This window comes from Streptomyces sp. NRRL F-2580 (genome assembly GCF_000720115.1).
GTDB lineage: Bacteria > Actinomycetota > Actinomycetes > Streptomycetales > Streptomycetaceae > Streptomyces.
On the sequence record NZ_JOIR01000045.1, the window covers coordinates 1 to 47,569 of the forward strand.

At 72.5% G+C, this 47,569-nt stretch carries 47 protein-coding genes and 5 pseudogenes; 26 read left to right on the forward strand and 26 right to left on the reverse strand.

What is annotated here, in order from left to right; translation table 11 throughout:
* Window positions 1-33 precede the first annotated feature (33 nt).
* A complete protein-coding gene (locus IF88_RS0134040; RefSeq protein ID WP_030721553.1) occupies window positions 34-480 on the reverse strand; it encodes a DUF1772 domain-containing protein in 447 nt (148 codons plus the stop codon).
* 90 nt (window positions 481-570) lie between these two features.
* On the opposite strand from IF88_RS0134040, the gene IF88_RS0134045 reads away from it, so the two are divergent.
* Entirely contained in the window at window positions 571-1,149 is a 579-nt protein-coding gene (locus tag IF88_RS0134045; protein ID WP_030721555.1) for a TetR/AcrR family transcriptional regulator, read from the forward strand.
* A 219-nt stretch (window positions 1,150-1,368) separates the two neighbouring features.
* Here the strand turns inward: IF88_RS0134045 and IF88_RS0134050 are convergent, their stop codons facing one another.
* Complete coding sequence (locus IF88_RS0134050; RefSeq protein WP_030721558.1) at window positions 1,369-2,100, reverse strand: alpha/beta fold hydrolase; 732 nt, start codon at window positions 2,098-2,100, stop codon at window positions 1,369-1,371.
* Window positions 2,101-2,249: 149 nt separating this feature from the next.
* Here IF88_RS0134050 and IF88_RS0134055 point away from each other — a divergent pair.
* The 4 genes and pseudogenes from IF88_RS0134055 to IF88_RS0134070 form a co-directional block, all read left to right on the forward strand.
* A pseudogene (locus tag IF88_RS0134055) lies at window positions 2,250-2,618 on the forward strand (IS982 family transposase); the annotation flags it as partial.
* Window positions 2,619-2,956: 338 nt separating this feature from the next.
* Window positions 2,957-5,578, forward strand: a complete 2,622-nt coding sequence (locus IF88_RS0134060) for a LuxR C-terminal-related transcriptional regulator (RefSeq protein WP_234323796.1) — start codon at window positions 2,957-2,959, stop codon at window positions 5,576-5,578.
* Window positions 5,579-5,762: 184 nt separating this feature from the next.
* Window positions 5,763-5,960, forward strand: coding sequence for a hypothetical protein (locus tag IF88_RS0134065; RefSeq protein ID WP_030721568.1), 198 nt, complete (start codon window positions 5,763-5,765; stop codon window positions 5,958-5,960).
* Window positions 5,961-6,119: 159 nt separating this feature from the next.
* Window positions 6,120-6,587: a DUF7144 family membrane protein gene (locus IF88_RS0134070; protein ID WP_030721572.1), complete on the forward strand. Its 468-nt coding sequence runs from the start codon at window positions 6,120-6,122 to the stop codon at window positions 6,585-6,587.
* Between the two features lie 27 nt (window positions 6,588-6,614).
* Here the strand turns inward: IF88_RS0134070 and IF88_RS42945 are convergent, their stop codons facing one another.
* Genes IF88_RS42945 through IF88_RS0134085 form a run of 3 tightly spaced genes read right to left on the reverse strand, consistent with a single transcriptional unit; the run spans window position 6,615 to window position 9,222 of the window.
* Window positions 6,615-7,241 carry a ribonuclease BN gene (locus IF88_RS42945; protein ID WP_420711024.1) on the reverse strand — a complete coding sequence of 209 codons (627 nt, stop codon included), beginning with the start codon at window positions 7,239-7,241 and terminating at the stop codon, window positions 6,615-6,617.
* Entirely contained in the window at window positions 7,199-8,386 is a 1,188-nt protein-coding gene (locus tag IF88_RS0134080; RefSeq protein ID WP_063754878.1) for a carboxylate-amine ligase, read from the reverse strand. Before IF88_RS0134080 ends, IF88_RS42945 begins: the two co-directional genes overlap by 43 nt.
* Entirely contained in the window at window positions 8,383-9,222 is an 840-nt protein-coding gene (locus IF88_RS0134085; protein ID WP_030721580.1) for a class II glutamine amidotransferase, read from the reverse strand. The genes IF88_RS0134080 and IF88_RS0134085 overlap by 4 nt, the downstream gene beginning before the upstream one ends.
* A 251-nt stretch (window positions 9,223-9,473) precedes the next feature.
* Here IF88_RS0134085 and IF88_RS0134090 point away from each other — a divergent pair, with 251 nt between their 5' ends.
* Both IF88_RS0134090 and IF88_RS0134095 read left to right on the forward strand, forming a co-directional pair.
* Entirely contained in the window at window positions 9,474-9,749 is a 276-nt protein-coding gene (locus IF88_RS0134090) for an isoamylase early set domain-containing protein (protein ID WP_030721582.1), read from the forward strand.
* A 58-nt stretch (window positions 9,750-9,807) separates the two neighbouring features.
* On the forward strand, window positions 9,808-10,434 hold the full coding sequence (locus IF88_RS0134095; protein ID WP_030721584.1) for a glyoxalase: 627 nt from the start codon (window positions 9,808-9,810) through the stop codon (window positions 10,432-10,434).
* A gap of 6 nt (window positions 10,435-10,440) precedes the next feature.
* Here the strand turns inward: IF88_RS0134095 and IF88_RS0134100 are convergent, their stop codons facing one another.
* Window positions 10,441-11,151 (reverse strand): GNAT family N-acetyltransferase, encoded by a 711-nt coding sequence (locus IF88_RS0134100; protein WP_063754879.1) that lies wholly within the window; start codon window positions 11,149-11,151, stop codon window positions 10,441-10,443.
* Window positions 11,152-11,276: 125 nt separating this feature from the next.
* On the opposite strand from IF88_RS0134100, the gene IF88_RS0134105 reads away from it, so the two are divergent.
* From IF88_RS0134105 to IF88_RS0134115, 3 genes are all read left to right on the forward strand, one after another.
* Window positions 11,277-11,711, forward strand: a complete 435-nt coding sequence (locus IF88_RS0134105; RefSeq protein WP_030721590.1) for a GNAT family N-acetyltransferase — start codon at window positions 11,277-11,279, stop codon at window positions 11,709-11,711.
* Window positions 11,712-12,204: 493 nt separating this feature from the next.
* Entirely contained in the window at window positions 12,205-13,521 is a 1,317-nt protein-coding gene (locus IF88_RS41290; RefSeq protein ID WP_051838031.1) for a serine hydrolase domain-containing protein, read from the forward strand.
* A 158-nt stretch (window positions 13,522-13,679) separates the two neighbouring features.
* Window positions 13,680-14,681 (forward strand): hypothetical protein, encoded by a 1,002-nt coding sequence (locus IF88_RS0134115; RefSeq protein ID WP_199808178.1) that lies wholly within the window; start codon window positions 13,680-13,682, stop codon window positions 14,679-14,681.
* An 80-nt stretch (window positions 14,682-14,761) separates the two neighbouring features.
* Here the strand turns inward: IF88_RS0134115 and IF88_RS0134120 are convergent, their stop codons facing one another.
* A complete protein-coding gene (locus IF88_RS0134120) occupies window positions 14,762-15,193 on the reverse strand; it encodes a VOC family protein (protein WP_030721599.1) in 432 nt (143 codons plus the stop codon).
* A gap of 160 nt (window positions 15,194-15,353) precedes the next feature.
* On the opposite strand from IF88_RS0134120, the gene IF88_RS0134125 reads away from it, so the two are divergent.
* The 3 genes from IF88_RS0134125 to IF88_RS49200 all read left to right on the forward strand — a co-directional run bounded on the left by IF88_RS0134125 (window position 15,354) and on the right by IF88_RS49200 (window position 16,885).
* Window positions 15,354-16,031, forward strand: a complete 678-nt coding sequence (locus IF88_RS0134125) for an HAD family hydrolase (protein ID WP_051838024.1) — start codon at window positions 15,354-15,356, stop codon at window positions 16,029-16,031.
* A gap of 67 nt (window positions 16,032-16,098) precedes the next feature.
* On the forward strand, window positions 16,099-16,695 hold the full coding sequence (locus IF88_RS0134130; protein ID WP_030721605.1) for a class I SAM-dependent methyltransferase: 597 nt from the start codon (window positions 16,099-16,101) through the stop codon (window positions 16,693-16,695).
* 10 nt (window positions 16,696-16,705) lie between these two features.
* The gene (locus tag IF88_RS49200; RefSeq protein WP_030721610.1) at window positions 16,706-16,885 is read left to right on the forward strand and encodes a VOC family protein; all 180 of its coding nucleotides are present in this window, start codon (window positions 16,706-16,708) and stop codon (window positions 16,883-16,885) included.
* Between the two features lie 137 nt (window positions 16,886-17,022).
* Here the strand turns inward: IF88_RS49200 and IF88_RS0134140 are convergent, their stop codons facing one another.
* Complete coding sequence (locus IF88_RS0134140) at window positions 17,023-17,667, reverse strand: ScbR family autoregulator-binding transcription factor (protein WP_030721612.1); 645 nt, start codon at window positions 17,665-17,667, stop codon at window positions 17,023-17,025.
* A 251-nt stretch (window positions 17,668-17,918) separates the two neighbouring features.
* Here IF88_RS0134140 and IF88_RS0134145 point away from each other — a divergent pair, with 251 nt between their 5' ends.
* The 3 genes from IF88_RS0134145 (at window position 17,919) to IF88_RS0134155 (ending at window position 20,865) form a co-directional block, all read left to right on the forward strand.
* Window positions 17,919-19,040 (forward strand): DUF6183 family protein, encoded by a 1,122-nt coding sequence (locus tag IF88_RS0134145; RefSeq protein ID WP_030721615.1) that lies wholly within the window; start codon window positions 17,919-17,921, stop codon window positions 19,038-19,040.
* Window positions 19,041-19,075: 35 nt separating this feature from the next.
* Window positions 19,076-20,266, forward strand: a complete 1,191-nt coding sequence (locus tag IF88_RS0134150) for an epoxide hydrolase family protein (RefSeq protein WP_030721618.1) — start codon at window positions 19,076-19,078, stop codon at window positions 20,264-20,266.
* Between the two features lie 92 nt (window positions 20,267-20,358).
* A complete protein-coding gene (locus tag IF88_RS0134155; protein ID WP_030721621.1) occupies window positions 20,359-20,865 on the forward strand; it encodes a DinB family protein in 507 nt (168 codons plus the stop codon).
* Between the two features lie 25 nt (window positions 20,866-20,890).
* On the opposite strand, the gene IF88_RS0134160 is transcribed toward IF88_RS0134155, so the two are convergent.
* Complete coding sequence (locus IF88_RS0134160; protein ID WP_030721623.1) at window positions 20,891-21,439, reverse strand: flavoprotein; 549 nt, start codon at window positions 21,437-21,439, stop codon at window positions 20,891-20,893.
* 108 nt (window positions 21,440-21,547) lie between these two features.
* On the opposite strand from IF88_RS0134160, the gene IF88_RS0134165 reads away from it, so the two are divergent.
* Entirely contained in the window at window positions 21,548-21,958 is a 411-nt protein-coding gene (locus IF88_RS0134165) for an SgcJ/EcaC family oxidoreductase (RefSeq protein ID WP_037808100.1), read from the forward strand.
* Between the two features lie 27 nt (window positions 21,959-21,985).
* Here IF88_RS0134165 and IF88_RS0134170 read toward each other — a convergent pair whose 3' ends face one another.
* Window positions 21,986-22,483 (reverse strand): pyridoxamine 5'-phosphate oxidase family protein, encoded by a 498-nt coding sequence (locus IF88_RS0134170; RefSeq protein WP_030721629.1) that lies wholly within the window; start codon window positions 22,481-22,483, stop codon window positions 21,986-21,988.
* Between the two features lie 197 nt (window positions 22,484-22,680).
* On the opposite strand from IF88_RS0134170, the gene IF88_RS0134175 reads away from it, so the two are divergent.
* The 4 genes and pseudogenes from IF88_RS0134175 to IF88_RS0134190 all read left to right on the forward strand — a co-directional run bounded on the left by IF88_RS0134175 (window position 22,681) and on the right by IF88_RS0134190 (window position 25,640).
* Window positions 22,681-23,595, forward strand: coding sequence for a hypothetical protein (locus tag IF88_RS0134175; protein WP_051838025.1), 915 nt, complete (start codon window positions 22,681-22,683; stop codon window positions 23,593-23,595).
* A gap of 50 nt (window positions 23,596-23,645) precedes the next feature.
* Window positions 23,646-24,110 (forward strand): annotated as a pseudogene (locus IF88_RS48600) (transposase); the annotation flags it as partial.
* A 142-nt stretch (window positions 24,111-24,252) separates the two neighbouring features.
* Window positions 24,253-24,543, forward strand: a complete 291-nt coding sequence (locus tag IF88_RS0134185; RefSeq protein WP_030721635.1) for a chaplin — start codon at window positions 24,253-24,255, stop codon at window positions 24,541-24,543.
* A 761-nt stretch (window positions 24,544-25,304) separates the two neighbouring features.
* Window positions 25,305-25,640: a hypothetical protein gene (locus IF88_RS0134190; protein ID WP_158754749.1), complete on the forward strand. Its 336-nt coding sequence runs from the start codon at window positions 25,305-25,307 to the stop codon at window positions 25,638-25,640.
* Window positions 25,641-25,812: 172 nt separating this feature from the next.
* Here IF88_RS0134190 and IF88_RS45930 read toward each other — a convergent pair.
* From IF88_RS45930 to IF88_RS48605, 3 genes and pseudogenes are all read right to left on the reverse strand, one after another.
* A pseudogene (locus IF88_RS45930) lies at window positions 25,813-26,010 on the reverse strand (transposase); the annotation flags it as partial.
* A 1-nt stretch (window position 26,011) separates the two neighbouring features.
* On the reverse strand, window positions 26,012-26,443 hold the full coding sequence (locus IF88_RS0134200) for a hypothetical protein (RefSeq protein WP_234323798.1): 432 nt from the start codon (window positions 26,441-26,443) through the stop codon (window positions 26,012-26,014).
* Window positions 26,444-26,519: 76 nt separating this feature from the next.
* A pseudogene (locus IF88_RS48605) lies at window positions 26,520-26,666 on the reverse strand (IS5/IS1182 family transposase); the annotation flags it as partial.
* Between the two features lie 3 nt (window positions 26,667-26,669).
* Between IF88_RS48605 and IF88_RS49715 the strand changes: the two are divergent.
* Window positions 26,670-26,765, forward strand: a pseudogene (locus IF88_RS49715) (IS5/IS1182 family transposase); the annotation flags it as partial.
* Between the two features lie 38 nt (window positions 26,766-26,803).
* Here the strand turns inward: IF88_RS49715 and IF88_RS0134205 are convergent.
* From IF88_RS0134205 to IF88_RS0134215, 3 genes are all read right to left on the reverse strand, one after another.
* The gene (locus tag IF88_RS0134205) at window positions 26,804-27,901 is read right to left on the reverse strand and encodes an alpha/beta hydrolase (RefSeq protein ID WP_030721643.1); all 1,098 of its coding nucleotides are present in this window, start codon (window positions 27,899-27,901) and stop codon (window positions 26,804-26,806) included.
* A gap of 147 nt (window positions 27,902-28,048) precedes the next feature.
* The gene (locus IF88_RS47465) at window positions 28,049-29,311 is read right to left on the reverse strand and encodes a hypothetical protein (RefSeq protein ID WP_051838026.1); all 1,263 of its coding nucleotides are present in this window, start codon (window positions 29,309-29,311) and stop codon (window positions 28,049-28,051) included.
* 123 nt (window positions 29,312-29,434) lie between these two features.
* A complete protein-coding gene (locus IF88_RS0134215; protein WP_030721649.1) occupies window positions 29,435-30,319 on the reverse strand; it encodes a sigma-70 family RNA polymerase sigma factor in 885 nt (294 codons plus the stop codon).
* A gap of 247 nt (window positions 30,320-30,566) precedes the next feature.
* Here IF88_RS0134215 and IF88_RS0134220 point away from each other — a divergent pair, with 247 nt between their 5' ends.
* Window positions 30,567-30,914 (forward strand): hypothetical protein, encoded by a 348-nt coding sequence (locus IF88_RS0134220; protein ID WP_030721652.1) that lies wholly within the window; start codon window positions 30,567-30,569, stop codon window positions 30,912-30,914.
* 13 nt (window positions 30,915-30,927) lie between these two features.
* On the opposite strand, the gene IF88_RS0134225 is transcribed toward IF88_RS0134220, so the two are convergent.
* The 3 genes from IF88_RS0134225 to IF88_RS0134235 form a co-directional block, all read right to left on the reverse strand.
* Window positions 30,928-31,446: an HIT family protein gene (locus IF88_RS0134225; RefSeq protein ID WP_051838027.1), complete on the reverse strand. Its 519-nt coding sequence runs from the start codon at window positions 31,444-31,446 to the stop codon at window positions 30,928-30,930.
* 63 nt (window positions 31,447-31,509) lie between these two features.
* Window positions 31,510-31,887 (reverse strand): VOC family protein, encoded by a 378-nt coding sequence (locus IF88_RS0134230; RefSeq protein WP_030721658.1) that lies wholly within the window; start codon window positions 31,885-31,887, stop codon window positions 31,510-31,512.
* 7 nt (window positions 31,888-31,894) lie between these two features.
* Window positions 31,895-33,808: an ABC transporter ATP-binding protein gene (locus IF88_RS0134235; protein WP_051838028.1), complete on the reverse strand. Its 1,914-nt coding sequence runs from the start codon at window positions 33,806-33,808 to the stop codon at window positions 31,895-31,897.
* 140 nt (window positions 33,809-33,948) lie between these two features.
* Here IF88_RS0134235 and IF88_RS0134240 point away from each other — a divergent pair, with 140 nt between their 5' ends.
* On the forward strand, window positions 33,949-35,976 hold the full coding sequence (locus tag IF88_RS0134240; protein ID WP_030721664.1) for an AMP-binding protein: 2,028 nt from the start codon (window positions 33,949-33,951) through the stop codon (window positions 35,974-35,976).
* A gap of 29 nt (window positions 35,977-36,005) precedes the next feature.
* On the opposite strand, the gene IF88_RS48610 is transcribed toward IF88_RS0134240, so the two are convergent.
* Window positions 36,006-37,832, reverse strand: coding sequence for a GNAT family N-acetyltransferase (locus IF88_RS48610; protein ID WP_063754880.1), 1,827 nt, complete (start codon window positions 37,830-37,832; stop codon window positions 36,006-36,008).
* A gap of 95 nt (window positions 37,833-37,927) precedes the next feature.
* On the opposite strand from IF88_RS48610, the gene IF88_RS0134250 reads away from it, so the two are divergent.
* A complete protein-coding gene (locus IF88_RS0134250) occupies window positions 37,928-38,350 on the forward strand; it encodes a DUF350 domain-containing protein (RefSeq protein WP_030721670.1) in 423 nt (140 codons plus the stop codon).
* Between the two features lie 69 nt (window positions 38,351-38,419).
* On the opposite strand, the gene IF88_RS0134255 is transcribed toward IF88_RS0134250, so the two are convergent.
* The 4 genes from IF88_RS0134255 to IF88_RS0134270 form a co-directional block, all read right to left on the reverse strand.
* Complete coding sequence (locus IF88_RS0134255) at window positions 38,420-39,655, reverse strand: acyltransferase family protein (protein WP_030721674.1); 1,236 nt, start codon at window positions 39,653-39,655, stop codon at window positions 38,420-38,422.
* Complete coding sequence (locus tag IF88_RS0134260; RefSeq protein ID WP_030721678.1) at window positions 39,652-40,695, reverse strand: alpha/beta hydrolase; 1,044 nt, start codon at window positions 40,693-40,695, stop codon at window positions 39,652-39,654. Before IF88_RS0134260 ends, IF88_RS0134255 begins: the two co-directional genes overlap by 4 nt.
* A gap of 197 nt (window positions 40,696-40,892) precedes the next feature.
* Window positions 40,893-41,573 carry a response regulator gene (locus IF88_RS0134265; RefSeq protein WP_030721681.1) on the reverse strand — a complete coding sequence of 227 codons (681 nt, stop codon included), beginning with the start codon at window positions 41,571-41,573 and terminating at the stop codon, window positions 40,893-40,895.
* Window positions 41,570-42,928, reverse strand: coding sequence for a sensor histidine kinase (locus IF88_RS0134270; protein WP_037808090.1), 1,359 nt, complete (start codon window positions 42,926-42,928; stop codon window positions 41,570-41,572). Before IF88_RS0134270 ends, IF88_RS0134265 begins: the two co-directional genes overlap by 4 nt.
* Before the next feature lie 83 nt (window positions 42,929-43,011).
* On the opposite strand from IF88_RS0134270, the gene IF88_RS0134275 reads away from it, so the two are divergent.
* Entirely contained in the window at window positions 43,012-43,959 is a 948-nt protein-coding gene (locus IF88_RS0134275) for an AEC family transporter (protein WP_030721684.1), read from the forward strand.
* Between the two features lie 14 nt (window positions 43,960-43,973).
* Here IF88_RS0134275 and IF88_RS0134280 read toward each other — a convergent pair whose 3' ends face one another.
* Window positions 43,974-44,618, reverse strand: a complete 645-nt coding sequence (locus tag IF88_RS0134280) for a GPR1/FUN34/YaaH family transporter (protein ID WP_051838029.1) — start codon at window positions 44,616-44,618, stop codon at window positions 43,974-43,976.
* Entirely contained in the window at window positions 44,615-47,056 is a 2,442-nt protein-coding gene (locus IF88_RS0134285; protein ID WP_051838030.1) for a molybdopterin oxidoreductase family protein, read from the reverse strand. Before IF88_RS0134285 ends, IF88_RS0134280 begins: the two co-directional genes overlap by 4 nt.
* Between the last annotated feature and the right edge of the window lie 513 nt (window positions 47,057-47,569).

A 47,569-nucleotide genomic window follows, 5' to 3' on the forward strand; every position in this document is an offset into this window, starting at 1 on the left:
TGCGTGCCATGAGCGCGGTGCCTGTCCGCGGGGTCAGATGAGGGCGGCGGCCAGCAGGGCGAAGGCAACGATGATGACGGCGACGCGGACGTAGTGGAAGCGGTCCCAGCGGTTCATCTGCTGCTTCCAGTCGGCGGGCCGGTTCTCGGGGGTCCACGTCTTGCTCTGGTTGTTGATCGGGACGAGCAGCAGGAGCGACATGATCACGCTGAGGATCAGCAGCGCGCCGGCGGTGGCGACGAGGCCGGCGCCGGGGCGGTGCCATCCGGCGATGGCCCATACCGCGACGAGGACGAGCGAGCCGATGTACCAGACCGGCATCACGGCGCCGAGCATCCGGCCCCCGTGGGCGCGGCCGAGTTGGCCACTGTCCTCGGGGAGGGCGTTGAGGATCGGGTTGATGACGAAGGCGACGGAGAACTCCACCCCCACCATCACGCCGACGACCACGGTGGTGAACACCTCGAGTGCGTTGAGCATGATGACCCCTCAAATGTCTAGCGCTGCTAGCTGATGGGGCAACGCTAGCGCTGCTGTCGCTCGCTTGTCTAGCGATGCTAGGATCGAATCATGTCGGTACAGGAACGCAAGCAGCGCGAACGGGCGGAGCGCGAGCGCCTCATCGTGGCCACAGCCCGCGAAATCGCCGAGCAGCAGGGGTGGGACGCGGTCACCACCCGCCGGCTCGCCGAGCGCATCGAGTACAGCCAGCCCGTCCTCTACAGCCACTTCCGCGGCAAGCGCGAGATCATCGGCGCCGTCGCCTTGGAGGGCGCCGCCGAGATGGCCGCGGAGCTGCGGGCCACGGCCTCCGCCGCAGACGGCCTCCGCACCCGGGTCACCGCTCTCGCCCGCGCTTACCTCGACTTCGCCGAGCGCAACCCGGCGGTCTACGACGCCATGTTCCAGCTCGACGGCGGTCTGGCGTTCGCGAGCGAGGACACCCCGGAGCCGCTGAAGGACGCCTTCGCCGCCCTGCTGGAGACTCTCGGCGAGGTCGCCGGCGACGGCGTCCACCCGGGACTGTTCACCGAGGTGTTCTGGGCGGCCCTACACGGGCTGGCCACCCTGACCCGGGCGGGACGGCTGCCGCCTGGAGACGCCGAGCGGAGGGTGGAACTGCTGGTGGACCGGCTCGCCATGGTCTGACACACCGTCCCGGCGGGCACGCAGCCGGGGTCCTCGGGCCCCGTTGCCTGCCTGCGGCATCGCTTCCGGTCACTCGCGCCCACACGGCGCAGCCGCAGATCGCCGGCTCCATACCCTGGATGATCCATTCCAAGGGGTGTCGTGTGACTGAGCATCACAGCTGCGTGCGCGGTCGCTGTCATGGTGTTCAGCGGGCCGGGTGATCCCGCTGTGGTGCGCTCAGCTGACGGCAGAGAGCTGGCGGGCGAAGCGGCGGACGGCATCAGTGAAGGCATCTGGGTCGTCGAAGTTCGCGAGGTGTCGTGCCCGCGGGATCAACTCGACGCGAGCGTGCGGATGCACGCGGGCGAAGTCCGCCTCCCCGGCGCGGAAGACGGCGTCCTTCTCGCCGTTCAGGATGAGGACCGGAACCTTCACACAACGCATCGCATCCGCGTCGAAACGTCCGAGTACTTCGCCCCAGGCTGCTGGCAAGGTATGGAAGGCGTAGCCGGAACGGATGGTCGCCTCCACCACTTCCTGTGGGTAGAGCCGCCGCAGCAACCGGTCGTTCCACTGGGCCAGGCGATCCGCCGGCATACGAGGGACCAGCCTGGCGACCCACCGATAGGGCGTTGCCCGGAGCCCGCGGGTGGAAGCACTCGCGCCCGCGAGGACCATCCCGCGCAGGTGTTCCGGACAGCGCCGCGCGAACTCCAGCGAGGCATATCCGCCGAGCGAGTGCCCAACGACCAGAGCCGGCCCGCGATCGAGCGAGTCCACCGCGGAAGCGATGATCTCCGTCGCGGTGCTCAGGCTCCAGGGCTGAGCCGAGCGCTTCCCATGGCCGGGCAGGTCAATGGCGACTACCGGGAACTCTTCCCGGAGCGCGGCAAGCTGCATGCTCCACTGTCCCGCGCTGAAGCGCGTCCCGTGAACGAAGACTATGGGCACTGCGTCCGCTGCTGTCATCAGTCCCCCCCAGGTGACACCGTCCTCAAGGCGACTCTACCGGCGGGATTTTCGTCGCGATCAAGTGAGATGCCAGAAGACGCTCAAGCGGCCGGTTGCGTGGCGCTTGGTCACGCTGAGACGACAACGAGGACGTCCAAGATCGTTGTGTGACGAACAACTTGGACACCCTCGCGACAGCACTCTATGCGGCAACCGATGATCTGCTGAAGGAGCGTCCGGACTTGGCGCCGTGGCGGCCAGCCGTGGGAATCGCGCCGCAGCTCACCGATGCCGAGCCGGTCACCCTGGCGATGATGCAGGCCATGCTCGGTTTCAGCTCCGAGTCCAGGTGGCTCCGGCATGCCCGGGTCCACCTGCGGCACCTCTTCCCGTACCTGCCGCAGCAACCCGGCTACGACAAGCGGCTACGCAAGGCCACCGACCTGCTCCGCCGTATCAGCCGGATCCTGGCCACCAACACCTCGGTATGGAGCGACGACGCCGCCGTACCGCTGACGGTGTCGGAGGAGGGCCGCCCGGTCGACGTGCGAAGGGCTCCCGGGCGGACCTCCGTCCCCAGGCTGCCCTGTCACCGGCCGGGGCGGGGTGAGCACGGCCGCAGCCTGCGCCGAACGGGACGCACCCGGATCGGGTGACACGACTGGTGATCACCAGGGATCACGGTTTGAGTGGGGGAGCGCGGGCGGGCCACGGTCCGCGCCCCGCCGCCCCGACCCGATCCGCGCCCCGCCGACCCCGACCCGAACCGACCCGAGCCGACGACGACACCGGTGACCGCATGGAGAACCCCGCAGGGCCCGATTCCCCCGTGCGTCCGCCGCCGTCCGGGAGCCCGGCACCGTCCGGGGACCCGATGCTCACGGCGCGCTTCGCCGTTCCGGCCGTACCGCGGCTCCTCGTGCACCGGCCCGAGCTGCTGAAGCGCATGACGGCCGGGGTACAGGGGCCGCTCACCCTGGTCAACGGTCCGGCCGGTTCGGGCAAGACGGTGCTCGCCGCCCACTGGGCGGCCGGCGGGCTCGCGCCGCGTCCCCCCGTGTGGCTGACCGTCGAGCCGGGCGACGCCCCCGGCGCCCTCTGGGCGTACGTCCTGGAGGCCCTCCGCCGGGGCGGGGTGGCACTGCCCGCCGGAGTGGGCCGGCCCACGAGGGCCGAAGGAGTGACCCGGTCGTTCCTGGTACGTCTGGCGGAGGGGCTCGCCGCGTCGGCGCAGCCCGCGGTCCTCGTGCTCGACCAGTTCGACACGGCGCAGCCCCCGGCGGCGATGACGGAGGGACTGGACTTCGTGCTCCGGCACGCGGCCGGCGGCCTGCGCATCGTGCTCACCAGCCGCACGGACTCGCTCCTGCCGCTGCACCGCTACCGGGCGGCCGGTGAGATCACCGAGATCCGCCAGGCGGACCTGAGGTTCACCCCCGAGGATGCCGAGGCGCTGCTGGCCGAGCACCGGCTGGAGGTCTCGCAGGAGGGGATCCGGCTGCTGGTGGAGCGGACCGAGGGGTGGGCGGCCGGGATACGCCTGTGCGCCCTGGCGATGCAGCACAGCGCCGACCCCGAAACGTTCCTCCGCCAGTTCGCCGCCGACCGCACGATCATCGCCGACTACCTGCTCAAGGAAGTGCTCGACGCCCAGCCACCGCCCACGCAGGACCTGCTGCTGCGGGTCTGTGTCACGGACCGCGTCCACCCGGACCTCGCGGACGAGCTGACCGGCCGCGACGACGCCGCCCGGACCCTCGCCGGACTGGCCCGCGACAACGCCTTCCTCGAACGGATCGACGCCTCGGCCTGGTACCGGCTGCATCCGCTGTTCGCCGAGGTCCTGCGCGCGCACCTCCGGCAGCGCCGTCCCGGCCTGGAGCCCCGGCTGCACGGGCGGGCGGCGCGCTGGCTGGCCCGGACGGGCCGGCTCACGGAAGCCGTTCTCCAGGGCGCCGCGGCCGGTGACTGGCCGTTCGCGGCGGCGCAACTGGTCGACAGCCTGGCGATCGGCCGGCTCTTCACCGGCCTGGACGCGGATCGGCTGGGCCGGGCGTTCGCCGGCATGCCGGCCGATCAGACGGGCGCGGCTCCCGCACTGGTCGGGGCGGCCTGCCGGCTGGCCGAACGGGACCTCCCCGGATGCGAGGCCGGGCTGCGACGGGCGGACACGCACCTGGGCCCGGACTCCGGCCCGGCGGCCAGGCTCGGCCGCGCCTTCCTCGGCGTACTCGCGGGGCGACTGGCGGACGACCTGACGGCCACCGAACGTGCGGCGGCCGACTTCGGCCGGCTGCTCCCCGAGCTGCCGCCGCACCTGCTCGCCGAGCGCCCCGAGATCCGCGCCCTGGTGCCGACGGCCCTCGGCGCCGCCGAGCTCGGCGCCGGGCACCTCGACCGCGCCGCTTCCGCCCTCACGTCCGCCGTCGACGCGTGCGGGGATCCCCGTACGGAGTACCCGCTCTGTGACGCGCTCGGCTCACTGGCCCTGACCGAGCTGAGGCGCGGCCGGCTGCGGCAGGCGGCCGCACGTGCCCGCGCCTCCCTCGCCGTGGCCGAGCAGTGCGTGCTGCCGGCCGAGCGCCGGACCGGTGTCGGCCACCTCGCCCTCGCGGGCGTCGCCCTGGAGCAGGACGACCTGGCGGCCGCCCGGCGCCACCTCGACCTTGCGACCGCGGAGGCGGGGACCCGTCCGGAGCCCGTGGCCGCCGTGGCGGCAGCCGTCATCCGCGCCGGGATCGCGGCGGCCGAGGGCGACGGCGAGGCCGCGCTCGCCGCCCTCCGCGCGCTGCGGACGGCCGGGGCTCCGGTACGGCCCCACGCCTGGGCGGTGGCCGAGCTGGCCGTGGCCGAGTCGGGCGCCCACCTGGTGCGCGGTGACGCGGCCGCCGCCCTGCGGGTCCTGGACGCGGTGGAGGCCGGGGACGGAGTGCGCCCGGCGCACCTGGTGGCCCGGGCCCGCGCCCTGCTGGCGGCCGGCCGCGGCGAGCACGCGGCGCAGGCGCTGGCGGGCCTGCCGGAGGACGACGGCGCGCCCGTGGCCGTACGGGCACGGGCGCGCCTGCTCCAGGCGCAGATCGCCGCCGCGGACGGCGACCCGGAAGAGGCCCGCCGGCGGCTGGGGGAGGCGCTGGGGCTCGCCCGGCCGGAGGAACTGCGCCGGATGTTCACGGAGAGCGGCCCCTGGGTGCGCCGGATCCTGAGCCGGGACCCGCAACTGGCACGGCTGCACGGCTGGCTGCCCTCCCGCACCCCGGTCCGTGCCCCCGCGTCGACGGCCGGCGGGCGGCAGCCACCCGTCGTGGAGCCGCTGAGCGAGCGGGAGACCGAGGTGCTGCGCAAGGCCGCGGAGCTGCTGTCCACCGAGGAGATCGCGGCCGAGCTGTACCTGTCGCCCAACACGGTGAAGACCCACCTGAAGAGCATCTACCGCAAGCTCTCCGTCACCCGGCGCAGCGAGGCCGTCCACCGGGCACAGGACCTCGGGATGCTGTGAGCCGTCCCGCGGGTCGCAGGTGCGGCCTTCTCGCCCGTACCGGGCGATGCCGAGCCGCCGGGCGAGGACCGACGATGAGGACGACGAAGGCCAGGAGCGGGCAGCGCGCCGGTTCCGTTCCCCGGCCCGCGTCCCGTGCCGTCCCGTTCCGTCCCGTTCCGTCCCCAGAGGAGTGAGTGCTCTCATGCGCTACGAATTCCGCATCTCGGGCGTCGTGCCGGACACCCTCGCCGCGAATTTCCCCGAGCTCGACCGGATCCCCGTCCGGGAGCAGACGCTCCTGCACGGCAGCGTGAGCGACGAGGCCCACCTGTACGGCCTGCTCACGCGCTTCCAGTCCCTGGGCCTGCGGGTGCTCGAAATGCGCCGGCTGCCCGCCTGACACCACAGGCGCTCCCGGCGGAGCCAAGACCACCCGCTTCGGGTGATCACAAGCACTCCCGCGCCGGACGACACTGCGATGTGGGTGCCGATGCCTGTGACCCGGCCGAGCCGGAGCAGGACGGTCCGGCGCCGTACCGCCATCTGTGAGGTGAATTCCATGGGTCAGCCGACACCGACCGGGGGGAACTGGAACACCGGCCCCGCGCCGGGTAACGCACCACTGTTCCCCGGCAGCCAGGACGACGGTGCGGGGAGCATGGGCACGCTGTTCGCAGCGGTGCTCCTCATCGTGACCGGATGCCTCGCGATCTTCCAGGGCATCGCGGCCATCTCCAAGGACGACGTCTACTCGCGCATCGGCAACTACGTCTTCGAATTCGACCTGACGGCATGGGGCTGGATCCATCTCGTCATCGGCATCATCGCCGTGCTCACCGGAGTGGGCCTGATCGCCGGCTCGAACGTGGCCAGGGGCGCGGGCATCGCACTCGCCAGCCTCAGCGTCCTCGCCAACTTCATGTGGCTGCCGTACCAGCCCTGGTGGTCCGTCATCATCATCGCGATCGACGTGTTCATCATCTGGGCCCTGTGTACGAGTTGGACGCACGCGCCCGCGACCGAGTGACGCGCGGACACCCCGCCCCGGCGCGCCTCAGCGACCCTGATCCGGAGGGTTCGCGGGGCGCGCCAGTCCGTCGTGGAACAGCCGGCCGAGGAGCGCACCGCCGAACACGACGACACCGACGCCGACGAGCCAGGACTGGATGACGAGGACGGTGCCGAAGGGCCCGTACGTGACGGCGCTGGACGCGATCAGCGGTGAGAAGACCAGGCGGGAGAAGACCCGGAGCCCGAAGAGCCCGAGCATGGTGGCCACCGCTCCGGGGAGCAGGGCGGACCAGGGGATGCGGCTGGCGAGCAGCAGTCGCTGGGACCACCAGAAGAACAGGGTGGTGCCGATCGCCACCGTGACGAAGCCGCGGGCGGGGGAGTCGCGCCACGGCGGGGAGATCGCGGACAGGTGCGGACACGCCGAGCCCGTCACCGAGCCATTGAGCGAACCCCTGTCCGCCGGCTCCGGTGGCGTCCGCGCGGACACGACGATCAGCAGGGGGACCAGCGTCAGGAACCCGAGCGCGGCGAACCCGAGCGCGCGTTGCCACAGTTGCAGGTCCCGAACGTTGCCCCAGCGGCGCCCGGCCCGCACCCGGCGGATGGTGCTGCCGATCCGGCCGGCTAGCGACGGCTGCTCGGGTCCCTCGGGTCTGGTCGTGGGCATGGCCGCTCCAGCTGCTGCCCTTCCCACGGTAGGACTTCCCGCGCGAGGGCGTCCACCACGTCGCTCAGCCTCCCGTGGCGCCGGTGGGCGGCGCGCTGTGCGGCCGCGCCGCCGCCCGTGGCGCGCAGGTGGTCGAGCAGGGTGTCGACGAGGAGCAGGTCGCCCGAGGCGCCGAGTCCGGGTGCGGCCCGCTCGCGCAGCCGGTCGACCAGATCCCAGGCCGGAAGGCGCCCCCCGCCGCACGGATCCAGTCCGTCACCGTCCAGGCCGTGCAGGGCGGCGAGCCGGTGTGCCTCCCGTAGCCTTCCCCCCTCGACGTACGGGGGCGGTCGGCCTTCGTCGATCTCCGGCAGCACGGTGGCGGCGAGCCCCCGCACGAGTGCGGCCAGCAGGATGACGGTGTCCAGGTCCGCGTTCACGTCGGCGACTCGGATCTCGAGCGTCGGCACGTGCTCGGAGGGCCGTGCGTACCAGTAGATCATCCGTCGGTCCAGGAGGGCGCCACACCGTACGAGGTCGTCGGCGATGCGCTCGTAGGCCCCTTCGTCCAGGACGGGGGAGGGCCCCACGGTGGGCCAGCGGCCGTGGGCGACCGCCCGCCAGCTCGCGTAGCCGGTGTCCCGGCCGCGGTCGAAGGGGGAGTTGGCGGCGAGCGCCTGCAGGACCGGCAGCCAGGGGCGGATCCGGTTCGAGAACTCCAGGGCCTGGGCCCGGTCCTCCACGCCGATGTGCACGTGGCAGCCGCACACCACCTGGTCACGGGCCCCGATGACCGACGCGAAGCGGGTGGCCATCCGCTGGTAGCGCTCGTCGGGTGTGATGGTCAGCGGACGCTCCGGAGGGATCACGGGGGTTCCGGAGGCGAGGAGCAGGCATTGCTCGCCCGCCGCGGCCCGCCCGAGCTCGCGGCGCAGTCTGGCCAGGTCGGCGGCGAGCGCTGCCGTGCTCGACGTCGGTCTGGTGCACACCTCGACCTGCGCGGTGAAGAACTCCGGCTGGACCAGTGCGCCCAGCCTGTGCGCCGCCTCCGCGATGACGAGCGGTCCGCGGCCCACCGGGGCGCGGCTGCGGCGGTCGACGAGGATGAACTCCTCCTCGACTCCCATGGTCAGTTTCGGCGTCTGCGCGCGGGAGTCCACGGTCACGGGGCTTTCGGGCTGAACGGAAAGTAGTCCGTGTGCCGGTCGGAGGGGAGCACCGAATAGCTGGCCTCGGGGAGCTCGTTCCAGAGACCGGGCAGGTTGCCCAGGGGCTCCGACACCACGATCCGCGTCTCGTCGGAGACCTCGCGGAGGTAGTCCAGTTCCGGATAGAGGTGTCGTACGGTGTCGGCCCGGCTGCTGTAGTACAGCGACCGGGAGCAGCCCTGACTCGAATACCTGAACGCCCAGACCTGCTCGCCGTCACTCACCGCGATCGTCATCTGCAGCGGATTCGGCACCCCGTGCTGCCGTCCGAGATCCTCGACGAGACCCGCCATCCGGGCCACCGCGCCCGGGACGTCCTGGTCGAGGCCGAAGGTGACCGCGAGGTAGAACATCACCTCGGAGTCCGTGGAGCCCTCGATGGACGGGAACAGCGCGGGGTCGACCGCCATGCAGAGGTCGCGCTGCAGCCGGTGGAAGTCCGTGACCGCCCCGTTGTGCATCCACAGCCAGCGACCATGACGGAACGGATGGCAGTTCGTCTGCTGGATCGCCGAGCCCGTCGAGGCACGGACGTGGGCGAAGAAGAGGCTGGAACGCACATGGGCGGCGAGCTCGCGCAGGTTGCGGTTGTTCCACGCGGGTCCTATGTCGCGGAACACCGCCGGAGTGCCGTCGTCGTTCCCGCTGTACCAGCCGATGCCGAAACCGTCCCCGTTGGTCGATTCGACGCCCTCGCGCGAGCGGAGGCTCTGGTTGATCAGCGAGTGCTCCGGCCGGTAGAGCACGGCATCGAGCAGCATCGGCGAACCCAGGTACGCGAGCCAGCGACACATGCCACATCTCCTTCTCGGCTTCCTCCGAGCCTAATCCCGCAGGAGTCGCGGTTCGCGCCGACGAACCGCCCGCAGGGCCGTACGCGGCCGTTCGGCGCGCGGACCCGGGCAGGAGCGGTCCGCGTGCTTCCGGCTACGGATGGTGGCGTAAGGGTGATGCCGGTGGGGCCGGCGGCGGCGTCGGCATGCGCGCGGCGGCTCCATTGCCCAGGATGGTGGGGATCCGACCCGCGTGCCGTTAGGAGCCCCCGATGCTGGAGCGCAAGCTGCGCAAGGACCGTACCCAGGTGACGTTCGTCCTCCCCGCGGACAGTCCGGCCGGGACGGTGAGTGTGGTGGGCGACTTCAACAACTGGCAGCCCGGGGTCCACACCCTGCGGCCGCGCAAGGACGGCAAGCGCGCCGTCACCGTCGAGCTGCCCAACGAGAGCACGCACTGCTTCCGGTACCTGGCGGCCGGTGACTACTGGTTCAACGACGAGAGCGCCGGAGACCAGGAAGGCTGCAACAGCCGCCTGCACACCTGACCGGATCGGTCAGGATTCGAGAAGCACCGGCGGGGGAGCGGCGCCTAGCGTGAGGGGCATGACTTCTCTCGCATCCGTCACCTTCGAGGTGGCCGACCTCACCGCCGCCGACCGCTTCTACACCGCCTTCGGTCTGGGCACGCAGGTGCGCCTGCGTGCCTCGGACGCGCCGACGGCCGGCTTCCGCGGTTTCGCGCTGGCGCTCACGGTGTCCCAGCCGGCCGACGTCAGGGCCTTCGTCGACGCCGCCCTCGAAGCCGGCGCGACGACGCTGAAGCCCGCCGCCAAGTCGTTCTGGGGTTACGGCGGCGTCGTACGGGCCCCGGACGGGACGATCCTGAAGGTCGCGAGCTCGGCGAAGAAGGACTCCGGCCCCGCCACCCGGGAGATCGAGGAGCTCGTCCTCCTGCTCGGAGCCACGGACGTGACCGCGACCAGGCAGTTCTACGTCGGTCAGGGCCTCGTGGTGGCCAAGAGCTTCGGCAGCAAGTACGTCGAGTTCGCCGCCGGGCCGGGTCCCGTCAAGCTGGCACTCTACGGGCGCCGCGCCCTCGCCAAGGACGTCGGCGTCCCCGCCGACGGCACCGGATCGCACCGTCTCGTCCTCGGCAGCGGTGCCGGGTCCTTCACCGACCCGGACGGCTACGCCTGGGAGCCGGTCGAGGCCCCGGCGCCCACCGCCTGACGCCCCTCACCGCCGCGGCGGGCTGGTGGGACCGGCGGTCACCGGACCGGTGCCGGGGCCGGTGCCGGGGTCGGTTCCGGGGTCGGGCTCGCGCCACATCGTCCAGAGAACCGGCCCGCCGTCCGGCAGCCTGAGCTCGCGCGTGACGCGGAAGCCGAACCGCTCGTAGAAGGGGACGTTCGAGGCCTTGCTGGACTCCAGATAGGCGCACTGCCCCAGCCGGTCGCAGTGGGCCAGCTGTTCCCGCACCAGGGCCGTACCGACGCCCGCACCCTGCATCGCGGGGTCGGTTCCCAGGGTCGACAGGTACCAGTGGGGGGTGTCCGGGTGCACCTCGTGCAGGGCGTTCTGGACGTCCGCGGCCCGGGGCAGCCCCCGGGCACCGAAGACGCGCGCGTAGTGCGGCAAGGCCGCCAGTTCCTGTACCGCGGAGGCCTTCCAGCGGCCGGGCCCCGACCAGAGCGCGGCGGCCAGGAGCCGGCCGCCGCTGGTCGCGGCCAGCCGGACACCGCCGGCCCGCGGCCGCTGCTGGCGCCGGACCAGCTTGAAGTAGGCGGCGATCCTGGGCTCCCGGCCGGCGGGGCCGGGGACCATCCACGTCATGACCGGGTCGTCGGCGAAGGCGCGGGCCAGGAGCGCGGCGACGGCGCGCGCTTCGGCCGGCCGCGGGCACCGGATCCCGTAACCGGAGGAAGGCGGCGCTGTGCGTGCGTTCATGGGGTCACGGTAGGCAGCGGGACCGGGCCGCCCCTGCCGTCCACCGGCGGACACGCCGCACGGATCACCCGCCGACGTCCGGCGATTCATTGGCCCGCGTCCGGCCCGCCTGCTTGGATGCGGGCATGAACAGTGATGCCCTTCCGCCCGGTTATGACATCTCCACCGCCCCCGAGCGCCTCGACCGCGCACTGATACACCAGTGGCTGTCGCAGGACGCGTACTGGGCCCTCGGCCGGCCCCGCGAGAAGCAGGACCTGGCCATTGCCGAGTCCCTGAACTTCGGCGTCTACGACAGCGCCTCCGGTGCGCAGGTCGGCTACGCCCGTGTGGTCACCGACCAGGCCACCTTCGCCTGGCTCTGCGACGTCTACATCGCTCCCACTGTCCGCGGCAAGGGCCTGGGCACCGCCCTGGTCGGCGCCGTGAAGGACCACCTCGCCCCGCACGGACTGCGCCGGATCCTGCTGGCCACCGCGGACGCCCACGGGGTATACGCGGAGGTGGGATTCGAACCGCTGGGAGAGCCGGGCAAGTGGATGGTGCTGGGCGAGCAGTGAGCCCACGGGCCCTGATTGTGGGTCAACTCAGGCTCGTCGCTCCCGGCGCCTCTGAAGCCGTACGCCCCTGCCCTCCCGTTGTTCGGCGGCGGTCCTGCGGCGGCGGGCCGTCGGGCACCACCGTGGTACCGGCGCGCTCATCGGCGAAGTCTCCCGTACCCGGGCGATCGGGCGATCGGGCGCTCGACGGGCGAGGGACCGCGCGGCTGACGGTGTCGTCGGCGGCTGTGACAAATGTAATGGGTTGTCAAGGTGCCTCTGCATCCGAAGGTTGATGCCTGGTTCGTCCTGGCGGAGGAGGCAGCGCGTCGGGTACGGGGCGAAGAATCGAGGTGTCCCCGGACCGCCGGGCTCCACCGGGCCGCCGGGCCCACCGGGCCACCGACGAGGAGCTGCCGTGCCCCACACCAGTCCTGACACCAGCCCTGCCCACCGCCACGCCTCGGCCCCCGTGCCGCGACCGCGCCGCATCGCCTCCGTCGCCGCCGTCGCCATGGCCCTGCTGGCGGGCCTCGCGCCGGCCGCCAACGCCGCGGGCGAGGGGCCCCCGGCCGCGCATGCGGCGGTGGCGGGACGGCATCCCGACCGCGCCCAGCTGCAGAGGAGGCTGGAGGCGATCCACGAGGCGGGCATCTACGGCGTCTACTCCGCGGTCCGTGACGGCCGCGCCCGCTTCGACGGAGCCGCCGGACTCGCGGACGTCTCCGCCGGGTTAGCGGCCCGCCCCGACCTCCGGCACCGCGTCGGCAGCGTCACCAAGACCTTCACCGCGGTCGCCGTACTGCAGCAGTCGGCGAAGGGCCGGGTGGGCCTGGACCGGCCGGTCGGCGACTACGTGCCCGAACTCCTGCCCGGCGAGCGCGGCCGCAAGGTGACCGTCCGCATGCTCCTCAACCACACCAGCGGAATCGACGACTACATAGGGGGCGCCTTCCCCTCGCTCCAGACGGGCACCACCGGCAGCCTGGACGACCACCGGTTCCGCACGGTGCGACCCGCCGAGCTGATCGGGTACGGGGTGGGCCGGCCACAGCTGTTCGAACCCGGTACCGGCTGGGCCTACGCCAACACCAACTACGTGCTGCTGGGCGAGGTGCTCCGCAAGGTGACCGGACAGGACCCGGAGCGGCTGATCACCCAGGACGTCATCCGGCCGACGGGGTTGCGCGACACCTATTTCCCGGGCGCCGACCCGTACATCCGCGGCCCCCATGCGCGCATGTACGAGAACTTTTTCGGGCTCATCGACCCGCCCCGCGACTACAGCGCCTACAACATGACCTGGGCCGGCACCGCGGGAGCCCTCGTCTCCACCCCGCAGGACCTCAACACGTTCTACCGCGCCCTGCTGAGCGGCAACCTGCTGCCGCGCCGCCAGCTGGACGAGATGCGCACCACGATCGACGTCAAGGACGAAACGGGAGCCGTCGCCCTGCGCTACGGCCTCGGCATCTACTCCCTGGACACGCCCTGCGGGCCCGCCTGGGGTCATGACGGGGCCGTCTGGGGCGCCGGCACGTGGGCCCTGTCCAGTCCGGACGGCGCACGGCAGTTCGCCATCGGGTACAACCTGATGAAGTACCAGCGCCTCAGCGAGGACGGCACGGTCCTCCTCCCGCACCCGGCCGACGCCGCCTTGATCGACTACAGGGACCGGTCCCTCTGCGGCACCACCGCGCCGCGCGCATCGGACCCGGCCGCCGACAACCGTCCCGCCGAGGGCCCGGACCCCCGTGCCCTGCCGGTGCCCCGCGCACTGCCCCGGGTCGACGCGATGCCGCCCCGAGGGTGGGCGAGCTCCGGCCGCTGAGCTGACCGTTCTGCGTGATGCAGTAATCCCGTCCGGTTCTCTGTGTGGCGCAGGAAGTGCGCACGTGGAGGACTGCGCCGGGGCGGGAACGTGTCTACGCTGGGAGAGGCTCCCCCGGTCCGTGCGTCCGTGCACGACCACCAAGGACGGTCGATGCCATGAAGCGCCTGGCAGAGTTGCGCTCGGCCAACGGAATCCCCGCGCTCGCCACTGTGGCCGCGATGGCGGCGATGGCCGCCGCGTCTCTGATGCCCGGGTATACCGCCACGGCTGCCGCCCCGGACGACGGTTCCTGCGAGACCTCACTGGCGGACAGCTTCTGGCGCGCACCCGTGGACCGGCTGCCCGTGCACCCGGGCTCCGCCCAGTACGTCTCCTCGATCGGTTCCGCCGAGTCCCTGCACCCGGACTTCGGGTCGGGGCTCACGGAAGGCGAGCCCTTCGGCATCCCCGTCACCGTCTCGGACACGCACCTGCCGGAAACGAAGGTGACCCTGGACATCGCCGAGGAAAGCGATACCTCCGGGTACCGGATCCCGCCGAACGCCAAGATCGAGAACGGTCCGGCGAGCAGTGGGGACCGCCACGTGGTCGTCTGGGACCGCGCCCTGTGCAAGTCCTACGAACTCTGGAACGCGCGGCAGCAGGGCGACGACGCCTGGCATGCCGGGTCGGGCGCGGTCTTCGACCTGCGGTCCCACGAGCTGCGGCCCGACGGGTGGACCTCGGCCGATGCCGCCGGCCTCGCCATCCTCCCCGGGCTCGTGCGCTACGACGAGGCGGCGGCGGGGCGGATCGACCACGCGATCCGCATCACCGTGCCGCGCTCGGACCAGAGCTACATATGGCCCGCACGGCACCAGGCGGGCGCCGCGGCGGACACGTCGCTGCCCCCCATGGGGCTGCGGCTGCGGCTGAAGAGTTCGGTGGACACCTCGCACCTGGCCCCGCAGGCCAAGGCTGTGGCCGACGCACTCAAGAAGTACGGGGCCATCGTGGCGGACAACGGCTCTGCCTGGTACATCACCGGTGAGGAGAACGCCGGTTGGGACAATGCGCAGCTCGACGCCTTGAAGGGCTTCAAGGGATCGGACTTCGAGGCGGTCGACACCTCCGGACTCCAGCAGTCGCCGGACTCGGGCGCGGTCGCGCCGAAGTGATCCCATCGGTCCGTGATCATGTTTCGAAGCCGCTCCCCGCACCTGCGGGGCCGAGCCCGGCAGGGCGGGGGAGGCGGGTCTCAGCGTTCGGCGAGCTCCGAGGGGGCTTCCTGGACCACCCAGCCGTTCCCGTCGGGGTCGTTGAAGGTGAGGAAGGAGTTCCAGGTCCCGCCTTTGCCTTCCTCCCAGCCCGTCGCGCCGACGTGGCGGACGGGGGACACGTCCACCCCCCGGTCCGTCAGGTTCCTGTGGGCCGCTTCGATGTCGACGACGCACAGCTGAAGGCCGTGGAGTGTGCCGGGCGCCATCGTTCGGGTGCCGGGCGCTGCCGGCATGCCCTGGAGCATGGCGATGGAGCAGCGGGAGCCTGGCGGCGTCATCTGGATGATGCGCACGCCGGGCGCGACTTCGTCGTCGAGGTCGACCTTGAAACCGATCTTTTCGGCATAGAAGGCCTTCGCGCGATCCATGTCGGTGACGGGGACGGGGACCACTTCGAGCGTCCAGTCCATGGGTGTCTCCTCGGGGGTGTCCGGTCGTGAGTGCCGAGCTGGGTCCACGGTCGCCCACGCGGGCGGGTCGGGCACGCCGAAACGCCCGTAAGCCTCGGAGTTGCCCGGGCCGGGTGGATCGCGCGGCGCCGGTGAAACGGGCTGCTGACATGATCAGCGTGTGATCGGACATTCAGGTGGGGTCGGTGCCGAGAAGTTCGTCCTGTTCGACGTCGATGGCACGCTCATCGATGCCGTGGACAATCAGCGCAGGATGTGGGGAGTGTGGGCGCGGCGGTACGGCCTGGATCCCGACGAGGTCCACCGGGTGGCGCTGCGGACGCGGCCGATGGAGACCTTCCCGCAGGTGGCTCCCGGGCGCGATCCGCAGGGGTGCCTTGACCTGCTGCACGAGTTGGAGGACGAGGACGTGCGGACGGGGGCGTACGGGGCGTTCGAGGGTGCGGCGGAACTGCTGAAGGCACTCCCCGCCGGCGGATGGGCGCTGGTGACGTCGAACTACGAACACCGGGTGCTGGGACGCTTCGCCCGGACCGGGCTGCCGGTTCCGGAGGTCGTCGTGGACGCCGCCTGCGTGAGCGAAGGCAAGCCCTCACCGGTCCCGTACCTGCTGGCCGCTCGAAGGCTGGGCGCAGAGCCGCGGGACTGCCTCGTCATCGAGGACGCCCCCACCGGCGTGCTGTCCGGGCTGCACGCCGGCATGACGGTGTGGGGGGTCAACACGCCCGGGCCGGTGGACGGCGTACACCGGCACTACGCGACCCTGGGCGAGGCAGCCGCCGACATCCTCGCGTTCGCCTCCGGTACGCATCCCCCGCGCCAGGCAGTTCCGGAATGACCGCCGACCGGGGCCGTCGGGCGTGCCTCGACACGGCTGATCGCCCTCCCCGTGCTTCCATGGCGACGTGGAGAGCATCACTCAGGGCCTGCTGACCAAGGGGTTCGGTCAGCCCAGCGGCCTGCTCGGCCGGCTCGGCGGCCGGCTCATGGCACACGGCAACGCCGCCACCGAGCGGCATGCCGTCGCCCTCGCCCGGCCCATCGAACAGGACGTCGTCCTGTTCGTCGGGCCCGGCTCCGGAGTCGGGCTCGAGGCCGCGGCCCGCCGCTCGGCCCACGTGATCGGCGTCTACCCCTCCGACGCCATGCTCGCCATGGCCCGCCGCCGCTGCGCGTCCGCCCTCGCCCGGGACCGGCTCCGCCTCACGGTCGGCACCGCGGCGCGCACGGGCCGCCCCGACCAGTCCGTCGACGTCGTGATCTCCGTCAACAACCTGCGCCTCTGGCCGGACGTACCCGCCGGCCTCACCGAACTCCACCGAATCCTGTGTCCCGGCGGCCGCATCCTCCTCGCCGCCCACGAGAAGTGGCTCCCGACCGCCCTTCCCGCGCTCGCGCACACGGTCCTGGCGGCCGGCTTCACCTCTGTACGCAGCTGGACCTGGCAACCCCCGACCCGCATGGCTTCCACGGCAGCCCTACTGTCCGCGGTCCGCGCCTGAGGGTTCACCCGTGGACAACCCCCGGAGCGCAGCACCGCAGCACCGCAGCACGGAAACGGTCTCCGGCGCAGGCGCGCCGGAGGCCGCCGCGTCCGACATCGGTCAGACGGGGGAGGAACAGTGGCATGTCCTGGCCGACCCCGAAGGCAATGAGTTCTGCCTGCTCAAGCCCCGCCTCAATCCGCTCTGAGGCCCTCGGGTACGCCGGGCCTTCCTCTGGTCCGCCCGGTAGCTCGAAGTGACAGGTGCGGGCAGGGCGGCCTCGGCCACGCCGTGGCGAGCACCCCCGTGGTTCGCCACGGCGTGTGCGAGGCCGTCCTGAGTGGGTCAGTCGGTGGGGGGCGGTGAGGCGGGTCTCGCGGTGCCGGTGGGGTGGAAGCGGGTGATGCGCTGTGGGGGGACGATGGTGGGGAGGAGGAAGCTCCACAGGTCGGTGACGCGCGTGTGCAGGTCCTCGCGGCGGGTGCGGACGTGTGAGGTGACCTGGATGCCGGTGAAGGCGCCGACGAGGAGCGTGGACAGGGCTCGGACGTCGAGCGTGGAGTGTATGTCGCCCTGTTCCTGAGCCGGTGTCAGGCAGTCGCGGCAGGTGGCGATCCAGGTGTCGTACGGCGTGGGGTCGGGGTTGGTGAAAGCGCCGAACTCGATGACCAGACGGATGCCGGCGCGGATGCGGACGTTGGTGCGCAGTCCGTGCGCCATCTGGTGGGTGAGGTCGATGACGGTCTGCAGGCCGGGGTTCGAGATCGCGGGGACGTGTTCGGAGACCTGGAAGTGTTCGTCCATCAGGGCGCGCGCGAGGGCTTCCTTGGACGGGAAGTGGAAGTACAGGGCGCCCTTGGTGACTCCGGCGTACTTGACGACGTCGCTGAGGCTGGTGCCGTCGAACCCGCAGAGGTCGAAGGCCGTGGCGGCGCCGTCGAGTATCGCTTGGCGGGTGATCTCGGCCCGCTCCTGTCTGACCCTCGTCACGTGCTCGCCCCCAGGTCGCTGTCGTCGAGCGGTGTTCGCTGTGGTGTGTCGCCAATGTAGTCCGGCCGCCCGAAAGAAAACCAGTCGACAGGTACTGGTTTCGCGGGGTGGGCGAGCGGTTCGGGGAGTTGTGGGGTTTTTGCGTAACGGCACGGTGTGGCAGGTGAGTTGAAGCCCGTCTCCGCGAGGGGTGCGGTTGCCCGGGTACAGCGTTTCGGAGCGGAGGTGGCCGGACGCGTAGGCTCGGCGCCGTGGCTGATCAGATTCAGAAGATCGTGACCGGGTTGCCGGACCTGACGAAGGTGACCGACGTGTGGGCGGTGGCCGACGGCCGTGTCGCCCAGGGAGACCCCGCCTTCTGCGCGGACCTCGGCATCGCCCTCGCCGGAGCGTACGGCTCCGGGCAGGTGTGGCAGTACAGGAGCGTCTTCGACCACCTTCTGCGCCTGCTCACCACCACTCCGGGTCCCGAGAACGCCGCACAGGCGCTGCGGCTGGTCTCCTCGAAGGCGGTCACCAGCAGGAAGCTGGACCGACTCACGGCCTCATTGCTCGCCTCCGGCCAGGAAGCCGAAAACCTGGCCGCCGCGTTCACCGGACCCGCTTCCGAGGAGCTTCGGGCCTGCCTGGTCCACGAACTGGTGCTCAGGGGCGTCGCCGTGGAAGAGACGCCCGGTGTCGCCGGCTGGGCCACCTCACCGCACTGGAGGCACCACCCGTTGGGCCGGCTGCCCCTGACGCTGTCCGACGTGGAAGGCGTTCCCGAGCTCCCCCGTTACAGCCCGCGCGGCAGCAGCCACTCGATGCCGTTCGGACCGTCGGAGAGCCGCGCACCGGTGAAGGCCGTCGGCGCGCGCGTCCCATCGGTCGAGGAGACGACGACGGAAGCCGCGGCCACGGCGATGGCCTGCGCCGTGGCGAACTGGGCCGAGGAGTCCAATGGTCGCATCGAGGCACGGGTCTTTGATCTCGCGGCCCCGCTGGACGCCGGATCCGTCCCGAACGCGCTGCTGACGCTGGGGCTGGAGTGCCTGGGCGGAGCGGGCCGGAAGGCGGCTCTGTCGGTCTCCGTCGTTCCCCCGGACCAGGCATGGGCCGTGCTCTTCGCCGCGGCGTCGTCGGGCGGGGCGTACAACTCCGGTTCTTTCGGCGCCTACGGCCGCCTCGCCGCCTGGCAGTCCCTGGCCGAGCTGGCCGGCTGCCCGGAAGGCGCCACCACCGGCGAGGTCGAAGCACGCGTACGGGACTGCGTCTGGCACGGGTTCGACGCCGACACGAAGTGGTTCGAGCAAGTGGCCTGGGACATCGGCCTGGCCGCCCTGGCCCCGGACGGCCGGCGCCTGGCCGTGCTGGCTGCCACGGACACCGACTGATTTCCGGGGCGAAGGGGCTGTCTGGGGTGCGGGTCATGAGTGATCTCGATGAGGGGCTGCGCGGGTTCCGGCTCGACGTGGAGCAGGGCCAGCTGGACGACCTCCGTGAGCGGTTGGGCCGGGTGCGCTGGCCGGACGAGCTGCCCGGCGTGGGGCGGGCGTACGGGATCCCGCTGGAGCGGGTGCGGGAACTCGTCCAGTACTGGCGCGACGGCTACGACTGGCGCGCGGCGGAGGCCCGGCTGAACGAGTGGCCGCAGTTCACCACGGTCATCGACGGGGCGCGGGTGCATTTCGCGCACCTGCGCTCGCCCGAGCCGGACGCCACTCCGTTGCTGATGACCCACGGCTGGCCGGGATCGTTCGTCGAATTCCAGCGGGTGGCAGGCCCGTTGACCGATCCGCGGGCGCACGGCGGGGATCCGGCCGACGCCTTCCACCTGGTCCTGCCGAGCATCCCCGGCTTCGGGCTCTCCGGGCCCACGACCGAGGCGGGCTGGGAGTTCAAGCGGGTCGCGCGGGCGTTCGGCGTGCTGATGGAGCGGCTGGGGTACGGGTCCTACGGGGTGCAGGGCGGTGACTGGGGAGCCGCGATCTCACGGGAGCTCGGGCGGATCCTGCCGGGCCGTGTGATCGGTGTGCACCTGAACCTGCTGCCCGGGGGCGGGGCCACCGCCGAGCCCCGGCCCGAGGAACTGGCAGCGCTGCCCGCCGCCGAGCGGGAGCGGACACTGGCGTCGTGGGAGCGGTACCGGACCTGGGCGCGGGATCGGCAGGGCTACGCCGACATCCAGGCGACCCGGCCGCAGACCCTCGCGTACGCGCTGACCGACTCACCGGTCGGGTTGCTCGCCTGGATCGCCGAGAAGTTCGACGAGTGGAGCGATCCCGGGTGCCCGGTCGACCGGGACCAGCTGCTGACCAACGTCATGCTGTACTGGCTCACCGGTACGGCCGGCAGCGCGGCCCGGATCTACTACGAGCGGGCGCACGCCGACTACGCCGGGCAGCCGCCCGAGATGTCGCACACGCCGACCGCGCTGGCCGACTTCCCCCGGGACAACTTCATCCCGCTGCGGCACGTCGCCGCGCGCACCGACACCATCGTGCGCTGGACCTCGTACGACAGGGGCGGGCACTTCCCCGCGATGGAGGTCCCCGACCTGTTGGTGGGGGACGTACGAGCCTTCTTCCGGCACCTGCGGCAGCTACGGCAACGCGGCTGAGCGGCGCCGTCCCTGTGACGGCCGGACGTCCGGGGGGGTCCGGCATGTGAAATGGTCGAGGACCGGGCTGGTCCGGCTGTGATGATCACCCGGTGATCGATGAACAGAGGACACGGCCCGTCCTGGTGGGCGACGAACGCGCCACCTTGACCAGCATCCTGCAGCGGCAGCGGGACACCCTGATGATGAAGTGCGCAGGCCTGAGCGAGGAACAGCTGCGGATGAAGGCGGTGTCCCCGTCGGGGCTGAGCCTGCTCGGGTTGGTGCGCCACCTCGCGGAGGTCGAGCGCGGCTGGTTCCGCAACGTCCTGGGCGGCGAGGACGTACGCGGCTACTTCCCGAAGGACGAGGCCGGGGAGTGGACGGAGTTCCACGTCGACGACGCGGACGCGGCCCGGTCGTTCCGGATCTGGGAAGAGACATGCCGACGGTCGCGGGAGATCGTGGAAGCCGCCGAATCCCTGGACGTGACGGGGCACTTCGGCGACCAGTCCTACTCACTGCACTACGTACTCACCCACATGATCGAGGAGTACGCCCGCCACAACGGGCACGCGGACCTGCTGCGCGAGGCGATCGACGGGACGACGGGGGAGTAGCCCCGCCGCCGCGGCACGACACCGCCTAGAGCCGGGTGGCGGTGATGCGGTCCACGGAGTCCAGGGCGGCCGGCCACGGGAAGTGGGACGGGACGTCGGGGCCGGCCGGGCCGGGGACGAAGCCGTTGTCGCCGTAGAGGAGCTCGACACCGGCGCCGCGCAACGTGGCCAGCGAGATGTCGAACTGGGGGTGGGCGGCGAGCGCGGCGTTCGTGCAGGGCATGGCGACCGTGGGGGTGTTCTTGCCGAGGGCCTCGGCAGCGACGCCGACGGCGAAGCGGTCGGTGAGGCCCAGGGCCCAGGCGTTGATGGTGTTGAAGGTCGCCGGGGCGAAGAGGAGGGCGTCGGCCACCGGCCATACGTCGGCCTCGCCCGGGAATTTGTACTGCCAGCGCACCGGATGACCGGTGAGGGCGGCGAGTCCGTCCAGGCTTTCCGAGACCCAGTGTGCGGCGGTGGGGGTCAGCCCCAGGCAGACGTCCCAGCCGCGGGTCTGGGCGTCTTCGACGACGTGGGCGACGTCGAAGACGGGCGGGGCGGCTGAGCAGAGCAGGTACAGGGTCTTCGTGGTCATGGGGCCAATATGATCATATTGCTTGACCTCAAGTAAGGTTGAGGCGGCATGATCAAGCCCATGGACATCGAAACGGACATCGAAACGGACATCGAAACGGACATCGAAATGGACATCGAAACGGACATCGAAACGGACATCAAGGCGATCGAAGAGGTCGTCGCCACAGTCGAGCGCACGCAGCGGGCCAAGGACGCCGAGGGTTTCCTGGCTCTGTTCCATCCGGACGCGCTGTGGACGACGGCACATGGGAAGGTCCTCATCGGGTTCGAGGAGATCGCCGCCTTCACGCGGGCCGTGTTGCCGGCGGCGAGTTGGGACGGGGAGGTCACCTACGAGGTGGTCCACATCCAGTTCCTGCGGCCGGACGTCGCGGCGGTGAAGGTGCGTCAGGTCTACCACGGGGCCGACGGCGCCGGCAGCGAGGGTGCTCCGCTGTACGTGATGACCCGCGAGGCGGACGGCCCCTGGCTGCTGACCGCCTGCCAGAACACACAGGTCGCGGCGGATCCGGCCTGAGCGCCAGTTCTCCCGGGCGCGGGTGTTTCAGGCGTCCTGGCTCTCATCGCGCTGGCGGACGAGCTCCTCGACCGCGCTCGGGAGGGTCGTCTCGAAGTCGATCAGCTTTGCCCAGGTGGGGGTCACGACGATCCGGACCATGCCGTCGTAGAGCGAGCGGATCTCGGACTCCCACACGACCCGCTGCTCGGCCGTCATCTCGTACGTACTGTTCGACTGGAGGAACTCCTCCGGGATGCCCTCGACGACGTCCAGCTCGGCCCGACCGCGGATGAGCAGGATCTTCGGCGGGTGCACCTCGGTGTCGATCGTCAGGGCCACCGCCGGGTTGTGGCGCAGGGCCGGCAGCTTCGGTGCGTTCTTCGGTGTGCACATGACGATTTCCGTGCCGTTCCAGACGAACGCGATCGGAACGGCGCGCGGTGTGCCGTCCTTGGCCACGTAGGCCAGGCGGGTCAGGTCACGGGCCAGGAGTTCCCGGCTGAGCGGACGGTTCAGGACCTCGCTGATCTCGCTCGGCTGCACGGTCGGACCCACCTTCCAGTGATCGTCGGCCAGCACCACCCGGACCGGCAGATCTCAGGCGTTTCCACCATGTATGGGGTGGGGAGGGAGCGGCCAAGATATCTCCGGTGGCCTCGCTCTGTCACGTGTGACGACCGGTGCGCGCGTCCCATCGGCCGCTGCGCGCCGAAACCTCGCCGGTGGGGGAGAGTGGAGCTGTGGTCGACGTCGACGCGGTGGCAACCGAGCTGTACGGGCTGAGGCCGGAGGAGTTCACGGCAGCCCGGGACGCGCACGTCGCCGAGGCGCGCAAGGCGGGGGAGCGGGACACGGCGAAGCGCATCGCGGCCCTGCGCAAGCCCACCCTCGCCGTGTGGGCCGTGAACCTGCTCGCCCGCGCCGACGCGGACCAGGCCCGGCGCCTGCTGGAGCTCGGCCGGGAGTTGCGCGGGGCGCACCGGACCCTGGCGGGGGAGGATCTGCGGAAGTTGTCGCACCAGCAGCATGTGGTGATCGCGGCGATGGCCACCGAAGCCCGCCGTCTGGCCGGCGACGCGGGGCAGGAGGTCTCCGAGGGCGTTCAGCGCGAGGTCGAGCAGATCCTCCGCACCGTCCTCGCCGACCCCGACGCCGCCGAAGCCTGGGCGCGGGGTGTGCTGGCGAAGGCCCCGCCCCAGGTCGTGGGCTTCGCCGAACTGGCACCCGTAGACGTGCCCGGCGCGGGGCCGCCACGGAAGCGACGAAAAGCCGAGGTCGAGGTCGAGGCCAAGGAAGCCGAGGCCGAGGCCAAGGAAACCGACACCCGGGCCGAGCAGGCGCAGGCGCGGGCCCGCGCCGAGGCGGACCGGACGCACCGGGAGGCGGAACGGACCGGGGAAGCGCTCGCCACGGCGGAGTCGGCGCGGGCACGGGCTCGCGCCGGGCTCGGCGCGCTCGACGAGCGGATCACGGACCTGCGGGCCCAACTGGACCGCGCCCGGCAGGAACGCGACGGCCTCGCCGCCGCCGCGGAGGAAGCCGATCGCCGTCACCAGCAGGCCGCCCGGGAGGCGAAGGCGGCGCGAGCGGAGGCCCGGAAGGCCCAGCGCGCCCTCGACGCCGCCATCGGCGGTACACCGCGCACTCGGCGCTGACCGCGGGCCCGTCAAAGGGGGCCCCGGCCGACGAGCCGCCCGACCATGCCCTCGGACGGTCCCGCGGCGAACTGACCACCAAGATCCACCTGGCCGCCGACAGCCGCTGCAGGCCACTGGCGTTCGTTCTCACGCCGGGCCAGGCCGGTGACGCACCAGCGTTCGTGCAGGTCATGACCCGCTTACGAGTGCTCCCGGCCGGTCGGCCGTCCTAGGATCACCCCGGACGTCGTCCCGCGGACAATGCCTACTCGTCCTGGGCGATCCGGCGTCATCTGCGGCGCCGCGGAATCCGGGCGGTGATCCCGCAGCCGGCCGGCCGGGCCGCCAACCGCAAGCGGCTCGGCAGGCTCGGCGGCCGCCCTCCGGCCTTCGACCGCGAGGCCTACAAGCAGCGGAACACCGTCGAACGCCGCATCAACAAGGTCAAGCAGTAGTGCGGCCCGGCCACTCGCTACGACAAGACCGCCCCCATCTACCTCGCCGGACTCCACCGCGCCGCCATCTTCATCTGGTCAGCCAGGTCATCCGAAGGAAACGGCCTGGAGGACGGGCCACCATTCGGCCCCACTTTCGTGACCGACGGGAGGGTCGTGCTGTTGGGAGGGCGTCCATGCCGCGCTACCTGCGGCGGGTCCAGCTTTCAAGGAGATCTCCATGTCGCGTTTCGCAAAGTCGGTAGCCGTAACCCTCGCCGCCGGTGCCATGGTGGCTGGGGGTGCCGGGATGGCCGCCGCTGACGCCGTTGCCGAGGGCGCTGCCATTGGCTCTCCCGGCGTGCTGTCCGGCAACGTCGTCCAGGTGCCCATTCACATTCCGATCAACCTCTGCGGCAACACCGTCAACGTCGTCGGCGCTCTCAACCCGGCGTTCGGCAACACCTGCATCAACAACGGCGGCGGCTTCAAGGACAGCCACCACAAGGCCGACCACAACGGCGAGTACTGACAGCACCACCCGTCGCCCTGCTGAGGGCACGGTGCCGGCCGTAGATCCGCCAGCTTCGAAAACCAGCCGCTGGGCGACCGCCCTGTAAAAACGTCCTCCCCACCCTCCAGGGGAGGACGCGGGCGTACCCGAGCGGTCGCCGGACCGCGCGAGAGCGCCGCCGACACCTAGGTCGGGTCCGGGGCCGGTCTGCCACGACCGGCCCGGACCTCACACGGCCCGGATGCGGATCGCGAGCCCGCACCTCAGTTCGGGGATCTTGCCGTAGTGGCGGCTGTGGCAATCAACGACGATGACGCCGGAGGCCGCTCGGCAGGGTAAGCGGGCGGCGCCGCCCCGTACCGCGGGCACAACTCGCGGCCGACGAGCTTGGCGGGTGATTTTGTCCGGGTCGCCGTTCACGTTGCACACGGCCCAGTCGAAGCGACCGGGGGCATCAGCCGCACCGACACCCCCCTCCCATCCGGACAGCGCACAGCGAACGGTCCTGTCGGCAGGATCTGGGCGTGTCCTGGCAGGCCTCGGTGGCGTTACAGGAATGCCGCGGTGTTCCTTTCGGGGATGCCGTTGCGTGGCAGGGAGCCCGACGGACACGGGTACGGCTCCCTGCCCATCCACGTCCTGCCAGAAGGCGGTGGCAGTCCGCGCTGTTTGCGGCGCCGGTCGGCCACGGGACGCCATCGGGGACCGAGTTGAAAGAACCGGCCCGGGCTGGCGGCAACGCTGTGACTGGGTCCGATACCTGCGAGGCGATGCCTGCCATGACCGATTCCTCACCTTCCCCACCATGCCGCGCCGCGCATCCCGAGGACCGCTCGGCGTGTGACGGCCCCCCAGACGCGGTGCTTGCCGGCGACGTCGCCGGCGCAACCGGCACCATCGAAAACCTCCACACCACTGTGCCCGCCGACCCGGTCGCAACGCGCCGGATGGACCGGCTGCGCCACGCGGTCAGCATCACCCGCTGGCGTGTGGACGGCATGACACGAGACCGGCTGCTCCTCCTTGCCAGTGGTCGGCTCCCGGCATGCGAGCGCGACCTGGTCCTCATCGCCGATGCCGCCGACGTCACCGTCGACTGGCTACTGCACGATTGAACGACGGCAGTATGTCCGGGCGCCCGGGCCGGGCGGGCCGCGGCTCAGACCGGTGTGCCGCGGTTTAGACGTCGCCCCGTGCGGTGGAGCATGGCCGAAGAGGCATCGGCCTACGCGGCAGCCGTGGCGGAGCCCATGGGATTGGTCTGTTTCGACGTGCAGGAGAACCGGCTCAGGCCGTAAGCAGGGCCGCCAATCGGCGGTAGCCGATGAGGGCTGCGGCTATACCGACGAAGGCAAGGAAGTGTTCGGCCTTGCGTTCGTAGCGGCGGTGGAGCCTTCGGCACCCGGCCAGCCAGGACACGGTTCTCTCGACCACTCACCGGTGTCGGCCCAGCCGCTGAGAGGACTCGACGCCCTTGCGGGCGATGTCATGAAGATCTGGGACGGCGAGGACGACCCAGACGAGCAGGAGACTCCTCGGTGGGGAACGCAGTGGATCCCCTTCTCCGCTCGCCGCCCTCACCCGCTTCAGGTCCTGCCTGCTCGAACGCGGTGCGGCAGCGTTCAACCTGGTCGGTCACCTGCTCCATGAACCACCGCATGATCTCGTAGGGGACGACGTACTCGTCGTGACTGTGGATGTGGACCGTCGGTTCCACATTCGGGTCCTCGTCCGGGACGAGCGCCATCAAGAAAGCAGGGCCGGGCAAGTGGGTCACCCCGGCGTCGGGGTTCTCGGCGCCCCTGGCCGGTGCAGGCACCGCCTCGCTCAGCTCCACAGACCAGGCATCGTCAGGCAAGGCGTAGTGGAACAGGACGGCGTAGTGACGGCCTGCATGTTCTCGCAGCTCCCATGGCATGTCCGCAGGCTGCCACAGCCGCGGTGTCGGAGTCTCGCGGGTATCCCCACACGGCGTGCGTGACCGTGAGGCGACCCCGCGGCGGGACCCAGCGGCGGGGCAGGGCGACGGACTCTTTCGCGTCCTTGGGCCGGCTCACCGTCTTGACCGTCAGGTTCAGGTACCTCTTCGCACAGGCCACGAGCTGTCCGGCGTAGGTCGAGTCGGCCCAGGCGATCGTGATCCGCGCGGGGAAATCCGCGCGGTCATCCCGCAGCCGTCCGACCAGATCGGCCATCGCCAACGGCGAGGCCGTCACGGCGGCCGCCCGACCGGCATCGACCGCGGGCCTCCAGGCAACCCCGCGGTCCGGCGCGCCCCTTACTCGGCGCTGAGTCGGCCGCCGATCCACTCCAGGGCCGGCGGGATCTCACGGTTCCAGGTGTTGAAGCTGTGTCCTCCGCGGTCGAGCGTGATCGACGAGACGCGGGCCGGATCCTTCACCGCCTTGATGAACTGCTGGGTCGGCTTGTAGTTCTCCTCGCCCCGCAGTGAGGTCGTCACGAGGAAAGAGGACGCGCCCTGCGGCCGGTTGGCGAGATGCCACAGCAGGTCGGATCGTTTCTCCTCGTCCTTGTCGCCGTGGAAGAGATCGCCGGAGTCCTGGTCGATCTCCGGCTTGTAGTCCGCCGAGAGGCCTACCCCGGCCGCGTAGGTCTCCGGATGCTGCACCGTCATCTTCAGGGCGCAGTAGCCGCCCGTGGAATCGCCGATGATGCCCCAGTTCCGCGCCGCGCCGCCGACACGGTACGAACTCGACACGGCTTTGGGGAGGTCCGTACCGAAGAAGGTCTCGCTCTGGGGGCCGCCGCCGCGGACGTCGACGCACTGGGTGTTCTCGGCCGAGACCGTGGGCCGCATCATCACCAGGATCATCGGCTGCGCCTTCTTCTCCTTGGCCAGGGTCCAGGCCGTCTTCGGGTAGCGGAGCCCCTTCAGCAGGTTCTCCGCCGTGCCCGGGTAACCCGTCAGGACCACGGCCGCGGGGAACTTCCGCTGCTCGTTGCCCTTCTGGAAGTACTCCGGCGGCAGGTACACATAGGCCTGGGCGGCCCTCCCGGAGTGCTCGCCGTGCAGGTTCACCTTCTCGATCACACCGCTCACCAGCGGATTCCCGCCACCGGGCACGCCCGGAGCCTGGCGCCCCAGCACCTCCGCGGCCACCCCGGGGCGCACGGCCTCCTGGCGCGCCCGCCCTGCCAGGTCCGCCCAGGAACCGTAGATCAGGAGGCTGCGGTTGGCCGCGAGCGCGACCGAAGCGAACAGGAACACTTGCACGAGGACGAGCAGTCCCGCGCGCCCCGCCACCCGTCCCCGGCTGCCACGGGCCAGCCGTGGCCAGAGCCACACCGTGGCCGCGAACGTCAATGCCGTGCAGAGCACGACACACAGCAGGAGCGCACTACTTGTCAGACCCATGGATCAGCGGAACCCTCTACGACGTCTCGATCCGGACGCAGCGGTCCAGAGCACCGCCAACCGGTGCGCACCAGGCTAGAGAGGTGCTGGGGCCGAAACGTTCCACTGAGCGGCGGCGGAGTCTGCGATCGGAGCCCGTGGTCGGAGTCAGCCGCAGCCGCATCCGCCGCAGCCCCCACCACATCCCCCACCGCAGCCTCCGCCGCAGCCGCCCGTGGTGGAGTCCGAGTTCTTCGACTCCGCGCGTGCCCGCTCCTGTTCCCGCCTCCTCTCCTCGGCCAGGCGTGCCGCCTCCCGGACGGCCTCGCGGTACGAGCGCCGGGCCGGCTTCCAGCCGCGCAGCCCGTGCCGGCGGCGCGGGAGCAGCGAGGCGGCGGTGACGTACGAGACGAGGCGGGTGCCGCCCTCGTAGACGGCGCTCCCCAGGACGACCTCGGCCCCCTCGTGCGGGGCTCCGTACAGGACCGCCTCGAAGGGTTCCGCCTGGGCGTCGATGTCGTGGTGGGCCGTGCGCAGGGTCCGTTCGGAGCCGGAGAGGAGGACCCGCCGTCCGGCGAGGACGTCCCGGGCCCGTGCCCGGTGGGCGATCAGGGGAGGCCCGGCCGGGGTGTCGGCGTCCGAGTGGAGCCAGTGGTGTCCGGACCGGGAGATCCGTACGCCGACCAGGAGCGCGGGCTGCGGCCGGCCGTCGAGGCGGCGCGCGGCCAGGCGGCGGGCCAGGCCCCGGCCGAGCACGGTCGTACCGGGGACCAGGAGCACGAGGGCGAGCATCTGTAGGCCCCACGGGTCGTACGGGTGCGCGCTGCCCGACGCCCGCACTTCGAGGAGGGCGCCGACGGCGAGGGCCGCGGCGGCCCCGAGGCAGCACGCGGAGCCGATGGCGATCCCCGTCAGTCCGCGGCGCCGGTGTGCGGCGGGCAGCGGGTCCGGCAGCGGGAAACGGGCGGGTCCGGCTGCGGCGAGGGCGAGTTCGCGCTGACGCCGGCGGGCGTGGAGACGGGCCAGCGCCCCGGTGAACGCCCAGGCGGCGAGGGCCAGGACCAGGCCGTGGCCGACCGCGCCCGCCGCGTGGTCGGCGGCGGGAACCGCACGGGCGGCGTCCACCGCGAGGACGGGTGAGGCCACCAGGGTGGCCATGGGGAGGGAGCGGAACCAGAACGGCAGGGCGATCAGCAGGACGCCCATGGCGTAGCCCCGCCAGTCCTCTCCGTGCTCGGGCTCCACGTCGGCGAGCGACGTCAGCACGATCGACAGGACGACCAGGCCGCCGAGGAGCCGGCCTCCGGCGACGGGAGCGAACGCCGCCGGGACGCGGGCGCGGAGCCAGCGCCCGGCGTTGTCGACGCCCCACGCCATGACCCCGCCCTCCGGTATCGCGGCGGTCGGCACGTGCTTGACGTAGTCGGTCACGGCGCCAGTATGGGAGCGCCGTGCCGCGGCCCAGAAGGGGCGGCCGCGGCATGGAATCGCTACGGCCGCTTCCTGGCCGGCGTCGGGACCGGGGCGGGGTCGCTACCGCGGGGCGGACCGGGGTCAGGCGTCGAGCACGGCGAGTTCCAGCTCGTCGAGGCGCTCCGGCTCCGCGACGACGTCGATCTCGGTGATCAGGCCGTCCTCGACGGCGAAGCGGAGCACCAGGAACAGTCGTCCCAGTGGGGCCATCGCCAGGCCGACCACACCGTTGACCAAGGCGGGTTGCGTGTGCTGCGCGCGCTGCATGGCGGCCATCGCGCCGGTGGCGACGGTGACGGCGCCGGTGAAGAAGAGGGGGGCGGGGGTGGGGCCGACGGCCTTGTCGGCGCGGAGCACCACGTCGGGGTGGAGCAGCGAGACCAGCGCGTCGAAGCTGCCGCCGCGGGTGGCGGCCAGGAAGGCGTCCACGACACGGCGCTGGCGGCCGAGATCGGTCTCGGACACCAGCGGGACCCCCTTGACCCGGCGGCGGGCGCGGCTCGCGAGCTGGCGGGTCGCGGCCGGGGTCTTCTCGATCAGCGGGGCGATCTCGTCGAAGGGCACGGCGAAGAGGTCGTGCAGCACGAACGCCAGCCGCTCGGCCGGCGCGAGGGTGTCGAGCACCACCAGCAGGGCCAGCCCGACCGAGTCGGCGAGTACGGCCTCCTGCTCGGGGTCGACCGTGTCCTCACGGCTGACGACGGGGGCGGTGGGGAAGGCCTCGATGGAGTCCTCGCGCCGGGACTCCCGGGAGCGCAGCATGTTCAGGCACACGCGCGACACGACCGTGGTCAGCCAGCCGCCGAGGTTCTCGACCTCGCTGATGTCGGACCGGTCGAGCCGTAGCCATGCCTCCTGCACGGCGTCCTCGGCCTCCGCGAGCGAGCCGAGCATCCGGTAGGACACCGCTCTCAGATGAGATCGGTGCTCTTCGAACTGCTCGGTCAAACCGGAACGGTCGTCCACGGGGTCACCTTCCTTCCTCACGGCCCTCACAGCGGATCCTCAAAATAGATCATGAGGAAATCACCCGGGTGAGGGGGGAGTTGGGCCGGTGGTCGGATTCCGTCCCGCCGGGACCGGTCAGCGCGGGGCGGGGCGGGCCGCGACGCGGGCCACCGCTGCCGGACGACTGCTGGATAATGGTGGCGAACAGCAGAAGCACCGGAGACGCCGGGGACACGTGGTGGTCCGGCAGGAGAGGGAGCCCCCGATGGAAGCGCAGCACTTCGAGCGGATCACCGCGTTCATCGAGGCACGGCTCACCCCGCTGTTCGACGCCGAGACGGGCAGCGAGTACGGCTTCGGCATGGACGACACCTCCCGTGCGCTGCGCGCGCTGCGCAACTCCGTCCTGGAGGCGTCCGCCGTCAAGGGCCTCATCGAGCAGCGGGCGACGGCCGAGCCGGCCACGCGCCGCGTCATCGACCAGTCGGTCGAGCACAACTGGGACGTGCTGCGCGGCATCGCCCGCCAGTGGGAGGACCACGCCGACTTCCGCCACGAGTTCAAGCACCACGCGTGGGAGCTCGACCACCACCACGCCGCCGCGGAGGCCTGAGCCCCCGGCGGCCTCACCGCGGCGGCGGTGTGCGGACGGCGTGTTCGGCGCGTTCGGTGCGTTCGGCGATGACCGCGCGCAGGCGCGCCGCCGCTGCCGCCGCCTCCTGCGGCGACGGCGACAGCACACCGTGCTCGGTCATCAGCGCGTGGAACTGCTGCTGCTCGTACGGCACTCCGGGCGGCAGCGCCGCGATGTGCCAGTGGAGGTGGGTGTTCCCCTGCTGGCTGCCGAGGGAGTACAGGTAGGTCCGCTCGGACGCGTAGAGCTCCTCGACCGCGAGGGCGATCTCGCGCACCACGAGCATGATCCGGGTGTACGCCGCCGCGTCCAGATCGCGGACGGCGTGCTCGACGTGTGCCTTCGGCGCCACCAGGACCTTGCCCGGCAGCGTGGGCCACCGGTCGAGGAAGGCCACGTGGTGCTCGTCCTCGAAGACCGTCTCGTGCGCGTACTCCGGGTCCCCCGCGAGGAACGCGCAGACGAAGCACGGCCCGCCGCGCGCCCGCTCGACGTACCACCCGAGGTCCATGGCCGCGCGTTCCACCGGTCCGGGTCCGGGTCCCGGTCCCGGAGTCGGATCCGCGGCCAAGGCCTAGCCCGCCGTCTTGCGCGGGGTGGTCTGCTGGACCGCCCAGCCGTTGCCGTCCGGGTCGGAGAAGTAGACGAAGGAGCCCCACGGCAGGTCCTGGATCTCCGTCACCTCCACGCCCCGGCCGCGCAGGTCCTCGTACGCCTCCTCGATGTCGGTGACGACGACCTGCATGTTGTCCAGCGATCCCGGGGTCATCCGGGTCAGCCCCTTGCCGATCGCGATCGAGCACGCCGACCCCGGCGGGGTCAGCTGCACGAAGCGGATGTCCTCGCTGACGGTGACGTCGTGGTCGGCGTTGAAGCCGAGCTTCTCGTAGAAGGCCTTGGCCCGGTCGACATCGGTGACGGGGACGGCGACCAGTTCGAGTTTGATGTCCATCACGGCATCATGCTCCCGGCACCGGTGCCGCGCCGCCCGAGGCCAGGTCGGCAGGCGTGTCCGCCGCCGCGAACTGCGTGCGGTACAGCTCCTCGTACCGCCCGCCCGCCGCCAGCAGCTCGGTGTGCGTGCCCCGTTCCACGATCCGGCCGTCTTCGACCACGAGGATCAGGTCCGCCGCCTGTACGGTCGACAGCCGGTGCGCGATCACCACCGCCGTCCGGCCCGCCAGCGCCTCGCCCAGCGCCTCCTGCACCGCCGCCTCCGAGGTGGAGTCCAGGTGCGCGGTGGCCTCGTCGAGGATCACCACCCGCTGCCGGGCCAGCAGCAGCCGCGCGATGGTCAGCCGCTGCCGTTCCCCGCCCGACAGCCGGTAGCCGCGCTCACCGACCACCGTGTCCAGCCCGTCCGGCAGCGAGGCGACCAGCCCGTCGAGGCGCGAGCGCCGCAGGGCCTCCCAGACCTCCTCCTCGGTGGCCTCCGGCCGGGCCAGCAGCAGGTTGGCCCGTACCGACTCGTGGAACAGGTGCCCGTCCTGGGTGACCATGCCGAGGGTCTCGCGGATCGAGTCGGCCGTCAGGTCCCGTACGTCGATCCCGCCGAGGCGCACCGTGCCCGCGTCGGCGTCGTACAGCCGCGGCAGCAGCTGCGCGATCGTCGACTTGCCGGCGCCGGACGAGCCGACCAAGGCGATCATCTGGCCGGGCTCGGCGCGGAAGGACACCTCGTGCAGCACCTGCGTACCGCCCCGGGCGTCGAGGGTGGCGACCTCCTCCAGGGAGGCGAGCGAGACCTTGTCGGCGGCGGGGTAGCCGAAGGAGACCCGGTCGAACTCCACGGTCACCGGCCCCTCCGGCACCCGGCGGGCGTCCGGCTTCTGCGCGATGAGCGGCTTCAGGTCGAGGATCTCGAAGACCCGCTCGAAGCTCACCATCGCGCTCATCACCTCGACGCGGGCGCCGGCGAGCGCGGTCAGCGGGGCGTACAGCCGGGTCAGGAGCAGGGCGAGGGCGACGACGGAGCCGGCGTCCAGGGAACCGCGCAGGGCGTAGAACCCGCCGAGCCCGTAGACGAGCGCGAGGGCCAGGGCCGAGACGAGGGTGAGCGCCGTGATGAAGGCCGACTGGGCCATCGCCGTACGGATCCCGATGTCCCGCACCCGCGCCGCCCGCGCCGCGAACTCCGCGGACTCGTCGGCGGGCCGGCCGAACAGCTTGACCAGCGTGGCGCCGGGGGCGGAGAACCGCTCCGTCATCTGGGTGCCCATCGCGGCGTTCAGCGCGGAGGCCTCCCGCTGCATCGCCGCCATCCGCGCCCCCATGCGGCGGGCCGGCAGCACGAACACCGGCAGCAGCACCAGCGCCAGCAGGGTGATCTGCCAGGAGATGCTCAGCATCACGGTGAGGGTCAGCAGCAGGGTCACGGTGTTGGAGACCACCCCCGACAGGGTGTTGCTGAAGGCCCGTTGGGCGCCGATCACGTCGTTGTTCAGCCGGCTGACCAGCGCCCCCGTCCGGGTGCGGGTGAAGAAGGCGACCGGCATCCGCTGCACGTGGTCGAAGACCGCCGTCCGCAGATCCAGGATCAGTCCCTCGCCGAGGGTCGCGGAGAGCCGGCGGGTCAGCAGCCCCAGCCCGGCCTCCGCGACCGCGATCAGCGCGATGAGCAGGGCGAGCCGGGTGACGGCCGCGCCGTCCCGGCCGTCGACGATGGCGGTGACGACCCAGCTGGCGAGCACCGGGGTGGCCACCGCGAGCAGCGCGGTCACCACGCTCAGCAGGAGGAAGAGGGTGAGCCCGCGCCGGTGCGGGCGGGCGAAGGCGGCGACGCGGCGCAGACCGGCCCGGGAGAGCGGGCGACGGTCCTGCTGGGCGTTGATCGCGCTGTGCAGCGAGGTCCAGGCGGTGACTTCCATGTCCATGACCGGAACGCTAGGACCTCAACTTGACCTGAGGTCAAGGTTTCGGTGCCGGACCGCCCGCAGGTGTCGCCAACTCCGCCCCGTACGAAGGATTTTCGTCTTCCGTGTCCACTGTCGGTGCCCGGTGGCATCATCGGTCCATGACGCAGGGATCCGAGTCCGTACGCTTCGGCAAGCGAACCGCCGACACCGTCCTGCACCGCTTCGAGCAGTGGGCCCGGGACACCCCCGGGGCCCACGCCCTCATCGCCGGCCCCGAGAGCCTCACCTACGGGCAACTGGACGAGCGGGCCGACCGGCTGGCACACCGTCTGCTCGCCGCCGGCCTGCCGCCCGGCGGCCTCGTCGCCATCGGCACCGCCCGGCAGGCCGAACTGGTCGTCGCCGTCCTCGCCGCCCTCAAGGCCGGCGGGACGTACGTGGTCGTCGACGCCGAGACCCCGCTCACCGGGCAGCGCCAGCTCACCGCGGCCGATCCCTTCGTCCTGCTCACCCATCTCGCCCACCGGGCCGCCCTCGACAACGGCAGCGGCCTGAAGGTGATCCGCCTCGGCGCGGAGGCCGGCGGGATCGCCGGACAGCGCGGGGACCAGCCGGCAGATCGGCCCGAGGCGCAGGCGCCCGCGCTGCCGTCGGCCCCGGCGGCCGGCCACGGCGCCGCCCTGCTGTTCACCGGGGCGGCCGAACCGCGCGCCGTCCCCGTCAGCCACGGCCTGCTGCTCGCCGCCCACGACAGCTGGGCCGAGGTGGCCCGGCTCACCCCGGCGGACCGGCACCTGATCACGGCCGGCACGGACGTCACCGCCTTCGCCGCGGGCTGGACCGGCGCGCTGTGCTCGGGCGGCGCCCTCGTCCTTCCCCGGCAGTCCCCCTGGAAGCCCGACGACATCCGTGCGGCGGTGGAGGGCGAGCACGTCACCGTCCTGCACACCGACCCGGCCACCGCCCTCGACCTGCTGAGGGGCGAAGAGGGGCCGGGCACCGCCTACCGTTCGCTGCGGCTGCTCGCCGTCTCCGGCGACCGCCTCTACCTCGACGACCAGGCGGCCCTGCAGGTCCTGCTCCGGCCCGGCGCCCGGGTGCTCAACGTCTACGGGCTCGCCGAGAGCGCGGGCACCGGCGCCTGGTTCGAACTGCCGCAGCTGCCCCGCCCGCTCGACGACCCGGAGGAGCTCTCCCTGCTCGGCACCCCCTTCCCGGGCCACCGCGTCGAAGTCCGCGACGGGCAGATCCGCCTCACCCCGCCCGGCGCCGGTGACGCGATACCCACCGGCGACCTGGGCCTGCTCCGCGAGGACGGACTGCTGGAGTTCGGCGGCCGGCTCGGGGACCGCATAACCCTGCCCGGCGGACGCTCCGTCCACCCCTACCCGATCGAGTCCGCGATCCGCAGCCACGAGGGCATCGGCTCGGTGATCGTGAACGGGGTCGACAGCGCACGCGGCCCGCGCCGCCTCGTCGCCTACGTCGCCCCGCCCACCGGCGGCTCCTCGGCACGCCCGGCCGCCCCACTGCCCGACATCGAGGAGCTGCGCGAGCACCTGTCGGGGAAAGTGCCCAGGGAGGAGACCCCGCGCACCGTGATCCGGCTGCGCGCCCTGCCCCGCAACCGGGCCGGCCGGGAGGACCGGGCCGCCCTGCCGCTGCCCGTCCTGCCCGCCGCCAAGGCGGTGGCACGCGGCGGGAGCACGTCCGGGAAGTACGGGTCCGCCCCGGCCGGAGAGTCACTCCCGGCCTCCTGCGTGGGCTGCGGGGGAGTCGGCCTGGGCTTCGTCGCCCTGATCCTCACGAATCTCCTCTGGCCCGGATCGACCGACCTCACCGGGGTGCCGCAGCCCTGGGCGTTCCTCTTCTCCGTCCTCTACCTGTTCGAGTGCGCCGCCTTCGGCGTCGGGGTGGTCTTCCTCTTCGGGGGCCGCGCCCGGATGCGGAGCCGGGGCCGCGGCCGCCGCATCACCGCGGCCGCCCATGTGGCGGTGTCCTACCTCCTGCTGGCCTGGTGGCCGCAGGACAACCTCTACCGGCTGGCGGCCAAGCAGGACTGGCCGCGGCAGGCCGCGCTCGTCTACTCCTTCAACATCCCCCTGATGATCGCGGGAGCCGTCGTCGCCGCCTACCTCGTCGCGAAACCGGCCGATCCGTTCGACTTCGACGAGGACGACGACTGAGTGGTCGGGGGGCCCGCGGGCGGCCCGGGCTATCGGGTGAGCGTGCCGAAGTCCGCGCCGACCGCGCGGGCGCCGGCCCGTACCAGGGCCTCGGCCGCGTCCAGCGTGTCCCTGTCGTGCGCGGCCACCAGCACGCCCAGCCAGGGCTCCGGTTCGAACGCCCCCGTCGGGATGGCCGGGACGAACACGGCCCCGAGCCCCGCGCAGCCCCGGGCCAGGCCCGCGCACAACTCGTCCAGCTGGGCCTCGGGCAGCCGCGCGCCGAGCTCCACCCGGTCGGCGATCCGTACGAGGTGCCCCGCGCCCCGCAGCACGTCGAGCCGGGCCGCCACCATGAAGGCGACGGACGGTCCCGTCAGCCGCAGGTTCGTCTCGGTCGGTGCGAGCCGGCCGGCGCCGTCGGCGACGAAGTCCACGTCGAACCAGCCCCGGTAGCCGGACTCCGCCAGTTCCCGGCCCACCGCCGCCCCGAAGGCGGCGAGCGGCTTCTCCGCCCACGCGGGCACCACCCCGGGGCCGACCGTGGCGCCCCGGTAGCAGCCGTCCGTCACGTCCATCACCGCCCCGCCGACCTCGTGCACCCGGCCCTCCCCGTCCACGAATCCGTCGTAGGTGAGGTCTCGCGGACCCTCGCCCTCCGCCGGACCGGCCACGTACTCCTCCACCAGCAGCGGCCCGCGCGGCAGCCGCCGCAGCACGGCGCGGGCCCCGCCCACGGCCCGGACCCGATCGGGGGTGACCACCGTGGTGCCCGAACCCCCGACACCGTGCTCCGATTTCAGAACAGTGCTCTCGCCCGCCCTGGTCCGGGCCGCCAGCAGCCGGGCCGCCGCCCACCGGCCGGCGGCCGGCCACTGCGCGGGGAGCACGATCCCGGGATGCCCGCCGTCCGCCAGGATCCGCCCGAACAGCGCGTGCGCCGCGGACTTCGACTCGTAGCGCAGCTCCCCCTCCCGCCACGGCCGGCCCGCGAGCCGGCCGAACGGCCGGGTCCGCCCCCACGGTACGAGGGGCAGCCCGGCCCCGGTCAGCAGCGCGGCCAGGGCCGGCCGGGCCCGTGCGGCATCGCACAGGCCGGGATCCCCTTCCGCCAGGCCGTCGTACACCTCGACCTCCGACCAGCCCAGCTGGCGGCCGACCAGCTCGGTCCAGCCCTTCGGGACGGGTCGGGGCAGGAGCAGAGCGGCCGGGTCCGGGCTGTAGAAGGCGGCCAGGCAGGCGTAGTGGTGCGCGGCCGCCTGACCGCGGTCGAGGGAGGCGTCGGCGAACTGCGCGTTGAACTCCGCCACGTTGCCCACGTGCACGGCCCGCCCGCCCCCGGTCCATGCCCGCGCCCAGCCGGCGAGCGCGACGGGAGCCGCCTCGAACCGCACCAGGGCCGTCGCGTCCTCCGGAGCCGTCGCGTCCGTCGCGTCCTCCGGAGCCGTCGTGTCCGCCGGAGCCGTCGCGTCCGCAGGACCGGCCACCGCCACCGCCCCCATGGCCCGGTAGAACCCGGCCGCGTGCGGATCGGCGTCGATCACCAGCCGGCGCACCCCCAGCTCCACGGCCCGACGCAGCGCGTCCCGGTACAGCAGCCGCCCCACGCCCTGCCCGATCGCCGACGGTTCGACGAAGAGCAGTCCCAACGCGGCCAGCGGGGGAGCCCCCTCCAGGGAGGCGACCCCGACGACCTCCCCCCGCCCGTTCTCGGCCACGACGATCCGGCGGGCCGTCACCTCGCCGGGGCGGATCCGCAGTTCCGGCGCGCACGTGGCGAGGAAGCCGGCGCCGTACCCCCAGTGCGCCTTGGACCGCATGACCAGCTCGGTCAGGCCCCCCGCCTCGACCGCCCGCGCGGCCCTGACCTTTACCATTTCCTGACCTCCCCATGGTCCGCCGCAAGGCCGTGCGATAGATTCGGCCTCCCCACGGCACATACTTTCCCACCCACGCGGAGACAGGCTTCTCAATGAGCGACATCATCAACGGGCTTGGCCGCACCAGCGCCTACGGCGCCCTCGGCCTGGTCCTGCTGATCCTCGGCATCGTCCTCGTGGACGTGCTGACGCCCGGGAAGCTTCCGAAGCAGATCTGGGAGGAGCGCAACCGCAACGCGGCCCTCTTCCTCAGCTCCGCGCTCCTCGGCATCGGCGGCATCGTCTTCACCTCGATCTGGACGACCTACCAGGACTTCGGCAAGGGCCTGGCGTCGACCGCGGCGTTCGGCGTGCTGGGCCTGCTCCTGATGGCGGTCGCCTTCCTGGTGCTCGATCTGGTGACCCCGGGCAAGCTCGGCGCCATCGTCGTCGACCCGGAGCCCCACCCGGCGGTCTGGGTCTCGGCCGCCTGCAACCTGGCCGTGGCCGCGATCGTCGCCGCCTCGATCGCCTGACGCGGAGCACCCGTACGCGACGAGAGCGCCGCTCCCTCCGGGGAGCGGCGCTCTCGTCGTAGGCGGGGGCTACGCGAGACCCAGCGCGAACACCGCGAACCCCGCCGCCAGCAGCCCCGCCACCGTCCGGCGCAGCGCCCGGCCCCCGCGCACTCCCTCCGGCGGACGCTCGAACCGGCGCGCGTACCGGGCGATGCCCACCAGCAGCGCCGCGAACACCGGCATCCACGCCACCCGCGCCGCGATCCAGCCCAGGCTGTCCGGAGCCGTCGTCAGCCCGGCCGGCCCGCCCCCGCCCACGAACGAGCCGGGTACGGCCGCGGCCAGCATGGCCGTCTGGTGCCAGCACAGGATCGTCATCGCGCACAGGTTGATCACGACCACCGGGGCCCACAGGACCGGCCGGGCCAGCAGCTTCGCCAGCCGGTCGCGCAGCAGGATCGCCGCACCCGACTGGGCCGAGGCCAGGGCCAGTACCAGCAGCGACGGCGGATGCGAGTTGGTCCGCGCGGCTCCCGGTACGCCGACCATCGACGCCGGATAGTGGAAGACCGTCAGCAGCGCCGCGAACAGCAGGGTCCCGCCGGCCAGCAGCAGCCAGGCCCCGCGCCGCCCGATCCGCCGCTCGCCCCACGAGACGCCCAGCTGGTACGCGAACAGCCAGCCCGGCAGGATGTTCACCAGGGACAGCCAGGACGGTACGGAATCGGCGAGCGGCCCGTAGCGCAGGAAGTCCACCACGGCCACCGAACCGAGCAGCGGGGCCGCCGCCCAGCCGCCGAGGCGGCCCGCCGCCCGCACGCAGTACGGGGTCAGCGCGGTGACCACCACGTACACCCCGACGAACCAGAGCGGCTGGATCACCAGCGTCGCGCCGGTGCGCAGCGAGGCCTCCGGCACCCCGGTCGCATACAGCACCGGCGCGGCCAGCGCCCACACCGCGGTGACCCCGAGCACCGGCCGGCCCAGCCGGACGATCCGGCCCTTCAGCCAGGCGCCCGCCGAACCGGGGCGGCGCCCGTAGGAGAGCGCCGAGGCGTAGCCGCCGACCAGGAAGAAGATGCCGAGCATCTGGAGCACCCAACTGGCGGGCGCCAGAGCGCCGAAGGCCGACAGCGGGCTGGCGTTGTGCAGCCCGCCGTCGGAGTCGAGGGTGAAGCCGCCGAGCAGCCAGTGGCCGGTCGGCACGGCGAGCAGCGCCAGGGCGCGCAGCCCGTCGACCGCCCGGTCGCGGTGGGCGGGGGTCTGCCGGTCGATCCGCTCGGCGGCCTTCCTCAGCGGGGCCAGGGCGGCGGAGGGGCTCATCGGACCTCTCCCTTCGCGATCGCGGCGAAGGCCTCCAGGGACTGGGTGCCGGGCATGAAGTAGCCGGTGTGGCCCTGGACGTCGGCGGCGGGCACCGGGCGGGCGCCGAAGCGCGCGGAGGTGGGGTCGGCTCCGTGGCCGATGTCGGCCAACCGGACGTTCGGGACGTCCGCGATCCAGTCGGAGGGGCCCCGGGCCGCCCACACCCGGGCGCCGGTGCGCAGCCCGGCCGCGGTGTCGGCGCGCATCCCGGGGGAACCGAAGGCCACGAGGTCGGAAGCGTCCGTGTGACGGGCCGCCAGCCCGCAGACCACCGAGCCGTAGCTGTGGCAGAACAGCACGGGGTCGGGCGCGCCGACCGCGTCGAGCCCGGCGGTGAACCGGGCCAGGCGAGCCGCTCCGGCCGTGGCCAGCCGGCCGTCGGCCGCGTCCATGCCGACACCGACCGGGGTGGTGTAACCGGTCCACGCCACGACGGCCGTGGACCCCCCGGCCGCCTCGCGCAGGGCCCGGGCCATCCCGGCCGGGCCGGTGTTCGGCGTGCGCCGCGCGTCGTGGGTGGTGGCGTCGTTGTCCGACCCCGGCACGATCACCGAGACGTGCTCCGCGTGCTCCAGGTCCCCGAACACCTCGGCGACCTGGCCCCGGCCGCGCGGGTCGAAGGCCAGGATCCGCCGGTCCGGCGCGGCGAGGGAGGCGTACCGGGACTCACCAGTGGCGGCGATCGCGATCCGGTTGGCCTCGTACCGCAGGGGGAGCGGCGCCCCCTCCAGATTGCCGACCACCAGCGGGTGGTCACGCAGGAGTTCCCGGCGCGCCGCCTCGTCGAGCCCGGCGAAGAACCGGGCCACCTCGCGCGGTGGCGCGGTCGCCGGGTCGGGCAGCGCCCGGCCGGACGCCGTATCGGCCCGCCAGCCGGCGGTGCCGGGCGGTGGCCCGGTGACCGCCTCCTGGCTCTCGCCCGAGGCCCATCCGGCGGTCCCCCCGACGATGGCCACCGCCAGCGCGGCCGTGACCAGCGTCCTTCCGAAGCGGCGCATGCCCCTTCTCCTCTCCTCGTGACGAGGAGGAAGGTAGGAAGGAGGTGCCGGCGCGCACGTCGGACCGTGGTGCCAAGTCGGATGTCATACCCCGGTAGGGGGTGGAGGAGGACGGGGGCCGATCCGTCCCCGCCCGGGGCGGCCCTGCTCCGCCCTGCTGCGCCCCTCCGGTCAGGCCGGGTCGCCCGGCCGCCGGCTCAGGCGGAGTCGCCCGGCCGGACCAGCCCCGCTTCGTAGGCGAAGATCACGGCCTGGGCCCGGTCCCGCAGGTCGAGTTTGGCCAGCACCCGTCCGATGTGGGTCTTCACCGTCTGTTCCGCCAGCACCAGATGGCCCGCGATCTCCTGGTTCGACAGTCCGCGCGCGATGAGTTCCAGTACCTCGGTCTCACGCGGGGTGAGGCCGTTCAGCCGCAGCGCCGGGTCCTTGCGCGGAGCCGGCCGCTGCTGGACGAAGTCCGCGATGAGCCGCCGGGTCACCGAGGGCGCCAGCAGTGCCTCGCCCGAGGCGACGACGCGTACCGCCGCGATCAGATCGGCCGGCGGGGCGTCCTTCAGCAGGAAGCCCGAGGCGCCGGCGCGCAGCGCCTCGTACACGTAGTCGTCGATGTCGAAGGTGGTCAGCATCAGCACCTTCGGCCGGTGCACGACCCCGGGCGGGGGATCGAGGATCTCTCGGGCCGCCGTGAGCCCGTCCATCTCCGGCATCCGCACGTCCATCAGCACCACGTCGGGGTGCGTGGATCGGGCCACCTGCACGCCCTGCCGCCCGTCGGGCGCCTCGCCCACCACGTCGATGTCGGCCTGCGCCGACAGCAGCGCGGCGAACCCCGCCCGCACCATGGCCTGGTCGTCGACGATGATCACACGGATGGTCAACTTGCGTCCTCGGCCGGGTCGTTCAGGGGCAGGCGGGCGGCGACCCGGAAGCCCCCGTCGGGCAGCGGACCGGTGTCCAGCGTCCCGCCGGTCAACCGTACGCGTTCCCGCATCCCCACCAGACCGTGCCCCGTGCCCGAACTCTCCAGCTCCACCACGGCGTCCCGGGCCGGACCGTTGACCACGAGCACCAGCACCTCGTCCTCGTCGACCGTCACCGAGACCCGGGTGCGCGCGCCCGGCGCGTGCCGCACCACATTGGCAAGGGCCTCCTGCACGATCCGGTAAGCCGACAGGTCCACCGCCGGCGGAGCCGCCCCGGCCGCCCCCGCCGCCAGCGACAGCTCCACCGGCTGCCCGGCCCGTACGGTCGCCTCCACCAGCTGCTGCAGCCGGTTGATCCCCGGCTGCGGGGCCCGTTCGCCCTCCGCGCCGCCGTTCGCCCCGTCACCGCGCAGTACGGTCAGCAGCCGCCGCATCTCGCCCAGCGATTCCCGGGCGCCGGCCGCGATCGCGGCGAACTCCTCCTGGACCGCCTCGGGCATGCCCGGCAGCCGGTACGGCGCCGAATCCGCCTGGACGGTGATCACCGACATGTGGTGGGCCACCACGTCGTGCAACTCGCGGGCGATCCGGGCCCGTTCCTCCAGCAGGGTCCGCCGGGACCGCTCCGCCTCGCTGATGCTCTCCTGCTCGGCGATCCGCTGCTGGGCGTCGCCCAGACCGCGCAGCGCGCCCGTCAGCACCAGCATCACCCCGCTCAGCACGAACAGCAGGGCTGCGGAGTTCATCACGCCGTCCGGCTGGGAGAAACCCAGCGCCGCACCGAGCGCGCCGGTCACCAGCCACACCCCGACCAGGGTCCGGATGGATTCGCGCAGCCCCAGGCAGGCCATCAGCACCAGGTAGCCGACGATGGTCATCGGCGGCCACGGCCAGGAGTGCCCGGCCACCTTGTCGGCACCGATCAGCAGGACGGCGCCGGCGAAGTCCGCCGCCAGGACGAGGCCCCAGGCGGGCAGCGGCCGGACCACCGCGAGGAGCAGCGGCACCGTCTGCGCCACCCCGAGCGCGCCCGCCCAGCCGCCGTCCAGCCCGTAGTCGTTGCTCAGCACCGCGATGGTCACCGGAAGCAGCGTCACCACGCAGATGCCGACGACGAGGTACGGCAGCATCCGCTGCCAGCGCTTGGCCGCCTGCCCCAGCAGCGGCTGCGCCGGCCGGGCGGGCGTGCGCAGCAGCACGGCGAGCTGGCCCAGCGCGCCGGGCACCCGGGCACCGGGCGCGCCGGTCGAGGAGGCGCGGGTGCGGTCGCGTTTCCGGCCGCCCCGCCAGGTGCGGGATCTGTCGCTCATGATCGGACCAGCCTATGCCCGGCCGGACCCCGAACCGCGGGTAAGGGTAGGCTGCTCGCCAAGCGATCACGGGGGAAGAGAGCATGGGCGGGGCAGCCGCGCTGGAGAAACTGGTGCCGGTGCTACTGGCCTTCGGCGGCGGGGTGCTGCTCGCACGCCGCAAGATCGTCCCGGCCGAGGCCTCCAAGGTCTTCTCCGACTACGCCTTCCTCTTCGCCGTCCCCTGCTACCTCTTCGGCAACATCTACGCCAGTGACCTCGCGGCCCTCTTCAACTGGCGGGCGATAGGCGGCTACGCCGGGTCGGCGGCCCTGGCGGTCGCGGCCGTCGCCGTGGCGGCGGTCGCCCACGGCATCCGGGAGCCCCGGGTCGTGGCGCTGCGCGTGATGGCCGGGGTCCAGGTCAACACGGCCTACTTCGCCGTCCCCGTCTTCATCACCGTCTTCGGGACGGCGGCCCCGATCTTCCCGATCCTGCTGTTCCAGGTCTGCGTGCTGTCCCTGGTCGTCATCGCCCTCATGGAACTGGGCCGTGCCGGGCCGGCCGCGGGCGGCCCGGCACGGCGCCTCGCCCGCGCCGTCGGCGCCTCCCTCACCACCCCGGTGGTCCTCGCCTGCAACGCGGGGATCCTGCTCAACCTGCTCTCGGTGAAGATCCCGGCCGTGGTCCTGGACGGCGCCGCCTTCGTCGGCGACAGCGCCTCGCCGGTCGCCCTGTTCGCCCTCGGTCTCCACCTCGGCGGCCTCGGCCTGGACCTGCGGGGCACCACGCGCGAGGAGCTGGCCCTCGTCGGCTTCAAGTGCCTGGCGTTCCCGCTGCTGACCTGGGCGGTGTGCGGGATGCTCTTCGGCGTCCGGGGCGAGTGGCTGGCGTACCTCGTCCTGATCGCGGCGATGCCGACCCCGCAGAACCTGTTCATCTTCGCCCAGCGCTACGACGTGGGCGTCGACCTCTCCGCGTCGCTGGTGATCAAGAGTTCGCTCGTGTCGCTGCTCCTTCTGCCCTTGTGGCTGCAGACGGTCGCCGCATAGGCGTCAGAGCCCCCTCAGAGCAGGGGACGGATTCCGGGCTCCGCCCCGTGTTCCATGGCCCGGGCTCCGGATCCGTGCCGGCCGACGGGCAGGGCGGGACGGCCCCCGGTGTCCTCCAGGGCGAAGGCGGTGGCGGCGTAGAGGGCGAGGAGCACAAGGGCCAGCCCCGCCGCGCCGGCCGCGTCCTCCCAGGCGGGGGAGCGGGTGAGCTGGTGGATCCCGGCCAGGGCCAGACGTACGGTCGCGCAGGCGATGACGGCCGAGGCGGCGAGCTTGGTCGCGCCGGACGCGGCGAGGGGAACGAGCAGGGCCGCGGCCGCGGTGACGAGGAACACGCCGAGCGTGTGTCGGGCCTCGGACGCCGGGCCCGCCGCGAGGAGTGCGCCCTGGACGAGCCAGCTCGCGGCCAGTACGGCCATGGCGGTGGCGAAGGCCGTGTCGCGGCCGCGGAAGCCGAGGAGCGCCGCGAGCAGCTGGAGCGGGAAGGCGAAGGAGAGGAGGACGAGTGCCACCGCGTGGTGCTCGTGGAGCGGGATCCAGCCCAGCTGGAGCGCGGAGACGGCCAAGGCGCCTCCGGCGAGTCCCAGGAACCCCACGGGCAGCGGGGTGCCGAGCGGGCGGAGCACCGTCGCGGTGGTGTGCGGCACGGGCGCGGTCATGGAGGTGCCTTTCTCGCACCGGCGTCGCGGCGCGGGGGCGGGGCGGGCACCGGTGTGGAGGCGGTGGTGGTGGGGGCCGGTGCCGGGCCGGAGAGGGGGGCGGCCGCGGTGATGCGCGCGGCGCCGGTCTTGAACAGCGGCTGTTTGGAGGCCGGGTCCCAGGTGGTGGGGGTGAGTTCGTTGGCGGCCCGGTGGTGGCCGGTCCCGTCGGGGGCGTCCCAGTAGCCGTAGTGGAAGGGGAGGAACAGGACGCCTTCGCGGATGCCGGTGATGCGGGCTCTGGCGCGGACGGTCCCCCGCCGGGTGGACACCTCCGCGAGGTCGCCTTCCCCGATGCCGGCGGCTGCTGCGTCGTTCGCGGACATCTCGATCCACATGTCGGGCGCCGCGTCCCGTAGTTCGGGCACGCGGCCCGTGCGGGTCCGGGTGTGGAACTGGTACAGGGTGCGGCCGGTGATGAGCCAGAACGGGTGGTCGGCGTCGGGCTGTTCGGGCGGCGGGACGTACGGGGCGGTGCGCAGGACCGCCTTGCCGTCGGGGTTCAGGGAGCGGTAGGCGTCCTCGTCGTGCGGGGTGCCGGTGAGGAGGTCGCGGCCGTAGGTCTCGCAGTCTTCCGGTCTGCTGCGGAAGTCACCCGCGGTGTAGAGGCGCTCGGTACCGTCGGGGTGTTCGGCGGTGCAGGGCCACTGGACGCCTCCGCGTTCGTGCAGCAGGGCGTAGCTCAGTCCGCTGTAGTCGCAGGGGCGGCCGCGGCTGCATTCCTTCCACGCTTCGAATACCTCTTCGGGGCCGCCCCAGGGGACGAGGGGTGCGTCCGAGCCGTCGCGCAGGTCCATACGGCGGGCGAAGTCCAGGAAGACGTCGAGGTCGGGGCGGGCCTCGCCGGGCGGCTCGACCGCCTTGAGGGAGAGGTGGACGGTGCGGTCGGCGTTGGTGAAGGTGCCGGTCTTCTCGCCCCAGCCGGCGGCGGGCAGCACCACGTCGGCGAACTCGGTGGTCTCGGTGGGGAAGAGGTCCTGGACGACGAGGAAGAGCCGGTCCTGGCCGAGTACGGTGCGGACGCGGTCCAGTTCGGGGAGGGAGACGGCAGGGTTGGTGCCGGAGACCCAGAGCATGCGCAGGGAGCCTTCCTCGGCGAGGCGGAGCATTTGCATGAGGTGCGTGGGCGGCCCGTCGTGCGGGATGCGGTCGGGAGTGACGTTCCAGATCCTGGCGAGTTCTTCGACGTGGCGGGGGTTGGCCCAGTTGCGGAAGCCGGGCAGGTCCCCGTCGGCGCCGCATTCGCGGGTGTTCTGGGCGGTGGGCTGCCCGTTCATCTGCAGGACGCCGCAGCCGGGCCGTCCGAGCATGCCGCGGATCAGGTGCAGGTTGTTGACCTGGACGGCGGCCGCGGTGGCCTGGTGGGACTGGTAGAAGCCCTGGAGGACCGTGGACAGCAGCCGTCCGGCCTGGCCGAGCAGGCGTGCGGCGGTACGGATCTGCTCGGCGGGGATCCCGGTGGCCGCGGCGGCGGCCTCGGCCGGGAACCCGGCCACCTGACGGGCCAGGCGGTCGAAGCCGGTGACTTGCGCCTCGATGTACGCGGGATCGGTCCAGCCGTGTGCGATGACCTCGTGCAGCAGGCCGTTCATCAGGGCGAGGTTGGTGCCGGGCCTCGGCTGGAGGTGGAGGGTGGCGGCTTCGGACACGGGGCCCGGCCGGGGATCGACGCACAGCAGGACGGGCGGTTCGGGACCGGCGATACGGTCCAGGATCCGGCTCCACAGCACGCCCTGGGTCTCCGCCATGTTGTGTCCGAAGAGGGCGATGGTGTCGGCGTGGTCGATGTCGGCGTACGAGCCGGGCTGGCCGTCGCAGCCGAACGACTCCTTGAGGGCTTCGCCGGCGGTGGCCGTGCACAGCCTGGTGTTCCCGTCGAGGTGCTTGGTGCCCAGACCGCCGCGGGCGATGACCGCCAGCGCGTAGTACTCCTCCAGGAACAGCTGACCGCTGGTGTAGAAGCCGATCGAGGAGGGGCCGGGGCCGTCGAGGAGCGCGCGGGTACGGTCGGTGATCCGGGTCATCGCCGTGTCCCAGTCGGTCTCCCGTTGAATGCCGTCTTCGCGGACCAGCGGCCGGGTCAGGCGGTCCGGCGAGGCGATGGCCTGCCAGCCGTAGAGGTCCTTGACGTCGAGGCGGCCGCGGTTGACCCGGTCCCGGGCCACCCCGCGGACTCCGACGAGCCGGCCGTCCCTGACCGCCAGCTCCATCGCGTCGCCGTTCGAGTGAAGGTTCGAGGCCGTCGGAACCCATCGGTCGACACGGACGGCGCCGTCGGCGTCGGGGTCCGCGGCGAGGTACGAGTCGACCCGCACGGGCCAGGGCCCGCCACGGCCGTAGGGAGTCCGTGGGCCCCACGGCTCGGCGATGCGATCAGGAGCCGGATCGGATGTGGCCATGCCCGGCACCTTCCCCGATTCAGGACCGCCACGCCCCGGCCCGACGCCCGGCCGGCGGCCCAGGGGCGACGGTTCGGGGCCGGAGCCGTTCGGCCCGGCGAGGATCTCCGAACGGGTCGCCCGGATCCGGGCCCATGCCCGGCCAGGGGCAGGAACCGCGTGACCTGGTCGACGAGGTCACCATCGAGCCGGTGCGCCACTCGACGCCGAGGAGCAGTACCCGGACCAGGCGGCTCGCGACTTCGTCACCGGCCGCGGAAAGTCCTGACCGCATCGACAGCCGGGGTTTGCGGCGCGTGGCGGCGCGGCCGCGCGCCTGCGGCCCCCCCCACGCGCCCCAGCAGGGCGGCGTGACGCAGGTCACCCCGCAGGATGTGGCCGCCGCCTACACTGGGCGGTCACGAGCGGGGCAGTGCGGCTCCGTACAGAACAGCTCACCGCCGGCCAGCCGGTCCCGGGTGGGCTCGCCGCTGAGGACCGATCGCCCGTGCCCGCCGACCTGACCGCGCTCAT

What these genes read in the sequence shown, in the direction of transcription:
- IF88_RS0134060 (WP_234323796.1), top strand. Translation starts at nt 2,957, where the DNA reads ATGCTCACGGCGCGCTTCGCCGTTCCGGCCGTACCGCGGCTCCTCGTG.
- IF88_RS0134270 (WP_037808090.1), bottom strand. Translation starts at nt 42,928, where the DNA reads ATGAGCGACAGATCCCGCACCTGGCGGGGCGGCCGGAAACGCGACCGC.
- IF88_RS0134065 (WP_030721568.1), top strand. Translation starts at nt 5,763, where the DNA reads ATGCGCTACGAATTCCGCATCTCGGGCGTCGTGCCGGACACCCTCGCC.
- IF88_RS41290 (WP_051838031.1), top strand. Translation starts at nt 12,205, where the DNA reads ATGGCCCTGCTGGCGGGCCTCGCGCCGGCCGCCAACGCCGCGGGCGAG.
- IF88_RS0134200 (WP_234323798.1), bottom strand. Translation starts at nt 26,443, where the DNA reads ATGCCATGGGAGCTGCGAGAACATGCAGGCCGTCACTACGCCGTCCTG.
- IF88_RS0134050 (WP_030721558.1), bottom strand. Translation starts at nt 2,100, where the DNA reads ATGACAGCAGCGGACGCAGTGCCCATAGTCTTCGTTCACGGGACGCGC.
- IF88_RS0134045 (WP_030721555.1), top strand. Translation starts at nt 571, where the DNA reads ATGTCGGTACAGGAACGCAAGCAGCGCGAACGGGCGGAGCGCGAGCGC.
- IF88_RS48610 (WP_063754880.1), bottom strand. Translation starts at nt 37,832, where the DNA reads ATGGTAAAGGTCAGGGCCGCGCGGGCGGTCGAGGCGGGGGGCCTGACC.
- IF88_RS0134190 (WP_158754749.1), top strand. Translation starts at nt 25,305, where the DNA reads ATGACCGATTCCTCACCTTCCCCACCATGCCGCGCCGCGCATCCCGAG.
- IF88_RS0134240 (WP_030721664.1), top strand. Translation starts at nt 33,949, where the DNA reads ATGACGCAGGGATCCGAGTCCGTACGCTTCGGCAAGCGAACCGCCGAC.
- IF88_RS0134040 (WP_030721553.1), bottom strand. Translation starts at nt 480, where the DNA reads ATGCTCAACGCACTCGAGGTGTTCACCACCGTGGTCGTCGGCGTGATG.
- IF88_RS0134275 (WP_030721684.1), top strand. Translation starts at nt 43,012, where the DNA reads ATGGGCGGGGCAGCCGCGCTGGAGAAACTGGTGCCGGTGCTACTGGCC.
- IF88_RS0134100 (WP_063754879.1), bottom strand. Translation starts at nt 11,151, where the DNA reads ATGAACGCACGCACAGCGCCGCCTTCCTCCGGTTACGGGATCCGGTGC.
- IF88_RS0134165 (WP_037808100.1), top strand. Translation starts at nt 21,548, where the DNA reads ATGGACATCGAAACGGACATCGAAACGGACATCAAGGCGATCGAAGAG.
- IF88_RS0134280 (WP_051838029.1), bottom strand. Translation starts at nt 44,618, where the DNA reads ATGACCGCGCCCGTGCCGCACACCACCGCGACGGTGCTCCGCCCGCTC.
- IF88_RS0134220 (WP_030721652.1), top strand. Translation starts at nt 30,567, where the DNA reads ATGGAAGCGCAGCACTTCGAGCGGATCACCGCGTTCATCGAGGCACGG.
- IF88_RS0134090 (WP_030721582.1), top strand. Translation starts at nt 9,474, where the DNA reads ATGCTGGAGCGCAAGCTGCGCAAGGACCGTACCCAGGTGACGTTCGTC.
- IF88_RS0134250 (WP_030721670.1), top strand. Translation starts at nt 37,928, where the DNA reads ATGAGCGACATCATCAACGGGCTTGGCCGCACCAGCGCCTACGGCGCC.
- IF88_RS0134235 (WP_051838028.1), bottom strand. Translation starts at nt 33,808, where the DNA reads ATGGACATGGAAGTCACCGCCTGGACCTCGCTGCACAGCGCGATCAAC.
- IF88_RS0134070 (WP_030721572.1), top strand. Translation starts at nt 6,120, where the DNA reads ATGGGTCAGCCGACACCGACCGGGGGGAACTGGAACACCGGCCCCGCG.
- IF88_RS0134150 (WP_030721618.1), top strand. Translation starts at nt 19,076, where the DNA reads ATGAGTGATCTCGATGAGGGGCTGCGCGGGTTCCGGCTCGACGTGGAG.
- IF88_RS0134205 (WP_030721643.1), bottom strand. Translation starts at nt 27,901, where the DNA reads ATGGGTCTGACAAGTAGTGCGCTCCTGCTGTGTGTCGTGCTCTGCACG.
- IF88_RS0134285 (WP_051838030.1), bottom strand. Translation starts at nt 47,056, where the DNA reads ATGGCCACATCCGATCCGGCTCCTGATCGCATCGCCGAGCCGTGGGGC.
- IF88_RS0134260 (WP_030721678.1), bottom strand. Translation starts at nt 40,695, where the DNA reads ATGCGCCGCTTCGGAAGGACGCTGGTCACGGCCGCGCTGGCGGTGGCC.
- IF88_RS0134230 (WP_030721658.1), bottom strand. Translation starts at nt 31,887, where the DNA reads ATGGACATCAAACTCGAACTGGTCGCCGTCCCCGTCACCGATGTCGAC.
- IF88_RS0134120 (WP_030721599.1), bottom strand. Translation starts at nt 15,193, where the DNA reads ATGGACTGGACGCTCGAAGTGGTCCCCGTCCCCGTCACCGACATGGAT.
- IF88_RS0134085 (WP_030721580.1), bottom strand. Translation starts at nt 9,222, where the DNA reads ATGTGTCGCTGGCTCGCGTACCTGGGTTCGCCGATGCTGCTCGATGCC.
- IF88_RS0134105 (WP_030721590.1), top strand. Translation starts at nt 11,277, where the DNA reads ATGAACAGTGATGCCCTTCCGCCCGGTTATGACATCTCCACCGCCCCC.
- IF88_RS0134255 (WP_030721674.1), bottom strand. Translation starts at nt 39,655, where the DNA reads ATGAGCCCCTCCGCCGCCCTGGCCCCGCTGAGGAAGGCCGCCGAGCGG.
- IF88_RS0134095 (WP_030721584.1), top strand. Translation starts at nt 9,808, where the DNA reads ATGACTTCTCTCGCATCCGTCACCTTCGAGGTGGCCGACCTCACCGCC.
- IF88_RS0134185 (WP_030721635.1), top strand. Translation starts at nt 24,253, where the DNA reads ATGTCGCGTTTCGCAAAGTCGGTAGCCGTAACCCTCGCCGCCGGTGCC.
- IF88_RS0134160 (WP_030721623.1), bottom strand. Translation starts at nt 21,439, where the DNA reads ATGACCACGAAGACCCTGTACCTGCTCTGCTCAGCCGCCCCGCCCGTC.
- IF88_RS0134115 (WP_199808178.1), top strand. Translation starts at nt 13,680, where the DNA reads ATGAAGCGCCTGGCAGAGTTGCGCTCGGCCAACGGAATCCCCGCGCTC.
- IF88_RS0134225 (WP_051838027.1), bottom strand. Translation starts at nt 31,446, where the DNA reads ATGGACCTCGGGTGGTACGTCGAGCGGGCGCGCGGCGGGCCGTGCTTC.
- IF88_RS42945 (WP_420711024.1), bottom strand. Translation starts at nt 7,241, where the DNA reads ATGCCCACGACCAGACCCGAGGGACCCGAGCAGCCGTCGCTAGCCGGC.